Raw genomic sequence first — 54562 nt, 5'->3', positions numbered from 1 at the left:
CTACGCGACGCTCGGGCTCCTGCTCCTCGCCAGTCTGCTCTTCTTCGTGACGGCCTTCTCGGCCAACCGGGTGTTGCGCCCCGCCCGCCCTGCCGAGCCACCTGGCAAGCGCGCTGCCTACGAGTGCGGGCTGGACCCGGTCGGCGGTGACTGGGCCCAGGCCCAGATCCGTTACTACGTGTACGCCTACCTGTATGTGCTGTTCGCGGTCGAGGCGGTGTTCCTCTTCCCCTGGGCTGTGATCTTCAACCGGCGTGGCTACGGGCTGGTCACCGTCGTGGAGATGGCGATCTTCGTGGCGGTGCTGGCGCTGGGCATCCTCTACGCGTGGCGGAAGAACATCCTGCGCTGGACCTGACCGTCCGGCGACGCCAAGTCGGGGCCCACGGTGAGCGTTACGCCAGGCCGCGCCGGGTGGACGCGGGCGGGCGGTCGCCGCGGATGGTGGCCACCATGTCCAGGACCCGGCGGGTCGCCTGGACCTGGTGCGCCCGGAACACCCGGGCGCCCAGCCAGGCGGAGATCGCGGTGGCGGCGAGGGTGCCTTCCAACCGTTCGACGGCTGGCAGGTCCAGGGTCTCGCCGATGAAGTCCTTGTTCGACAGGGCGACCAGCAGCGGCCAGCCGGTCCCGGCGAGTTCGTCGAGGCGGCGGGTGAGCTCCAGGGAGTGGTGGGTGTTCTTACCGAAGTCGTGGGCCGGGTCGATCAGAATGCCGTCGGGCCGTACCCCCAGCGACACCGCCCGCTCGGCGAGGCCGGTCACGGTCGCCACCACGTCCGCCAGCACGTCGTCGTAGCCGACCCGGTGCGGCCGGGTACGCGGGGTCAGCCCGCCCGCGTGCGAGCAGACCAGCCCGGCGCCGGTCTCCGCCGCGACCCGAGCCAGCGCTGGATCGGTGCCGGACCACGTGTCGTTCAGTAGGTCCGCACCGGCGGCCACCGCCGCCACGGCCACCTCGGCCCGCCAGGTGTCGATCGAGATGACCACGTCGGGGAAGGCGGCGCGGACCGCGGCGATGGTGGCCACGGTCCGGCGGATCTCCTCGGCCACATCGACCTCGGCGCCGGGGCCGGCCTTGACCCCGCCGATGTCGATGATGTCGGCGCCCTCGGCGACCGCGCGTTCCACCGCGCGCAGCGCGCTCTCCTGCCCGAAGGTCGCGCCCCGGTCGAAGAACGAGTCCGGGGTGCGGTTGACGATCGCCATGACTCCGAGCTCACCTGGGCCGAAGGTACGTCGGCCGAGCCGCAGCGCGTTCGCCATCCCGCCTCCTGAGGGTGTCGCCGGACCTCCCGGCCGTCCCGACGCTAGTCGGTGCCCACCGAGTCGGCCGGACCGGTGGTCGATTCGCCTGCTCACCGGGGATCCGGGGTGGTGGGGTCGCCCCCGCCCGGTTGACATGCCACGATCTGGTGCATGGGTCAGGTTCTGCTCCTGTTGGTCGCGGCGCTCACCGTCGCGGCGGTGGTCTTCGGCGTGGCGGTGCTGGTCACCGACCGGGATTCGGGTCTTGCGCCAGTCGAGCCGGACGGGGCAGCGGTGCCCCTGCCCAGCACTCGCCCGCTGTGCGAGTCCGATATTGGCCAGGTGCGGTTCGACACCGCGTTGCGCGGGTACCGCATGGCTCAGGTCGACCAGGCGTTGCGCCGGGCGGCGTACGACATTGGCTACAAGACGGAGCTGATCGGGGTGCTGGAGGCAGAGGTCACCGCGTTGCGTGAGGGGCGCAACGCCGATGCGGAGACGCTGCTGCGCGCCCGCAGGCAGGCCGCCGGAGCGCACTCCGGGGCCACCGCTGACCCGCCCGATGGCGTGGCGCAGCGGTCCCGACCACCGGCTGCCGAGACCGCTGACGAGTCGGCGGACGAGGCCCGCCTCGGTGGCGAGGTCGGGCGACGTTCCGAAGCGCAAACCGTTGACGAGACCCAGTCCGGTCCCGAGGCTCGGTCCGGCGGCGAGAGCACGGCTGGCTCGGCGGACCGGACCGGGCCGGGCGCGGCGGACTCGGCAGCCCGCTCGGAGTCGGTGTGACGGTGGGGGACGGCGCCGAGGAGCGGGCCACCCCGGACCGCGCTGACCTGCGCGAGGTGGCGCGGCCGGGAGCCGGCGAGGTTACCGCCGCGGTGATCGTCAACGCTTCGGCCGAGCGGGTCTTCGCGGCGCTCGTCTCCTGGGAACGACAGAGCGAGTGGATCCCCTTCACCCAGGTCCGGGTGGTCGAGGGGGACGGTGGCGAGGGCAGCCTGGTCGAGGCGGTCACCGCGGTCGGGCCGGCCACCCTCCGCGACGAGATGCGGGTGGTCCGGGTAGACGCACCGTACGAGGTGCGCGTGGTTCACTGCGGGAAGCTACTGCGCGGCCCCGGCGTGCTGCGGTGCACCCCGTTGGCCGGAGAGCGGACCCAGGTCGTCTGGCACGAGTGGTTCCAACTGCCGGGCGGGGCGGCCGGACGGGTGGTGTGGCCCTTCCTGTGGCCGGGATCGAAGGTCGGCCTGACGCGGGCCCTCCGGCGATTCGGGCGGCGGGTGGAACAGGGCCGTCTTCCCTGATCTGCCCCGGCCGGGCGTGTCGGTGCGTCGGTGGGGTGCCGTAGCGTTGACGCGTGACTGACCTCGTGATCGGCGCTGACGGTTCGCCTCGCTGTGCCTGGGGGGCGGGCACGCCCGACTACGCCGTCTACCACGACACCGAGTGGGGCCGCCCGCTGCATGGCGACGACGCCCTCTACGAGCGGGTGACGCTGGAGGCGTTCCAGTCCGGGCTGTCGTGGCTGACCATCCTGCGGAAGCGGGCCGCGTTTCGGGAGGCGTTCGACGGGTTTCGGATCGAGTCGGTAGCCGCGTTCTCCGCGGCGGACGTCGCCCGGCTGCTCGGTGACACCGGCATCGTCCGCAACCGGGCCAAGATCGAGGCGGCGATCTCCAACGCGCGGGTCGCGCTGGAACTTCCGGCCGGTCTCTCCGCCCTGCTCTGGTCGTACGCGCCGCCACCGCGGCGCTCCCGACCGGCCTCGTTCGCGCAGGTGCCGGCGCTGACCGTGGAGTCCACCACGATGGCGAAGGCGTTGAAGAAGCGGGGCTTCCGGTTCGTTGGCCCGACCACCGCGTACGCACTGATGCAGGCCACCGGCATGGTCGACGACCATCTCGTTGGTTGCCACGTGCCAGCTGGCGGTGGCGACGTGATGGGATGGAGTGCATGACGACGGACACCGCGGACCGGACCGACCGGACACCCCGTACCGACGGCGCGGACACCTGGGCGGTGCTGCTGCCACCGGGGCGGTACGAGGCCGAGCGGCTCGTGCACCATGACACGTTCGAGCTAGTCGGTGCCGAGGGAACCCGGCCGCGCCTCGGCGACCAGGTCGCGGTGCTCGCCGATGCGCCGTCGAGGCTGGTCGCGCTGGGTCGGGTCACCGACATCGGCGACCTGCGCCCGGAGGGCCCGCGCACGGATCAGGTCGAGCCGCGGCTGGTGATCACCTACACCCGACGGTCTTTCGACACGCCGGTGTCGGCCGAATCCCTGATGGTCGATGGGCCGGTCACCCCGCTGGACCCGATGGCCTTCCAGGCGCTGGCCGACCAACTCGGCCCGCCCCCGCCGCGGCAGTCCTGGATGGTCAGTCTCAACCTGCCGATCGAGGCCGTGTCGCCGGCGGAGGCGGTTCGGGAGTTCTGGGCCTACGTGCAGGAACTGGGCCCCGGCGAGCTACCCGCATTCGTCTGGCCGTCCGGTGACGAGCTGGCCATGCAGGCGTTCGTCCTCGGTGCGGAGGCCAACCAGGACCCGGAGGAGGACGACTGACCGGGGGCGGAGCCCGGCACTGTCAGCGGCCCTCGAAGACCGGCTTCTGCTTGGCGACGAAGGCCATGGTGGCAGACCGGTGGTCGGCGGTGGCGCCGCAGATCGACTGAGCCTGCGCCTCGGCGGCCAGGGCGTCGGCGAGAGTGCCCGCGTCCGCGATGGAGAGCTGTCGTTTGATTGCCCCGTACGCGACGGTCGGGCCAGCCGCCAGTCGGGCGGCCAACTCCTGTGCCGCCGGGAGTACCTCCTCGTCGGTCGCGACCAGCCGGTTGAGTAGGCCGAGCTGGTGAGCCTCCGCCGCCCGTACCGGCTCGGCGAGCATCAGCAGCTCGACAGCCTTGGCGTGGCCGACGAGCCGGGGCAGTGTCCACGAGGCGCCGGTGTCGGCGGCGAGCCCAACCTTCGCGAACGCCATGAGGAAGCTGGTGGAGGGTCCACCGACGCGGATGTCGGCGAGGAAGGCTAGCGAGGCACCCGCCCCGGCGGCCATGCCGCCGACGGCGGCGACGACGGGTTTGGCCAGTCCCGCCAGCCGGGCGACGATCGGGTTGTAGTGCGTTCCCACGGTGTCGAGCGGGTTGCCCTCGCCGGACTCCAGCGTCCGCACGTGCTCGCGCAGGTCCTGACCAGCACTGAACGAACCGCCCGCCCCGGCCAGCACCACCGCTCGGCAGCTCCGGTCGTTCTCCAGCTCGGCCAGGGTGTCCCGGAGCGCCTCCTTCAGCGCCGTGTCGAACGCGTTCATGGCTTTGGGGCGGTTCAGGGTGAGGGTTACGACGGCGTCGGTACGGTCGATGAGGAGTGGCTCGGTCATGGTGTCAAATGACCCTTCTGTCCAGTGATGCGGTTACCGGCGTCGAGACAGGCCTCGACGTAGCGGTCGGCGGCCGGCCGAAGCCGGGCCGCGTGGCGGTCGAAGAAGCTGCCGGCGGCGGTGCCCGGCCAGCGCTCGGGAAGCAGCGCCAGCGGCAGCTGTGGGTCCCGGAACAGGAACGTGCGCCAGGCGTGCACGAGTCGGAACCGGGCGGCGTACGCCTCCTCGTCGGGACTGCGTACGGTGACTCCGGCGAGCAGCGCCCGTTGTTCGGTGACGAACTGCTCGTATGCCCGGCCGATCTCGGCCAGGTCCCAGGCGCGGCGGACGATGCCCATCGCCCCCGGGGTGCCGGCGGCGTGCGCGGCGGTGAACCGCTCGTAGCGCACACCTGCCTCGTCAAGGAGCAGGTCCACGCCCTCGCCCGGTCGGGTGGCCACCCAGGTGCACTCGTCAAGCGTGCCGTAGCCGAGGAAGCTCAGGTTCGCGGCGAGGCGCTGCCGTTCCCGGCGGGCGGTCGGTGGCGCCAGGACGAGCAGGTCGAAGCGCCCGTCCCAGCCAGTTTTGCCGGTGCGGTAGATCCGCGTGGCCGCCTCGTCCAACCGGCGTGCGGCTTTCGGCGTGATCGCGTAGCCCGGCCCGGTGACCATTCGGAGGGGTTCGAGCCAGCCCTGGCGCACCATCCGGGAGACCGCCGTCCGTACTGCTGGCGGTGCGATGCCCAGGGGTGCCAGCAGCTTGACCAGGGCAGCGACCTGTGCGCGGCCACCACGGGGCCGGAGGTGGTCACCGTACAGGTCGAAGAGTGCTGACCGTGCCTGCATGACCGCACATTGTGACAGGCCTTCTCGGGATAAGCTAGGTTCTGTTACATCAATACTGCCTCGGTTTGGGTCCGGCGGTGTTCATCAGGGAAAATCGTTGGTCGACACCCCGGTGAAGGTGCGGGTGGTCGTGGCGAAGTGGCTGTGGGGCAACCCACCGACCCTGGTTCAGGTCTGAGGGGAGACAACATGGCGGCGATGAAGCCGCGGACGGGCGACGGTCCGCTGGAAGTCACCAAGGAGGGCCGGGGCATCGTCATGCGAGTCCCGCTGGAGGGCGGTGGCCGGCTCGTCGTCGAGATGACTCCGGACGAGGCCAACGCGCTCGGTGATGCGCTGAGGGCGGCTGCCGGCTGAGTACGGACCGTCCGCGCCTCGCGTGGACGGTCCGTCCGCCTCCTGATCCACCGGTGTTCGCTCGCCGGTGGTCGTAGGCATGCTGAAAACGGGACGGCGAGTCGGTGGCCACCCGGGACTCCGGGCGGCCACCGCTGGTCGTCAGGTGACCCACCGACCCGGCAGCCGCCTGCGGAATTTTTCCTGTCCTGCGGACGTCGCTCCGCAGGCTTCTCCTGGAAGGTACGGCGTCGCGTGCTCGCCATCCGTCTCATCGCTGAGCCCGAGCGGCTCGATGTCCTGGCCCTGCCCGTCCGACCCGCTGGCGAGGCGGAACCGTCAGCTCAGCCGGTGCCCGTCGCGGCGGCCCTGCCGGACGGGGTCGCCGACGAACTCGCCGCGCTGCTGCCGGTCGCGCGACTGCGCGGCGATGCCGGTCAGACCTGGACCCAGCTTCGACCCGAACGGGTGCCGGCCCGCCTGCTCCCGTTCGGGATCGGGGCCGGGGACGAGGCGGCCTGGCGGACGGCCGGGGCCACCCTCGCCCGAGCGGCGGCCGGCGGGGAGCACGTCACGCTCCCGCTACCTACGGCTACCAACCCAGCAGCCGTACGGGGGCTGGTGGAGGGGCTGCTGCTGGCGTCGTACCGGTTCCGACTCGGCGCCGACGAGGCCGCGCCCGCCCTGGCCGCGGTTGACCTGGTGGTGCCGGATCCAGCGGAGTACGCCGACGTGGTCGCGGGCGCCCGCACCACCGCGGAGATGACCCGACTCGCCCGCGACCTGGTGAACATGCCCTCGTCGGTGAAGAACCCGGGCTGGTTCGCCGGGCAGGTGGCCGACGCCGCGGCCGACCTCCCCGACCTGCACCTGCGGGTCCGGGAACCGGATGAGCTGGCCGCCGAGGGCTTCGGTGGGATCGTCGCGGTGGGCAGCGGCTCCGCCAACGGTCCCCGGCTGGTCGAGCTGGACTGGCGGCCGGCCGGGGCGCGGATGCACGTCGTGCTGGTCGGCAAGGGGATCACCTTCGACACCGGGGGGATCTCGATCAAATCCCGGGACGGCATGAAGCTCATGCGCAAGGACATGGCCGGCGCGGCGGCGGTGGTGGCGGCCACGCTGGGGGCGGCCATGCGGCGGCTGCCGGTCCGGGTCACCACCCTCGCCCCGCTCGCCGAGAACATGGTCAGCGGCGCCGCGTTCCGACCCGGCGACATCATCCGTCACTACGGCGGCGTTACCAGCGAGACCACCAACTCCGACGCCGAGGGCCGGCTGGTCCTCGCCGATGCGCTCGCCTACGCCGTACGGGAACACCAGCCCGACCTGGTTGTCGATCTGGCCACGCTGACCGGTGCGAACGCGGTGGCGCTGGGCAAGCGCACCGGCGCCCTGTACAGCGAGAACGACCGTCTCGCCGGGGACCTGTTGGCGGCGGTCAACGCCGCCGGTGAAGCGGCGTGGCGGATGCCGTTGCCGACCGACTATGTCGACTACCTCAGCAGCGATCTCGCCGATCTCTACAGCGCGCCGGCCCAGGGAGCTGGGTCGGTGGTGGCGGCGCTCTACCTGCGCGAGTTCCTCGGCGAGCTGCGGGACAGGTGGGTGCACGTCGACATGTCGGCGCCGTCCTGGTCGGAAGGGGCGGACGCGGAGTTGACCCCGGGCGCCACGGGCTGGGGTGTCCGTTCGCTCCTGCGCTGGCTGGACACGCTCGGCTGACGTGGGTCGATGGCGATCCGGGCGTCCGGATGCCTAGCTGCGCACCGCGGTGAGTAGCCCGTGGCCGACCGGGAGCAGGGCGGGAATCCAGTACTCGGACTCCCGGATCGCCTTGATCGTCTCCCGGGTGGTCACCGTCTCCACATCCCGGGCGGCGGGGTCGGCGATCCGGCCGTCGGCCAGGGCGCCGTTGAGGGCGAGTACTCCACCCGGTCGGAGTAGCCGGTGGGCGGCCTCCACGCAGGTGGCGAAGCCAGTCGCCTCGGTGTCAACGAACACCAGGTCGTACGCGCCGTCGGCGAGGCGTGGCAGCACGTCCAGCGCCCGGCCGGTGATGATCCGGCTCCGCCCGGCGGGGAAACCGGCCTCGGTGAAGATCCGGCGGGCGATGCGCTGATGCTCGATCTCACCGTCGATCGTGGTCAGTACCCCGTCGGGGCGCATTCCGCGCAGCAGCCAGACACCGCTGACGCCGGTGCCGGTGCCGATCTCCACCACCGCGCGGGCGTTGCCCGCGGCGGCCAGCAGCCGCAGGGCGGCACCCGCACCGGGGGTCACCGCCTCCAGGCCGATCTCGTGGGCGAGGGCGCGGGCGGTGCGCAGTACGAGATCCTCGGTCACGTATGACTCGGCGAGTTGCAGAGCCTGGGCCGAAGAGCCGGAATTGGCGACCGTGGCGATGGGACACCTCCGGACGGCGTTCGGGTCAGAGCGGGCTCCGGGTGCTGCGGCAGCATGACCGGAACGCGCCCCGCAGGGGTGAGTGGGGCACTGTGAGCCTAGAGGCGATGTGCACGGGGCGCAGCCGCGCGTCCCACACATCGACGATCACGGTGGGTAGCCATGACTCCACCCGTGGCTTCCGTGCAATCCTGGAGGCGGTGTCCGAACGAGTGCGACCGGTCGAGCGTGGCTGGCACGGATGGGCCCGGGACGAGTGGGAGGCAGCGACGTGACCGATGGCTGGGACCGGCGCCAGCCCGGGACGGGTGCCACAGCGGCGGGCTCGTCGTCGGCTCCTCCTCCGCCGGGCGGCCCGGGTTCGCCCTGGTGGTCTGACGCGTTGGCCGACCCGTGGCGGGATCCGATGGCACCGGCGGCGGTGGTCGTGCCCGCCGCGCCGGTTCCCGGCGCCGAGCCGGAGCCGGTCACCGACCCGGATTCGGCCCGTCCCAGACTGCGGCACCTGCTGATCATTCCGTTGGTGACGGCCCTGCTCGCCGGTGCGCTGGGGGGTGCGCTCGGTTACGCGTTCGCGATCCGCGGTGGCACCGCCCCGGTCCTCGGTGGTGCCCCGATCCAGCCGCCGGAGCTGGCCCAGCGCCGGCCGGAGTCGCTCGCCGGGGTGGCCGAGCGGGTGCTGCCGAGCGTGGTCACGGTTCGGGTGGCGGTGCCCGACGGGACGAGCGAGGGTTCCGGCTTCATCGCCACCACCGACGGCTACGTGATCACCAACGACCATGTGGTGGCGGGCGCGACCGGGCCGGCCACGGTGGTCTTCAACGATGGCAGCTCCGCCTCGGCCACCCTCGTCGGTCAGGATCCGGAGTCCGATATCGCGGTCATCAAGGTCGCGAAGGAAGGGCTCCGTCCGGTGGCGTTCGGTGACTCGGAAGCGCTCGCGGTCGGTGATCCGGTGTTGGCCATCGGGTCGCCGCTCTCCCTGGCCAACACGGTCACCGCCGGCATCATCAGCGCCCTCGACCGGACGATGCAGGCGGGCGAACCGGGCGGCCCCACCCGCTACTACGCGGCGATCCAGACCGACGCGGCGGTCAACCACGGCAACTCCGGCGGCCCCCTCGTGGACGGTGCCGGCCGGGTGGTCGGGGTCAACTCCACGATCAAGTCGCTGGTCGCCGAGGGGCAGGAGGCCGGCAACATCGGGCTCGCCTTCGCGATTCCGATCAACCAGGCCAAGCGGATCACCCAGGACATCATCGGCACCGGCAAGGCCCGTCGTACGGTGATCGGCGCCCAGGTGGGCGGCGGGGGTGTGGGTGCCGGGGTGGGGGTGCGGTTGGTCTCGGTGGAGCCCTCCGGTCCGGCGGCCAGCGCCGGGCTGCGGGCGAATGACGTGATCGTCACGCTCAACGGGCGGCCGACGAACGGGCCGACGGACCTGATCGCCCTGGTCCGCAAGTTCGCACCCGGTTCCGTGGTGGTGGTGGAGTACCGGCGTGGCACGTCGCGGCGGAACGCCTCGGTGACCCTGGTCGCGGATGCGAAGTGAGCCGCTCGGCCCCCTGCCGAGCTAGCCTGTGACGTGCGTAGGCTTGCGCTGAGGCCGAAGGGAGGGTCGTGCGGTGTTCGACAACCTGAACTGGTGGGAGATCGGTGCGCTGTTGCTCCTGGCGCTGTTGATCTTCGGTGACCGGCTGCCCTCGGTCATCAGTGACGGTCTGCGGATGGTGCGTAACCTGCGCCGGATGGCGACCAACGCCACCACTGACCTGAGTCGGGAACTGGGCACCGACATCCAGCTCCAGGACCTGCATCCGAAGGCGTTCGTTCGTAAGCACCTGCTCAGCGAGGAGGATGAGGCGGCGATTCGGAAGCCGCTGCAGGGGGTCTACGACAACCTGCGGGCCGATGTCACCAGCGTGCGCGAGGAGTTGAAGGACGTCGCCACCGCCGTTGACCCGACAAGCCGTCCAGCCAGCCCCCCGGCCCGGACGACCGGCGGTACCCTGCCCGCGCCCACTCCTCGGGTCAGCTACGACGACGCGACCTGACCCGACGACGCGACCAGTAGCGGCGGCGCGACCGGCAACTGACGGCGCGACCTGACGGACGCCTCGCCGGGGTTTGGTGGTGGGGTCGAGCTATGGTGCCGTGGCATGACTAGCATCGACTGTGGATCGACGCCGCTCGTCCGTGCCGACGGCGATGACCCGACGGCGGCGCGGGGCAGGGAGCTCTTCTGGGACGGTTGTCTCAACGCTCGGGAATTGGGCGGGCTCGGGCGGGTACGGCCGGGCGCGGTGGTCCGGATGGCGGAGCCGAACCACCTGAGCGCGGCGGGGTGGGCGGCCGCCTGGGCGTACGGGGTTCGCACGGTCGTCGATTTGCGAAACGCCGACGAGTACGGGCCGGACAGCGCGCCCAGACCAGCGGGGATCACGACGGTGCGGGTGCCGCTCGAACCGGTCGGCACACCCTTCTACGCGCACTGGGAGAAGATCGATAACCTGGCGTCACCGTTGTACTACCCGGCGATGCTGACCGAGCAGTCGGAGCGGGTGACAGCCGCCGTCCGGGCGATCAGCACCGCCGCACCGGGCTGCGTGCTGTTTCACTGCTCCGGCGGCAAGGACCGGACCGGGCTGCTCGCGCTGGTGCTGCTGACCTTGGCGGAGGCGACGCCGGAGGAGATCGTCGCCGACTACCTGCTCTCCTACGAGCGGATGCGGCAGCGCTACGCCGAGCTTGGTCACCCAGACCAACTCGTCGCGGTGACGGAGTTCCTGGCGACTCGGAACACCACCATCGAGGCATCGCTGAGCTCGACGGTCGCCGCCCTGACGATGCCCGACTACCTCCTCAAGAACGGCCTGACCGCAGCCGAGGTCGGCGACCTACGGGCTCGCCTGATCACCTGACCGGCGGGCCCAGCCACCCGCCTGACCGACTGACCGGCGGGCCGCCCGGCAAGAGGCCCGCCGGGTGTTGCCGAGCGGCCCGACCAGGTCGAGCTAGCTGCCAGCCGGCTTGAGGCCCAGCGGTTTGCCGAGCAGTGACTCGCGTCGTACCGCGAGCCGGTCGGCGACCTGGCCCAGCGCCGCAGCGGCGGGGGCGGTCGGCTCGGCGAGTACGACCGGGTTGCCCTCGTCGCCGGCCTCGCGGACCCGGGTGTCGAGCGGGACCTGACCGAGTAGCGGCACCTGCGCACCAACGGCCTTCGTCAACGAATCGGCGACCGCCTGGCCGCCGCCGGCCCCGAAAACCTCCATTCGGGTGCCGTCCGGCAGCTCCAGCCACGACATGTTCTCGATGACGCCGACCACCCGCTGGTGGGTCTGCAACGCGATCGCGCCGGCCCGCTCCGCCACCTCGGCGGCGGCGGTCTGCGGCGTGGTGACCACCAGGATCTCGGCGTTGGGCAGCAGCTGGGCCAGCGAGATCGCCACGTCTCCGGTGCCCGGGGGCAGGTCGAGCAGGAGCACGTCCAGGTCGCCCCAGTACACGTCGGCGAGGAACTGCTGTAGGGCCCGGTGCAGCATCGGGCCCCGCCACACCACTGCGGCGTTGCCGGGGGTGAACATCCCGATCGAGATGACCTTCACCCCGTGCGACTCGGGCGGCATGATCATGTCCTCGACGCGGGTGGGTCGCCCCTCGGCCCCGAGCATCCGCGGCACCGAGTGGCCGTAGATGTCCGCGTCAACCACCCCGACGGAGAGCCCCCGGGCGGCCAGCGCCGCCGCCAGGTTGACCGTCACGCTGGACTTGCCGACGCCGCCCTTACCGCTGGCCACCGCGTAAACCCGGGTACGGGAGCCGGGCTGGGCGAACGGGATCACCGGCTCCTGGTCGGTGCCGCCGCCGCGTAGCCTGGTCTGGAGTTCCTTGCGTTGCTCGGGGCTCATCACGCCGAACTCGATCTCCACCCCCGTCACCCCCGGCACCGTGCCCACGGCGGCCGTGATGTCCGAGCGCAGCTTCTCCTTCAGCGGGCAGCCGGCGACGGTGAGCAGCAGCTCAACCTGAACCACGCCGTCGTCGCCGATCGCCGCGGAGCGGACCATCCCCAACTCCGTGATGGGACGGCGGATCTCCGGGTCGTTGACAGTGGCCAGGGCGGCCTGAATCGCGTCGGAGACGGTATTGGCTGGTGCAGACATGACGGCAATGCTACGTCGGCGACGATGCGGCGCCGCCCTGGGTGGCAGCGACGACGGTCACCCGTTCCCGGCACCGGTGCGGCCGTCGCCGGCCGGATCGGTCTCCACCTCATCCCGGGGTTCGTCGAGCCCGTCCCCGTCAACCGGCTGCCCCGGGGCCCGGTGTTGCCGGCGCAACCGGCGTTGGGCGGCGTCGTCCAGCTCCTCGGCGAGCCGGGCCAGCTCGGAGCGGAGGAAGTCGCGGGTGGCGACCTCACCCATCGCGTTCCGGAGCGCGGCGATCTCCCGGGCCAGGTACTCGGTGTCGGCCTTCTGGGCGGTAGCCCGACGCCGGTCCTCCTCCAGCGCCAGCCGGTCCCGGTCCGCCTGGCGGTTCTGCGCGAGCAGGATCAACGGAGCCGCGTAGCTCGCCTGCAACGACAACATCAGGGTCAGGAACGTGAAGGTGTACGGGTCGAACCGAAGATGCGTGGGGGCGAGCGTGTTCCAGCTGAACCAGGCGGCGATCACCACCGTCATGTAGACGATGAAGTGGGCGGTGCCCATCCCCCGGGCGATCGCCTCCGACCATCGGCCGAAAGCCTCCGGGTCGAACCGGGGCAGCTGGACGCGCCGGACCTCGCGTGGCTGATCCAACCGCTCCGGCCGCCGCCGCTCAACCATCCGTACCGTCCGACGACTCGCCGGTGCCGACCGGGGTGGACGGCCGCGCGTCCCGGTCCCGCCAGTCCCGAGGCAGCAGATGGTCCAGCACGTCGTCCACGGTGACCGCGCCCACCAACCGGCTGCTGCGGTCGATTACCGGCATGGCGACCAGGTCGTAGGTGGCCATCCGGCGGGTGATCTCAGGTAGCGGGGTGACCGGCCGCAGCGGGTCGATGTCGTTGACCACCACTCCGCCCAACAAGTCAGCCGGCGGCTCCCGCAGCAGCCGTTGGAAGTGCACGATTCCGAGGTAGCGGCCGGTCGGTGTGGTCAGCGGCGCCCGGGTGACGAAGACCTGGGCGGCTACCGCGGGGGAGAGCTGGGGCTCGCGGATCCGGGCCAGCGCCTCGGCCACCGTGGCGTCCGGGGGCAGAATCACCGGTTCGGAGGTCATCACCGACCCGGCCGTGCCCGGCGTGTACTTGAGGAGCTGGCGTACGGGATCGGCCTCGTCCGGCTCCATCAGGTCGAGCAGGACATCCTGCTCCGGTGGCGGTAACGCGCCGAGCAGGTCGGCGGCGTCGTCCGGGTCCATCTGCTCCAGTACGTCCGCGGCCCGCTCTCGGTCCAGTGCGGCCAGGACCTCCACCTGGTCGTGCTCCGGCAACTCGCTGAGCACGTTGGCCAGCCGTTCGTCGTCGAAGGCGGCAGCGATCTCGTTGCGCCGTTCGTCGGGCAGGTCCTGCAGGGCGTTCGCCAGGTCCGCGGGGCGCATCTCCTCCAGGACCGCCAGCAGGTTGGCGGTGCCCCGGTTGTCGGCGATCCCGCTCAACCCGCGAACCCGGTCCCACTCGAGCTGGCGCAGGTTGCCGCGGCGGGTGAGCCGGCCGGTGTGCTCGCGGATCGCGACTCGCGTCAACGTCCACTCGTCGCGGGTCGCCTCCATGGCGACATCCACCACGACCCCGGCCACCCCGTCCGGGTGGATCTGCACCCGGCGGTCGAGCAGTTCCTGGAGAACGAGCAGCTCGTTCGGGCGCTTCTCGAACCGGCGTAGGTTGAGGGTGCCGGTGCCGAGAACCACGGCGTCCGGATCGATCGAGGTGATCCGGTTGATCGAGAGGAAGATCCGCCGCCGCATCGGCATCTCAGCGACTAGGCCGACCACCTCCGGCGGGTGCTTCGTGGCCCGTAGCCGAGCTACCGCGTCGCGGACCCGGCCCACCTGGTCGCCGTTGGGGTCGTAGACGGCGACTCCGGCGAGCCGGGCGATGTAGACCCGGGTCGGCGTACTCACGCAGACCAGCCTAGGTGCCTATTGTCTATCAGCATGTCGACCCTGGATTACGAGATCGTGGACGTCTTCACCGATCGCCCCTTCGCCGGTAACCCACTGGCGGTGGTGTTTGGCGCCCAGGGGTTGGCCACGGAGCAGATGCAGGCACTCGCACTGGAGTTCAACCTCTCCGAGACGGTGTTCGTGCTCCCACCAACCCGGGCAGACGCCACCTATCGGGCGCGGATCTTCACCCCGGCTGCCGAGTTGCCGTTCGCCGGTCATCCAAGTGTTGGCGCGGCGGTCACCGCCAGCCGGCGTGGTCTCTTCGCCACCGGCTCGGTCCGGCAGGAGTGCGGCGCCGGTGTGCTGCCGATCGAGGTGGATGCGACCGGCGCGACGCTGACCGGAGGCACGCCGACGCTCGGCCCCGAGCTGGATCCGGGACCGCTGCTGGAACTGGTTGGCCTCACCGCGGTTAACCAGGCCGGGCCGGCGCCCCGGGTGGCCGGCTGCGGTCTGGAGTTTCCGTTCCTTCCGGTGCGTCGGGACGCGGTGCCCCGCGCCCAGCTGAATTCGGGGGCCGCACAGCGGTACGGCGTGGAGCACGTCGCGGTCTTCTCCTGGGATGCCGAGTCGCGGACCGCGCACACCCGGGTCTTCGTCCCCGGGCTGGGGGGGCCGGAGGATCCAGCGACCGGGTCGGCCGCCCTGGGACTGGGGGTGTGGCTGGTGGCCAGTGGGCTGCTACCCGGTACTGGCCGGACCGGTTACGCCGTCCGCCAGGGCAGCGAGATCAACCGACCATCCGCGCTGACCTGCACGGTTACCGCGACGGATGGGGCCGCCCTCGGTGCCACCGTCAGCGGCCGGGTGGTACCGGTGGCCCGGGGTGAGATTGTGATCCCGCCGTTCGTCGGCTGAGCGGCGCGGGCGGCGCGGTCGCTGCGGGCGGTGCGGTCGCTGCCGCGACGGCGAACCGGGGCTGCGTCAACCCCCGACCACGGGTGCGGACCAGCGGTCGGTGCGGGAGGATGCGGGGGTGAGTGACGCGGTACGACGCAGCAACCTGCTGGTTGACGAGGCGCTGAAGAAGGCGGGCATCGCCTGGGTCGGCGTCGCCGACGCCCCGGCATCCGCGCTCTGGTGTGTGCCCCTGGCGGGCGCGCTCCTCGTGGTCAGCGGGCCGGGGGAGCAGTCCGCTCCCGGGCTCGCCGACGCGCGGCGGGCGGAGGTCACGCTGCGGGGCGATCACGGCGGCCGGATCGTCACCTGGCCGGCGGAGGTGACCCGGTTGCTGCCCGGTACCGAAGACTGGGAGACCAGCGCGCCGCTGGTTGCGGCGAAGCGGTTGAACGCACCAGGTTCGGCTGCCGACCTCGTGGCCCGCTGGGCGGCGGTCGGTTGCGCGCTCAACCGCCTCGTTCCCGCTGGCGATCCGCTGGCCGGCCCGGCACTCCCCACCGATTCACTGGCCCAGCCACCCCGCCCGGCAGCGGTGGTGCGGGCCACCCGCAAGCCGTTCCGGCTGCACCGCGTCCGCCGACGCTGACCTCCGCCGGCTGGTGCTGCCCAGCGGGGGCCGACCACGCCGGGCAGCGTGCCAAACAAGAGCACCGCCCGGAACCTGGGCATGGGGCCCTCGGCGCTGAAGGTCGGCGGTGCGTCGCGGACGATCGTGATCGAAGGCTGATCGAATCGGCTTCGGATACGTGGGACTATTACTCTTTGTGCCCGCCCTGCCGTACCGGCTGCCGTCGGAGCCGTTGACCGGCGGCGCGCTCGTCCTCGCCGTGCTCGCCGTGTCGTCCTCCGCGCCGCTGGTCGCCTTCGCCGCCGCACCGGCCCTGGCGGTCGCCTTCTGGCGCAACCTGCTCTCGACCGCCGTGCTCGGTCCGGCCACTCTGCTCCTGCGGCGGGCCGAGCTGCGGGCGTTGGCCGCTCCGGCCGGACGACGCGCCGGTCGATACTGCGTCTTCTCCGGGTTAGCGCTCGCCGCGCACTTCGCCACCTGGATGCCGAGCGTCAAACTCACCACGGTGGCGGCGGCCACCGCACTGGTCGCCACCCAACCCGTCTGGCAGGGGCTGATCGCGCAGGCCCAGGGGCGGCGACTGCCGAGGGCGGTGTGGGTCGGCGTCGGCGTGGCGGTCGCCGGCGCGGCACTGGCCACCGGAGCCGACTTCGCGCTCTCCGGGCCGGCCTTCCTCGGTGATCTGCTCGCGATCCTCGGCGGAATGTTCGCCGCGGTCTACACCGCCCTGGGGGAGCAGGTCCGTCGAACGGTCAGTACCACCACGTACACCACCGTCTGCTATGGCGTCTGCGCTCTGGTCCTACTCGTGGTCTGTTGGATCGGTGGGGTGCGGCTGTCCGGCTTCGACACCCGTACCTGGCTCGCGGTGCTGGCCCTGGTGGTCGGTGCCCAACTGCTTGGTCATTCGATGTTCACCTACGCGCTGCGCCGGGTCTCGGCCACCACGGTCAGTCTGCTGATTCTGTTGGAGGCTCCGGGTGCGGCGCTGCTCGGCTGGGTCTGGCTGGGCCAGCTGCCACCGCCGCTGGCGTTGCCGGGCCTGGCGTTGCTGCTGGTGGGCGTCGCGGTGGTGATCCACAGCAGCGCGCGGGGTCAGCGCGCCTGACCCTCCCCGGACCCCTGGCTCCCGTCGATGCCGACCGCCTTCGCGCTGGTTTCCCAGAGCTGGGCGGCCGATTCCGGATCAGTTGCCTTCTGGGCTGGTTGGCGGAGCCGTAGATCCTGGTAGTACCCGCCGCTGTGGAGCCGTTCCGGAGCCTGGTTGGCGAGCCAGACCAGGGTCTCGGCCCCCTTCTCCGCCCGGCGGGCCGGCATCAGGCGCATGGCGAAGGTGATCAACCGGCTGTCACCGCCGAACCGGGTCCGCACCACGCCTGGGTGGAAGCAGTACGTCGGCAGGTCCGGCCAGCGTCGGGCTGCCTCCGTGGTGAACAGGATATTCGCCTGTTTACTGGTGCCGTAGGCGCTCATCGCGCGGTACCGGCGCAGCGGCTGGTTGAGATCGTTCGGGTTGAGCGAACCGCTGCGGTGGGCGCCGGAGGCGGTCACCACGACCCGGCCGAGTCGATCCCGCAGGAGATTGGTCAACAGGAACGGTGCGAGATGGTTGGTCTGCATCGACAGCTCGTAGCCATCAACGGTGGTGGTCGGCGCGAGCACGATCCCCCCAGCGTTGTTGGCCAGCACGTCGATCCGGTCGTACGCGGCGCGCAGCTGCTCTGCCAGGGCACGGACGTTGTCGAGGACGGCGAAGTCCGCGCGGAACACCGCCGGCAGTTCGCCAGCCGCCTCCCGGACCTGCTCGGCGGCGGCGTGGAGGCGGGCCGAGTCGCGTCCGACGAGTACCACCCGGTCGCCGCGGCAGGCCAGGTCAACGGCGGCGGCGAGGCCGATGCCGGAGCTGGCTCCGGTCACCACCACCAGTCGACGCCCAGTGAGATCTTCCACAGGTTCGTTCACCCCAGTCACGGCACGAGGTTACCGTGACCTCCCCATTACTTTGGCTTCGTCAAGCCGCCTGTTTGGGTCGCCAAGTCCATATACGTCTGCATGGTTGAGGTGGCGCCGGCCTGTCGCCGGACGCTGGAAGGAGCGCTTTATGACCGCAGTCGGTCGCCCCCGTCGGTCCTGCCTCGCGGTACCGGGTTCCAGCCTCAAGATGTTGGGGAAGGCGCAGGGCCTCCCCGCCGACCAGGTCTTCCTTGATCTGGAGGACGCGGTCGCCCCGCTCGCGAAGCCGGACGCGCGGAAGAACATCGTCGCCGCCCTCAACGAGGGCGACTGGACCGGCAAGACCCGGGTGGTCCGGGTGAACGACCTGACCACCCCATGGACCTACCGGGACGTCATCGATGTGGTCGAGGGCGCCGGCGCCAACCTGGACTGCATCATGCTCCCGAAGGTGCAGGACGCCGGCCAGGTGCGGTGGCTGGACCTCACCCTCACCCAGGTGGAGAAGACCCTCGGCCTCCAGGTCGGGCGGATCGGGATCGAGACGCAGATCGAGAACGCGGCTGGCCTGGTGAACGTCGATGCGATCGCCGCGGCGTCGCCCCGGGTGGAGGCCATCATCTTCGGCCCTGCTGACTTCATGGCGTCGATCAATATGAAGTCGTTGGCGGTCGGGGCGCTGATTCCGGACTACCCGGGCGATCCCTACCACTACATTCTGATGCGCATCCTGATGGCTGCCCGGATGCATGACAAGCAGGCGATCGACGGCCCGTTCCTGCAGATCCGGGACGTTGATGGGTTCCGCGACGTGGCCAAGCGGTCGGCCGCGCTCGGCTTCGATGGGAAGTGGGTGCTGCACCCGGGCCAGTTGGAGGCCGCAAACGAGGTCTACTCCCCAGCCCAGGACGACTACGACCACGCCGAGCTGATCCTCGACGCCTACCAGCACTACACCTCCGAGGCTGGCGGCAAGCTCGGTGCGGTGATGCTCGGCGACGAGATGATTGACGAGGCGTCGCGCAAGATGGCGTTGGTAATCGCGGCGAAGGGCCGAGCGGCCGGGATGGTTCGTACCTCTTCCTTCACCCCGCCCGCGCAGTAGCCGGCCGGCGGTCGGGGCGGTCAGCCGATTCCGGCCCGCCGGGCCTGGCCCCGGTTTCCCGGGGCGGCCCGCTGCGGCCGGTTGGCTCAGACGGTGCTCGCGGATTCGGTGGCGATAATGACGAACGCCACCACGTAGAAGACGATCAGGAGCGCTACCAGGCCGGTCAGGATCCAGCCGACGATGATCGCGGCCTTCGCCATACCCTCGCCGCGCTCGCCGGTTTCCCGGATCTGCTTCTGCGCGATGTGGCCGAGGACTGCCCCGACCGGCGCGGTGATGCAGGACATCAGCCCGAACAGCGACAACACCAGGGCGACGATGGCCATACTGTTCGTCTGCGGCTGGGGGTAGCCGTAGCCCGGGTACGCGCCCGTCGGGTACGCCCCCGGTGGGTTGGCGCCCGGCGGGTACGCGCCCGCCGGGTACGTGCCCGGTGGGTTGGCGCCCGGCGGGTACGCCCCCGGTGGGTACGTGCCCGGTGGGTTGGCGCCCGCCGGGTAGCCGCCCGGGTACGGGTCGGTCGGGGGGTAGGGAACGCCCCCGGCTGGCTGCCCGAGCCCGGGTTGGTCGCCTACCGGGGCGGAAGGAGCGGACTGCTGCCCGGGCTGCTGACTGTCGTCCGGCAACCCGCCAAGTGGTCTGGTGGGGTCCTGCCAGTCGCCGGAGGAGGGGGGGTAGGTCATGGTCTGGTTCTGCTCTCCGTTTGGGTAATGGTGAGCCGCCAGCGTAGTCAGCCGAATGAAATTCGGGGCACTGCCACCGCGCCGCGTTGCTCGGGCCGGGGCAAACAGGCAGGATTCTGGCATGGCGATTGACGCGAGTGCCGGGAGCCGACCGAAACGAGACGCGAGTCGGCGCGGTGTGGCCCGCCGCAGCCGGGCGACGGGCGGCAGTCTGGCCGGGCCCGGCGGGCAGGACGAGCAGGTACCCCTGCCGGAGCTGGTCACCATGCGGCTAGACGGGCGGGTGGCGTTGGTGACCGGAGCCGGCAGCCCGGACGGTATCGGGTACGCGACCGCGCGTCGCCTCGCCGACCTGGGCGCGCGGGTCGCCATCGTCTCCACCACTCGCCGCATCCACGAGCGGGCCGGCGAACTGGGGGTCACCGGGTTCGTGGCTGACCTCACCGACGAGTCGGAGGTCGGTGCGTTGGCAGATGCGGTCACCGAGCAGCTCGGTGAGGTGGAGGTGTTGGTCAACAACGCCGGCTTGGCGAGTCGGGCGAGCCCGGAGGTGCTGCGGCCGGTCGCCCAGCTCAGCTACGAGGAGTGGCGCGGTGAGATCGATCGCAACCTGACCACGGCCTTCCTGTGCAGCCGGGCGTTCATCGGCGGGATGGCCGAGCGGGGTTGGGGCCGGATCGTGAGCCTGGCGGCGACCGCCGGCCCGGTCAATGCCTTGCCAACGGAGGCCGCCTACGCGGCGGCCAAGGCCGGAGTCGTCGGGCTGACCCGGGCGTTGGCGATGGAGATGATTGCGGACGGGGTGACCGTCAACGCGGTGGCCCCGGGGACCATCCACACCGCCGCATCAACGGTGGCCGAGCTCAAACAAGGTCTGGGGACGCCGGTGGGCCGGCCGGGCACGCCGGATGAGGTGGCGGCGTCCATCGCGTTTCTCTGCTCGCCGGCCGCCTCCTACATCACCGGTCAGATGCTGGTCGTGGACGGCGGCAACAGCGTGCGCGAGGCGCAGTTTCGCTGACCCGACGGCGCTCAACACCCGGTCACCACGCCACGGGCCAGGGCGCTTCGATTCAGTACGTGCCGCTGTCGTTGCCGCCGACGGCGGCCAGGACCGCCCAACCGCAGCAGGCCAACAGGCCGAGCGCGGTGAAGATGTAGCTGAGGATCAGGCCCGCGGTGGCGAGTTGGCCACCGGACTCGCCGCTGGTGCGCAGCTGTCGGCGGGCCAGGTGGCCGAGGACGATGCCAGCGGGTGCGAAGACGAAGGCGAAGACTAGGCAGAGCACGGCCAGGACGTTCGTCGCCGAGCTTCTGGGCGAATCATAGAGCTGGTGCTGCTGCCCCCACTGTGGCTGTTGCGCCCACGGTTGTTGCTGCTGTTCCCATTGTTGCTGTTGTTCCCACTGCTGCTGCCCCCACTGGGGCTGGCCGCCCTGCGCCGCACCGTGCTCCGGCGGCTGGTTCGGGTCTGTTCGGTGTGAAGGGGGCGGCTCCGGGCCGGCGGCGGGCTGTTCCCAGGGGGACGCGGGCCGGTCGGGATCCGGTGGATCGGGCGACGGTGGCTGGCTCACGGTTTTCTCCTCCTGCCGAGGTCCCTATGGCCGGACGCTACCCCGGCTGGTGAAACTTTTCACAGCGGTTGGGGGGACCGGTCACCTTGGCGGCACCGCCCGCGCCGCCGATACTGGCCGGGCATCTGGTTACCCCCGAGTAGCACAACGACCCGGAGGCGGATATGGCTCGNCNCGCCCAGACACCCGGCCTGACCGACGTGCAACAGTCGATTCTGGAAACCGTCCGGGAGTTCGCGAACAAGGAGATCATCCCGCACGCGCAGCGGTTGGAGCACGCCGACGAGTACCCGGCCGACATCCTGGACGGGATGCGTGAGATGGGGCTGTTCGGCCTGACCATCGGCGAGGAGTACGGCGGTCTGGGCGAGTCGCTGCTGACCTACGCGTTGGTGGTGGAGGAGCTGTCCCGGGGCTGGATGTCGATCTCTGGCATCGTTAACACCCACTTCATCGTGGCGTACCTGATCTCTCAGCACGGCTCGGTCGACCAGCGGGCTCGGTTGCTGCCGAAGATGGCCACCGGCGAGGTACGTGGGGCCTTCTCGATGTCCGAGCCGGAGTGCGGCTCCGATGTCTCGGCGATCACCTCGCGGGCGGTCCGGGACGGCGCGGACTACGTCCTCAACGGCCAGAAGATGTGGCTGACCAACGGGGCGTATGCGTCGGTGGTCGCCACCCTGGTCAAGACCGACACCGGCGCCGATTCGGTGTACGGGAACATGAGCACCTTCCTGCTGGAGAAGGAGCCGGGCTTTGGGGAGACCGCTCCGGGCCTCACCATCCCCGGCAAGATCGACAAGATGGGCTACAAGGGGGTCGAGACCACCGAGATGGTTCTCGACGGCGTGACTGTCCCCGAGTCCGCGGTGCTCGGCGGAGTGGAACAGGTCGGTCGCGGTTTCTACCAGATGATGGACGGGATCGAGGTGGGCCGGGTGAACGTGGCGGCCCGGGCCTGCGGCATCTCGATCCGCGCCTTCGAGCTGGCCGCCGCGTACGCGCAGCAGCGTCGCACCTTCGGCCAGCCGCTCGCCAAACACCAGGCCATCGCGTTCAAGCTGGCCGAGATGGGGACGAAGATCGAGGCCGCGCACGCGTTGATGGTCAACGCCGCCCGGCTCAAGGACGCCGGTCAGCGCAACGATGTCGAGGCCGGCATGGCCAAGCTACTCGCCTCCGAGTACTGCGCGGAGGTGGTCCAGGAGGCGTTCCGGATCCACGGTGGCTACGGCTACTCCAAGGAGTACGAGATCGAGCGTCTGATGCGGGAGGCCCCGTTCCTGCTCATCGGGGAGGGCACCTCGGAGATCCAGAAGACCATCATCTCTCGTGGTCTGCTCCGGGAGTACCGGCTCTGACGCGTCCGGTCAGCCCCGGCGGCTCAGGCCGGCGGCGGCGCGTTCGACGCCGAGGCAACGGTCCTCGACGTAGTCGATGCCAGCGTCGGCGGCGATCCGTCGGGCCGCTGGGGAGACGATGCCGAGTTGCAGCCAGACCGCCGGTGCGCCGATTGCGACGGCCGAGCGGACGACCTCCACCGCGTCGTCGGCCGGCCGGAATACGTTCACCAGGTCGACCGGGTGCGGGATGTCGGCGAGGGACGGGTGGGCGCGCTCGCCGAACAACTCGTCCACGGCCGGGTTGACCGGGATGATCCGCCAGCCGTGTTGTTGCAGCTGTAGCGGCACGGTGTGCGCGAATTTTCGCGGATCCCGGGACGCGCCGACAACAGCGATCACGGTGGCGTCGGCGAGGATCTGCTGGGGTCCGCGCATCCATCGACTCTAACGTCCCCGTCGGGATCTGGTGGGGCGGAGAGTCGGGGGATCCGGTGGGGGCGGCTAGAGCAGGCTGAGCTGCTCGGCGTGCGGCCGGTCGGGGGGCCGCGGGGCGTCCCGGGGAGCGCCGGGATGTAGGCCGTGCCGGCGGGCCGCGATCCGGACCCGGGCGGTCAGCTCCCGCTGGTACGACTGCGGGGAGTACGCGCCGGCCCCGTACAGCTCACGGTAGCGGGGGACCAGGTGCGGAAAGGCGCGACCGAGCCAGCGGGCATACCAGTCCCGGGCGCCGGCGCGCAGGTGTAGCGCGATCGGGGTCACGCCGGTGGCCCCGGCATCGACGATCGCCGCCACGGTCGCTTCGATGGACTCGTCGTCGTCACTGAGGCCGGGCAGGATCGGTGCCATCAGCACCTCGACGGCGAAGCCGGCTTCGGTGAGTTGGCGGACCACGTGTAGCCGGCGACCCGGGCTCGGCGTGCCCGGCTCGACCGCCCGCCAGAGCCGTTCGTCCACGAAGCCCAGCGAGCAGGCCAGGTTGACCCGGGTCACCTGGGCGGCCTGGCGGAGCAGGGGAAGGTCACGCAGGATGAGGGTGCCTTTGGTGAGGATCGAGAAGGGGTTGGCGAAATCCCGTAGCGCGCTGATGATCCCCGGTAGGAGTTGGTAGCGCCCCTCTGCTCGCTGGTAGCAGTCCACGTTGGTGCCCATCGCGATCTGCCCGCCCCGCCAGCTGGGTGCTGCCAGTTCTCGGCGGAGCAACTCGCCGGCATTGGTTTTGACGATCACTCTGCGGTCGAAGTCGGCACCGGCGTCGAGGCCGAGGTAGGTGTGCGTGTTGCGGGCGAAGCAGTACACGCACGCGTGGCTGCAACCCCGATACGGGTTGATGGTCCACTCGAAGGGGACCCGGGAGGTGCTGGGGACTCGGTTGATGATCGACTTTGCCTGGATTTCATAGAAGGTCATGCCGGCGAAGTCGGGCGTGGGAAAGCTGCGGACGGTGGCGCCGGTGAGCGCCAGCGGCAGGGGTGGCGCCGCTGGCGCTGACCCGTCGAGGCCGATCGTGCTCGGATCGGCGGCGAGGTTGTCCCAGCGCATGACTGGTATTCGAACACAGGTACGAACAGGTGGGCAAGCGTTGTGGGGTGTGCCGGCCCGGCCCGGGGTGGGTCAGTGGGGGTGCTCGGCGAGCTTCTTGCGGACGTCGTCCATGTCCAGCGCCTCGACCTGCTCGATCAGGTTCTCGAGGGCCGACTCGGGCAGCGCGCCGGGCTGGGCGAAGACGATGACCCCGTCGCGGATCGCCATGATCGTCGGGATGGAGCGGATGTCGAACTTTGCACCCAGCTCCTGCTGTGCCTCGGTGTCGACCTTGCCGAAGACGATGTCTGGGTGCTTCTCCGAGGAGCGCTCGTACACCGGGGCGAACCGCTTGCAGGGGCCACACCAGTCGGCCCAGAAGTCGACCAGCACGATTCCGTCGCCACCGGTCAACTCGTCGAAGTTCGCCGTGGTCAGCTCAACGGTTGCCATCTCAATCTCTCCGATCACGTGGAACAGCTACCTCTGGTCGAACCAGAGCACGCCGCGGGGAATTCCCGGGGCCCTGATGGCCGAAACGCCGCCGCCGTGGGTTGGTTACGGCGAGGGGTCACGCATCATCGATGTCTATCGGTGTCGAGTGGGTGCTGCAATACGCAAGTGCATGTCGCATTTGCGTTACCATCGGTAGTGGGAGCGCTCTCAGGGTGGGTGGGCGGCACTGTGGGTACGTGTCGGTAACTTTAGTCATGACAAGGGGCTATCGGATTCACCGTGATCACTTGCAGCAGGGCTGTGGATTACGCTGAGTGATGTAACAAAAAGGAAACTGTGATCCCCGTCTCTGTTGGAAAGTGGTTGCCGTGCGGCAGAATCTGTCGCATCAGAGCGTGGGCGGCGGGTGCCGGGGAGGGCCCCGCCGCTCATTGCGTCCGGCCTCGGTTGGCACTGGTGTGACTTTTCCCGGCCACCGTCGTCCCCTGGCCCACCTTTACGATCGGTAAGGCATGCTGTGCCGAACTCATCACCGCCCGTCGAAGGGGGACCAGGATGCAGTTCGGCCGCTACTACGAGGATTTCGAGGTTGACGCGGTCTACCGGCACTGGCCGGGCAAGACGGTCACCGAGTACGACGACCATCTCTTCTGCCTGCTCACGATGAACCACCACCCGCTCCATCTGGACGCGCACTACGCCGAGACCGCGAGCCAGTTCAAGCGCAACGTCGTGGTCGGCAACTACGTCTACTCCCTGCTGCTCGGCATGTCGGTGCCCGATGTCAGCGGCAAGGCGATCGCGAACCTGGAGATCGAATCCCTGCGCCATGTCGCCCCGACGTTCCACGGCGACACGATCTACGGCGAGACCACTGTCCTGGACAAGCGGGAGTCCTCCTCGAAGCCGGACCGCGGCGTGGTCGCCGTCGAGACCCGTGGCTACAACCAGGACGGCACGCTGGTGTGTGTGTTCCGGCGCAAGGTCATGGTGCCGAAGAGGGCGTACGCCGAGGCCGCGGCCGCCGACGGGGTGGATCTGGAGCGGCCGAGTTTCCCCACGCCGCGCTGACGGCGTTGCCGCGCCGGAGGCTCCGGAAGGCTTCCGGCGTGGTCCATCCTTCGCGCTATTACAGATTTATCCGGTACTCCTCGTTTTGTTGGTCTTTTATCGGTAATCGGGGCTTATGCTGGCGCCGGAGGTTCCGATGAGCCACTCCGTCGCCGGCGAGCCGCCCGTCACTGGCCGCCACGCCGTACCGCTGACCGCTGCTGCCTACTCCGCCGCGGAGTGGGACCTGCTCTCCAGCCTGCCCAGCTGGACCGTCGTCGTTACCGCCACCCAGGTACCCGTGCGGGGGGTCGCCGCTGGGCTGGCCGGCCTCGACGCCGTTGCCGCCGGTCGGTCCTTCGACAGCGATTTGGTCCGCGCGGTGGTGGCCACGATCTACGCCCGGCACGACGGTTCGGCGAGCGCGCCGAGGGGGCGGCTCGCCGACGACGCCGAACTGCTCGCGGTCGCCCGTGCGGTGGCCCGACTGCTCGAGCGGCGGGCCGATCCAGCGGACTCGGCCGCCTACCGGCAGTGGGTGCAGTCGGTCGCCGCCCGGGTCTGCCGGGCCGAGCCGAGCCGGGGCGGGCCGGTTGCCCGCAGCGACCGCCGGTTCCTCGATCGGCTCGGGAATGCCCTGGGGCTGGGCTGAGTGGCGCGTCCGACTGGCCGTACCCTCTAGGACCCGTGACCGGTGAGCAGTTTGAGGTCGGGGTGGGTCCGTGGCAGGGCACCCCGCCCGACGACCCGCACTATGACCCAGACCTGCTGGCGCACGGTGACCGACGCAATGTCGTTGACCGGTACCGCTACTGGCGACAGGAGGCGGTCGTCGCGGACCTGGACCAGCGGCGGCACGACTTCCACGTGGCGATCGAGAACTGGCAGCACGATCTGAACATCGGCACCGTGGTCCGCAACGCCAACGCGTTCCTCGCCGCCGAGGTCCATATTGTTGGCCGCCGCCGGTGGAATCGACGCGGCGCGATGGTGACCGACCGCTACCAACATGTGCGGCACCACGAGACGATCGAGGGCTTCGTCGGCTGGGCGGCGGGTGCCGGGCTTTCGGTGGTTGGCATCGACAACCTGCCGGGTTGTCAACCGCTGGAGACGGCCACGCTGCCCCGGCGATGCGTACTGCTCTTTGGTCAGGAGGGCCCGGGTCTGTCCGAACCTGCTCGGGCCGCCTGCGACCAGCTCTTCTCGATTGCCCAGTACGGCTCGACCCGTTCGATCAACGCCGGCGTGGCCAGTGGCATCGCGATGCACGCCTGGATCCGGTCCTACGGCGGGCCAGCTCCGGCCTGAGGCGGTGCCGCCCCTCCACTGTGTCGTGTGAGATCACCGACGGATCGAAGCGCGTCGGCCGGTGAGGCTCGGGGATTGTGGCTGCATGCGATAGCCTGGCCGGCGAGTGCGGGGCGTTGCTCGTGGGTCGTCAAGCGCGACCTCTCGAGGTTGACGCGCCTTGGGCTCAGGCACGGTGCACCCCCTCCGGATCTTGCGATGGGCTTGACAAGTCCCTCGGAATGTCGGAGAACGGACACAGTCAAATAACTGTACGGCATCACGCTGATACTCTGAGTGTCGCTGCGGTAATCGGACCCGGCGCCCGCGCGAGAGGATGGCCCGTCATGGTCAAGAAGGTCCTCACCTGGGCCGGTATCGCATTTTTGATCTTTTTCGTGGCCTACCGGCCGAACTCCGCGGCGGACGTCTTCAAGTCGCTTGGCGGCGGTCTCGTGGACATCGCCCAGGGGTTTGGCGAGTTCGTCACCAACATCGTCGCCTAGTCGACGATGGGTAGCCCCTCCGATCCCCCCTTCGACCCCGACGACCCCGACCGGGAGCGCCGGGAGCGCGACACGGAATCGATTCCCCGGATCGAACCAGAGGACGGATCCGGCTATGGATCCGGTCCACCCCCGTTCCAGGGCCCCGGGCCGTTCGACGAGGCGAGGTTGGGCGAGGGGCCCGGGTTCGCCGACGACAGCAGGTCGGGGCGGAGCTGGATTTCCGACCCCGAGGGCGACTACCAGCCGCCGCAGATCTCCGAGGACGAGATCGCCGGCCTGCGGGCGGACGCGGCCGGCATGGCGCCGCGCCGGGTCCTGCCGTTGGAGGATGAGCCCAGTTCCCTCGTCGCCCGTTACCTCTTCCCCACCGAGCGGTACCGGGGTGAGTGGAAGCGGCACTGGGTTCACCTCGTCACCCCGCTGCTCATCGGCGTGGTGGCCACCTTCGTGCTGGGGTACCTCTCCGGCTTCCTCGCCGGCCGAGATGTCGGTGGGCTGACCACCGTCGCCGTGCTGGCCTGGTTTGCCGTGATGGGTTGGGTGGCGTGGCGGGTCGCTGACTGGTGGTACGACCGGTTCATCCTGACCAACAAGCGGGTGATGGTGGTCAACGGCATCATTACCCGCCAGGTGGCGATGATGCCGTTGGTTCGGGTAACCGACATGAAATACGAGCAGACTCCAGCCGGGCGAGCGCTCAACTACGGCACGTTCGTCCTCGAGTCCGCCGGTCAGGAACAGGCGCTGCGCGAGATCAAGAATCTGCCCAACCCGAACGAGCTTTACCTGCGTGTCGTCGAGGAGATGTACGAGCCGCAGGCGGTCGAGGCGCGGCTGGGCAAGGAAGCCGACGAGGCAAAGGCCGACGACGGCGCCTGAGACAACGCCGGAGCCGGCGTGACCAGCGTCCCTTCTGGGGGAGGCGACGTGACGTCCGCGCCGGCGCCGCTAGGTTGATCCGGTGGATATCAAGCTCTTCGGCGAGGTCTTCGTAACCCTGCTCGTGATCGTCGACCCGCCGGGCATGATGCCCATCTTTCTGGCGCTGACCGGACCGCTGTCCGCCCGGGACCGGCATCGGGCGGCCTGGCAGGCGGTGGCGCTGGCGCTCGGGGTGATCGCGATCTTCGCGGTGGCGGGCTCGACCCTGCTCGACTACCTGCACGTGGACCTGCCCGCACTGCAGGCCGCCGGTGGCCTGCTGCTCGTACTGGTCGCCCTGGAACTGCTGACCGGTAAAGCGGACGACCCCAGCCAGCAGGTCACCTCGAACATCGCGCTGGTGCCGCTGGGCACCCCGCTGCTCGCCGGTCCCGGTGCGATCGTGGCCACGATGCTCTTCATGCAGCAGGCCGATGGCGCGAAGGACATCACCGCGNTCGCCGGCGCGATCGTCGCCGTGTTGCTCGCCGTCTGGGTGGTCCTTCGCTTCTCCGGCGGAATCGTCAAGATCCTGCGTCCGGGTGGAATCGAGGTGCTGACCCGGATCGCCGGACTGCTACTGGCGGCGATCGCGGTGCAGTTGATCGCCGACGCGGTGGCCGCCTTCGTCACCCAGTACACGACCGCGGGCTGACTTCTGTCGGGGGCGGATGGCAGGATCGCGGTGTGCGACGAGCTGGCCGACCTTCCACCACCCCGCCGCGACCCCGCGCCGCCGAGCCCGAACAGCTCGGCTTCGAGGGCATGCCGGAGCGGCTCTTCGTCTGCACCCCCAGCAAACTCGGCGCCTACGCGGACTGCCCACGGCGCTACCGCTACACCTACTTGGACCGTCCCGCCCCGCAGAAGGGGCCGCCCTGGGCACACAACTCACTCGGGGCCAGCCTGCACACCGCGTTGAAGAACTGGTATGCGCTCCCCGTTGACCGGCGACGGTCGGCGGCGCTGGCGACGCTGCTCAAGGGCACCTGGGTGCGCGACGGCTACCGGGATCACGAGCAGGAGCGAGCCGCGTTCCGAAAGGCGCTGGGCTGGCTTGAGGCATACGTGGCGACGCTTGACCCGGAGACCGAACCGCTGGGGGTGGAGCGGGTGGTCGCGGTGAAAACCGGGGTACTGGCGTTCAACGGCCGCGCCGACCGGATCGACTCCCGGGTCGGGCCGGCGGGGGCGGAGCTCGCCATCGTGGACTACAAGACCGGCCGAGCTGGGCTGGACACCGACGATGCCCGCGGCTCGCAGGCGCTGGCGCTCTACGCGTACGCCGCGGAGCGGGTCTTCCGCAAACCGTGTCGCCGGGTGGAGCTACACCACCTGCCGACCGGGACCATCGCCGCGCACGAGCACAGCCCGGAGTCACTCGCGCGGCAGGTGTCCCGGGCTGAGGAGACCGCCCGGGACATCATTGCGGGTGAGCGCTCGGTCGCCGCTGGCGGTGACCCGGAGCAAGCCTTCCCCACCGCTCCGGGGCCGCGCTGCGGCTGGTGTGACTTCCGGCGGCACTGTCCGGCCGGTGCGCAGACGCCGGGGAAGGATCCGTGGGCCGCCGTGGAGCGGGTGACCGACAACGGGTGACGGTCGACGCCCCAACCGCCCACGGGAGGGCGGCGCGTTGTCGTCCCCGGCGCAACGGCGGAGCCGGGTCGGTGGTCAATCGTCGGCGCGGCGGCGGGCCTGGCAGCGGGGGCAGAGACCCCAGAAGGTCACGTCGGCCTCGTCCACCTCGAAACCGTGGGCGATGTTCGGGTCGAGGCAGGGAGCGTCGCCGACGGCGCAGTCCACGTCGGCGATGTCGCCGCAGCCCCGACAGACAACGTGGTGGTGATTGTCGCCAACGCGGGCCTCGTAGCGGGCGGGGCTGCCGGCCGGCTCGATCCGGCGGGACAGCCCGGCCCGGGACAGTGCGCCGAGCACGTCGTAGACCGCCTGGGTGGAGACCGAGTTGAGGCGCTCTCGGACCCGCCGGGCGATCTCGTCCACCTCCAGGTGGCCCCCGGCGGCGAGCACGTCGAGGACAGCGAGGCGGGGACGGGTTACCCGCAGACCCTTCGACCGGAGTAGCTCCTCACTACTGGACATGCGCCAATGACAGCACGCGACGACCGAGAGCGACAACCGAGCGGCGAACCGAACGGATCACGACTGCGTGTAACTCGGGCGCGGGTCGTAGGTGGGTGGGTCAGGTGACCGTAGGCTGGCCGTCCCGTGCCGGCACTCACCCGGAGGTGTCCATGTTCAAGGAGTTCATGGGGCTGCCCGCCCACGTGCTTGTGGTGCACGCTGTGGTCGTCTTCGTGCCACTGCTCGCGCTGGTGGCGATCGCCTATGTCGCGTTGCCGCGCTTCCGGCCCCGGATCGACTGGGCACTCGTCCTGCTGGCGGTGACGGCGCCGGCCACCGCCTGGGTCGCGGTGCAGTCCGGCGAGGAGCTGAACGACCTCTTCACCGCCCGCGGGATACAGGGGCCGATCGTCGACCAGATCGCTGAGCACTCTCGGTACGGCGCCCTGACTTTCCGATATGTACTGGCGTTGGCTGTCGCCGTGATCGTGCTGCTCGTGGTGACCAGCGGTCACCCCCGTGCGCCGAAAACGCCGCCCTGGGTGATTCGCGTGCTGTCAGTGGTGGTGGTCGCGCTCGCCGTGGTCAGTCTCATCTACGTCTCGCTCACCGGACATACCGGCGCCGAGGCGGTCTGGGGGAACACCCTCTGACCCTCAGCGCACCAGCCGGACGCAGAACGCACAGCTGAGCGCCAACAGGATCACGACGACGACCGCGCCGACGGTCCAGGTCAGGTGCTGCGCTCGCTGCTCGGCCCGGTCCAGCGCCGTCAGGTCCTGTCCGGGGAGCTGTCGTGGTGGTGGCGGCTGGACGTGGAGCGGCGGATGCCAGTCGGCCGGCGGCGGGATGGTCGGCGGCGGGCCGGTGTATCCGCCGGGCGGAGCCGTCGGCGGCGGGTCGGGCTCGCCGGACGGAGCACCGGCCGGGTCGGGCTCGCCGGGCGGAGCACCGGCTGGGTCAGGCTCCGCACGCGGAGCACCGACGCCGGGGGATCGCCAGTAGTCGTCCGCGGAGCTGCCGGGAGTCGTCACGTCCGCTGACGCTACCAACGGCCGCTCCGCGCCACCGTCCGGTCGTCGACGCGCATCGTGACCTCGTTCTCCCCTCGGCCGGCTGGGCTAGGGTTGGTGCTCGTGAACCACCAGGAGCCGGGGAGATCCGGGGTGCGTGCCGAGGACCGGCCGAGCGAGCGGCGCGATGACGGCTACTCGATGCTGCCGGAGCGGGCCGGTGACGACACCGACCAGGGGTGGGGGGAAGCCACCGGCGGTAACGACGCCTGGCTGCTCGAGCAACGCCCGCCGCACTGGGACTGAGTACGCGGGCCTGGCCGGCTCTGTCGTCGCCGCACCCTGCCCAAACCGTCGCGTGGCGAAGCCGGGGTTGATCGCTACCCCGGCTTGTTGGCGCATGCGAATGTTTTCCCACTGTCGGTTCTGGCGGGAGAACGGGTTGCTCGTCAGGAGACTGATCTCCGCCATCTTGGTCCCACTTGCGCTGATACTCGGTTCGGGTACGCGCTTGGGGTGACCGTCATTCTCGCTGGCGATCTCAACAATCAGCCCGACTACGCGCGGTTGGACAAGTGGTACTCGTCCAGTCTGAACACTCCGTACAACTCCGCGAACTATGGCAGTTATCGGGAGCTGGACGACACGGATACCCGTTGTGCCGGGTACGGCGAGGTCACCGTCGACAACGGTGGCCCGTGTGGGCTGGGTCGCAAAATTGACCTCATCTTCGTACGAGAGAATCGCCTTGCCGGGTCGTACCCCGGTGACTCGCTCTCCATCTCCACCGTGTGTGACGGCTACTGTTCCGACCATCGGATCGTGATCGGCGCCGCCACGGTCGACGTGAACCTCTGACCCGGTCGGTCCGCTTCCTGCCATCGGGCTGAACCCCGAGCGACTACGGACGACCCCGGCGTGTTGACGGTTCCGCTGAAGGACCGTTTCCCGACCGGGTGCTGCCCGTGATCGACGTGCCGGAAGCCGCGGGGTGGGGCGGGGCCACCCCGCCCCACGCTCAGCTGGTGCCGCTGGCGGCGGGGGTCTTCTTGCCGCCGGAGTTGGCAGCGGTGCCCGTGCTCTTCGAGGAGGTTGCGCCGCCCGCCGCGGAGCCGTTCGAGGCCGATCCGCTCGAGGCCGAGTCCTTCGAGGTCGAGTCGCTCGACGAGCCGGACTCGTTGCTCGCGGCGGCGGGCTTGCTGGCCGCGCCACCCGAGCCCGAGCCGGAGTCGGTGCGGGAGTCGGTGCGGTAGAAGCCCGACCCCTTGAACACGATGCCGACCGAGTTGAACAGTTTCCGCAACCGCCCCGCACAGGTCGGGCACTCGGTCAGCGGCTCGTCGGTGAAGGACTGCACCGCCTCGAGCTGGTGGCCGCACGCGGTGCAGGCGTACTGGTACGTGGGCACGTTCTCCTCCGGAACTGGCACTGTCGGTTGGCACTCAAGATATTCGAGTGCCAATGGTGCGTCATCGCCCCGGATTCGTCCAGCGGACGTGTGGGGCGCGACACCACCGCGGGTTCAGCGCGGTAGGGCATCGTCCAGCGTACGCAGGCCGTCAGCCGGGGTGACCACAGCGTGGACCGGACGGTCATGCGGCTCCACCGGTAGCGTGTGCACCAGCTCACCATCGTGCAGCGGCACCACGGTCAGGATGGTCGTCGGGACCCGGGCGAGCGCCCGGTCGTACGAGCCGCCACCCCGCCCCAGGCGCACCCCCCGCCGGTCCACCGCCAGCGCCGGCAGCACCACCAGGTCGGCCGTCGTGACCGCGGCCCGCCCCAGTGAGGGCGCGGTCGGCTCCCGCATCCCCCGCCCGGCGGCTGCCAGGTCGTCGGGTCCGGTCCATGGCGCCCAGTCCAGGTCGAGGTCGGCCCGGAGCACCGGCAGCAGCAGTTCGGCTCCCTCCGGCAGCGCGGCGTGCAGCACCGCCGGTAGATCCGGGCCTCCGGGTTCGGTGGCGACCGGCACGTACGCGGTCACCCGGCGCGGGCGCAGTCGGCGCACCAGGGCGACCAGGCCGGCCTGGACCTGCCGGGCGGCGGCGGCGCGCTCGGCGTCGCCGAGCCGCCGACGGTGGGCGAGCAGTCTGGTTCGCGCCGCAAACTTCGCATCGCGGGTCAGTTCCGCCCGATCAGAAAAATCTGGCACGCAACACTCCTGACGCAGGGCTCACCCGGGAGTGACTCTGTGTCAGCATCGCAGGCATCGGCCGGCGAAGTCCCGGGGGGACCGAGTGACACTACGGGCACGCTTAACCGCAGTCCTCCTCACGGTGGTGCTCGGCCCGGTGCTGGTCGGGGCGTACTTCGTGGGGTCGGCGGTGAACAGCATCGATCGAAGTCGGTCCGCCGACCGGCTCGCGGTTGCCACGACCGCCGTCCGAACCGCGGTCAACGTGCTCTGCCAGCAGCTGCGGGCCGCCGCGGAGGTGGTGGCCCTCGCCGCCGACCGGGCGGTCGCCGTGGGGCAGGTGGTCGATCGGGGTCTCGCCGCCGCCGTGCGGGTCACCGATGGTGAGGGGCAGGTGCTCCATGCCACCGCGCCGCTGCCCGCCGCGCCCTGGTGGGACTGCGCGGCTCGTACCCCGGCCGACGCTCCGCCCGGTGCCCTGGCCGTTCGGGTGGAACTACGGGGCGCCACCGGGGTCGCGCAGGGCGCGGTCACCGCGGTGCAGCCGGTCAACCCTGCATTCGTGGCGCGGCTGGCGGTGCTCACCGGGGCAGCGGTCACCCTGCTCGACGGCGCGGACCACCCGGCCGGCCGGTTCCAGCGCACCACCGAGTCGGCGGGAGTGCGCGAGGCGGTGCTCGGGGCTACCGGTGAATTGGACGGGGAGCAGGTGGTGGGCACCAACGACGGTCGGTACATGCGGCGGGTCGGTCCGTCCGACGGGCAGCCACTGTCGTTGGTGCTCTCCGTTCCGAGCGACCAGCCCTCCAGTCTGTACGTCGCTCTGGCCGCCGCCGTGCTGTTGACCGTGCTGTTGGTGGTCGTTGTCGCCGGGCGGCTGGCCCGGGCCGCCAGCCGACCCCTGGTCGAACTGGCGGGGGCGGTGGACCGGGTGGCCCGGGGTGATCTGACCGCGCGGGTGCCGGTGCGCGGTCGGGACGAGATCGGGCGGCTGGCCGCGGCGTTCAACCGGATGACCCGGGAGACCGGCACCTACGTCGCCGCGCTGACCAGCAGCCGGGACCAGCTGCGGGGACACCTGGAGGTACTGGGGGACACCCTGGCCAGTACCCATGATCTGCAGCGGATCCTGCGGGTCATTCTGCACAGCGCGATCGCGGCGACCGGCGCCCGAGCGGGGGCGGTACTCCTCGTCGATTCGGCGGGGCTGCTGGTCGCGCAGGCGACCGAAGGGCTCGAGGCGCCGGCCGGTGGGCCGGGGCCGATCCGGGTGCCGCTGGGCGACCTGGTGGGCGCGGTTACGGTCAGCGGAGAGGCACGCCGCGGCCGGGTGGAGCCATCCGTGGCGCCGCCGGGGGAGCCCCCTTGTCGGACGTACATCGCGGTGCCCTTCGCGGCTCCGCGGGCTGATGGTGCTCCGCGGGATGGCGGCCCATCCCCCCGCGCGGGTGGCCCGCCGGACGGTGCGGCGCCGGCGACGTTCGGCGTGCTCGCCCTCTACGACCGGCTCGGCGGGGAGGAGTTCGACGACGACGACCTGGTCACGCTGCGCACCTTCGCCGGGCACGCCGCGGTGGCGGTGGACAACGTCCGGGTGCACGAGGAGACCCGGCGGCTGTCGCTGACCGATCCGCTCACCGGTCTCTGGAACTACCGCTACCTGCGCCAGTCGCTTCGCCGTGAGGTGGAACGGGCCACCCGGTTCGGCCGAATGCTCAGCGTCCTCGCCCTCGATCTGGACCGCTTCAAACACGTCAACGACACCCACGGACACGCCGCCGGGGACCGGGTGCTGGTTGAGTTCGCCCGGCGGATCCGCGGCGAGATCCGCGAGGTCGACCTTGCCTTCCGACTGGGAGGAGAGGAGTTCGTGGTGCTGCTACCGGAGACCGACGTCACGGGTGCGACCATCGTCGCGGAACGGCTCGGTGCGGCGGTACGGGACACCCCGATCACCGTCGACGGGTTGGCTGCCCCGACCCTGGTGCCGGTGACCGTCTCTATTGGTGTCGCTGTCCACCCCCACCACGGCGGCACCGGCCAGGAGGTGCTCAATGCCGCTGATGAAGCCCTGTACGTGGCGAAAGCCAGCGGTCGCGACACCTGCCGGGTCGCCGGGGCGGCGAAGGCGCCCGCGCCCGGGCTACCGGCGCCGGCCGGCACGGCCGAGGGGACGCCCCGAGCCGGGACGCGGCGCGAGCCGCCGGCGCAGCCCCGTGTCGGTGGGAACGGGTCGGAGACCGAGGCAGCGCCGGGGTCGGGGACGGTTCCGCCCCGTGGCGCGACTTCCGGTCCTCACCCGCCACGGCAGAGCCGCGGCCGATAGTCTCGCGGCATGTCGGAGCACGCAGCGAAACCTCCATCGACGGCCACCGGGACCGGCGGTCCCCGCGCGGTCAAGGCGGTCATTCCGGCCGCCGGGCTCGCCACCCGCTTCCTGCCCGCCACCAAAGCGGTGCCCAAGGAGTTGCTCCCCGTGGTTGACCGGCCGGTGTTGCAGTACATCGTCGAGGAGGCCACCCAGGCCGGGATCACCGACGTCCTGCTGATCACCGGGCGAGGCAAGACCTCCATGGTCGATCACTTCGACCGCCGCCCCGACCTGGAAGAGCGGCTCGCGAAGAAGCCCGAGTTGCTGGCCGCGGTCAAACGGACCGAGGACCTGGCCGCCATCTACACCTGCCGGCAGCCGGATCAGCTCGGGCTCGGCCACGCCGTCGGCTACGCCGAGTCCCACATCGGGGACCAGCCCTTCGCGGTGCTGCTCGGGGACGAGTTCGTGAAGCCGACCGAGCCGCTGCTGCCGGCCATGTTGGAGCTGCAGGCCCGGACGGGCGGGGTCGTGCTGGCCTTCTTCGAGGTCGACCCCGACCAGACCACCCGTTACGGCATCGCCTCGGTGGCTCCAGCCGAGGCGGAGTTCGCCGACATCGGCGACGTGGTTCGGGTGACCGGCATGGTGGAGAAGCCGGAGCCGGAGGAAGCCCCCAGCAATCTCGCCGTGTTGGGCCGCTACGTTCTTCCTGGCCGAATCTTCGACGCGATCCGCCGTACCGATCCGGGTAGCGGTGGCGAGATCCAACTGACCGATGCGATGGAACGCCTGCGCACCGAGGGGGTGCCGGTGCACGCCATCGTCTACCGGGGCACCCGGTACGACACGGGCATGCCGTTGGGCTATCTCCAGACCGTCGTGCAGATCGCCGCGGAACGCGACGACCTTGGCGCAGAGTTCCGTAAGTGGCTCGCCGACTTCGTCAACGCGGGCTCCTCGGGTGGTCCGCGTACATGACGGGGACGGCCGACGCCGAGGCGGCCGTGAACGAGTTGACGCCGCTCGCCGACTACCTGGGCAGTGTGCTGCGCAGGTTACGCGCACTGCCGCCACTCGACCTCGACCTCACCCAGGCGTACGGAAACGTCCTCGCTGAGGATGTCGTCGCGACACACTCCGTCCCCGCCTTCGACCAGGCGGCCGTGGACGGGTACGCGGCGTGCTGGGAGGACATCGTCGCCGGTGGCCGGGGCATCGTGTCCCTACCGGCCCAGGCCGGCTCGCCCGGCGGGCGGGTCGTGCAGCTCAACGTCGTCGGTGACCTGGGTGCCGCTAGTTGGCGTCCGGTCCGGCTCACCCCGGGGACCTGCTTCTCGGTGGCCGCCGGGGCGCCGCTGCCGATCGGTGCGGACGTGGTGGTTCCGGTCGAGTGGACCGACCAGGGAATGGCATCGGTGGAGATCTACCGGGTGCCGAAGCGGGGGTACAGCGTCCGCAAGGCCGGCGAGGAACTCCCGGCCGGCACGTTGCTCGCCCGGGTCGGTACCTATGTCTCGCCGGCGCTGGTCGCGGTGCTCGCCGCTACCGGAATCGGCCATGTGGTGGTCCGGCCCAGCCCGCGCGTGGTGGTCGTGGCCACCGGTGACGAACTCGTCGAGGTGGGGCGGGGCAGCCAACCCGGCCAGGTGGTGGATGTGAACTCGCACGCGTTGACCGCGGCGGCGGCTGAGGCCGGCGCTCTCGCGTACCGGGTGGGCATCTGCGACGACGACCCGGAGGGGCTACGTGGCTTGCTGGAGGACCAGACCCTGCGCGCCGACCTGATCATCACCACCGGTGGTACCGGCACCGGGCCGGGCGACATGGTCCGGCGGATTCTCTCCCGTCGGGAGGGGAGCCGGACCGGATCGGTGGCCTTCACCGAGGTGGCGCTCTACCCCGGCACCGCCCTCGGGTTCGGTACGGTCGGCCCCGAGGAGGTACCGGTGGTCTGCCTGCCAGGTGACCCGGGGGCGGCGCTGATCGGTTTCGAGGTGCTGGCCCGACCGGTGATCAATATGTTGGCCGGGGCGGAGCCGGTTTTTCGCCCCGGTGTTCGGGGACATCTACTGGAGACGATATCGTCGCCAGCGGGGTTGCGTGAGTTTCGACCGGCGCAGGTCGCGGAACGGCGTGGCGGCGGCTACACCGTCCAGCCGTTGCGGGGCGGCCCACTGGCCCTTTCCGGGCTGGCCGAGGCGAACGGGTTGCTGGTGCTCGGTGAGCGGGTGACCACCGCCGCGGCGGGTTCCACCGTGGACGTGTTGCTGCTGGACCGACGTCGGTGAGGGTGCTTGCCCCGGCCGGCGCCGAGGGCGGAGGATCGGCCGGTGAGCCTTCTGGGACGACGTCCGCCGGGCTGGCCCGCCGTGTTGGTGGATGGTCCGGTGTTGGTGCGGCCCTACCGGCGTTCCGACGCCGTGGCCTGGTCTGAGGTGCGCCGCGCCAACGAGGCGTGGCTTGCTCCCTGGGAGGCGTCGCTCCCAGGTGCCTGGGCGGACCTGAACTCACCCGACGCCTTTCGCTGGGTGTATCGGGAGCAGCGCCGCTCGGCCCGGATCGGCGAGAGCATGCCGTTTGTGGTCTGTCTCCGCGAGGGAGGACGGGAACGCCTGGTCGGGCATCTGAATGTCGGCAGCATCGTGCGCCAGGCGTTCTGCTCGGGCTCTGTCGGCTACTGGGTGGATTCCCGGGTGGCCGGGCGAGGCATCATCCCTACCGCGCTTGCCCTGGCGGTGGACCACGCCTTCGGGCCGGGCGGGCTGCACCGGGTCGAGATCAGCATCCGCCCGGAGAATCAGCCGTCGCGTCGGGTGATGGAGAAGCTGGGCTTTCGCGAGGAGGCGTACCACGTGCGCTACATGCACATCGACGGCGCCTGGCGTGACCACATCGGGTATGCCCTGACCAGCGAGGACGTGGCGGCCGAGGGGGGCCTGCTGGCCCGTTGGTACCGGCTACGGGCAACGACCGGCTGAACGGGTCCCGGCCGAGACGATCGGCGCGGCGTGCCGGCATCCGGTGCCTCCGCCCGTAACCTCAGGTAACTGCAAGCTACGGCATTTGCAGCCGCCCGTAGGATCTTCGGCTTCAGGCCGAAACGTGAAAGATCGTCCGGTGTTGGCCTGTGCTTGCCCGAAATTCGGTGAACGGGAGGGGTGCGGGTGCCGACCTCGGTGCTCCTCGCCGTCCTCGCCGCCGCCGGCCTGCTCGCCCTGGCGCCGGCCCTGGTCCGCCGGTACGACGCGACCGAGCGGCTGGTGGCGGAGCGGGCGAAGTCGACGGCGCGGGTGCTCCAGCGCCGTCGACGACGCCGCACTGTCCCAGGTCGCCGACCGATAAATCCGCCACGTTCCCTTTCGGTTACGTTAAGCGAAAATGGGGGCTCCGCTACCGGCGGTGCCGAATCGGCACCAGAGTCCCGTCGGTCGGACCAGCTGCGCGCGGTCCCGGCCAACCCCAAACGGCAGCGCCGGCTCGGCGGGCGCCCGGGCGCCCACCCACGCCGACCCCAGCCGCGCCGCCGCCCGGGCCCCCCAGCCATCTACCGCCGGCGGCGAGTGCTTGCCGCGCTGTTCTTGCTCAACGCCGTCGAACTGGTCGGGGTGCTGTTCGTCGGCCCCGGATTCTGGATCAGCTTCGCGGTCACCGCCGCCCTGCTCCTGGCCTACGTCGCCCACCTGCGCTCCCGTGCCCTCGCGGACCAGCGCCGCCGACGGGCCCAGGCCCGCGAGGCAGCCTGGCTGGCCGCCCGTCAAGCCGAGGTGCGGCGCGAGCAGGCACGCCGGGCCGCGGCCCGGCGTGAGGCACAGCGCCGCCTGGCGGCCCAACGGGAGTCGGTACGCCGTACCGCGATGGGTCTGGACCGGCCGGCGGACCTGCCGGCGGCGGCGAACGGCGGGACCGTCTCCTACCGGCGGGCCGGCGGCCTACGCGGGCGCCCGTACCAGTCCGGCCGCGGTGCCCACCCGGCTTGACCTCGGAGCGCACACCCGGCCGGAACCGGGCGTTCCACCCGCTTGGTTCGCGGCGCACCCCTTCGCCGCGTCGGGGGCAATTCGCCGGGCGGCCAGCGACCTGTTAGCCTTAGCGCCGGCCCGCTCGGTGAACGCCGAGTGGGACCTACGCCGGTACACCGGCGGAGGGGCTGTGGCGCAGACCGGTAGCGCACCTCGTTCGCATCGAGGGGGTCAGGGGTTCAAATCCCCTCAGCTCCACATCAATAAGGCCCTGACCAGCAATTCCGGTCGGGGCCTTAACGTTTGGCTGTGCGAGTGTGATCACCCCGGGACGCCACCGGGATAGGTCGTTGTCTTCGACGCGCCTCGTCGTGGGGTTGACCATGGCCAGGAAGTTGCGGATGTCTTTCTGGTGCCTGGGAGATCAGCGTCCCCCGCAGAATGGCCGACGCCATGCCGGACCGGGAGCCGCTCGACCAGTTCGATGGCACAGCGTGGATCATCAACCTGTTTGTGCTTTTCGATTCGAGACCGCCCATGCCGCCGACGGAATCCGCGAGGACTGGCCGAAACGACGGGGGGCTATCCGACGAAAGTCGGATAGCCCCCCGGGCGTCACAGGCTAGCGGGTGGTGTCGGCGCCTTGCCGCGCGCCGCTCAGGGCGACCTCCTCGGCTTCCAGCACTGCCGTCGCCGGCTCGTCGTGTCCTTCCCCGATTCCGGCGGCCTCGGCCTCGGCGGCGAGGGAGCTGTCGTAGTGCGCGTACGACCTGGTCGACAGCCAGAGCTTGAAGATGAGCGCGAACTCGAACACCAGCAGCAGCGCCCCGGCCCCGATGGACACGGCGAGCACCGCCCCGGTGAGTGGGCCGATGATGAAGACCGCCATGTGGAACTCGATGCCGCTGAATACGTGCGCCCGTACTCGGGAGCGGATGAGTAGGTCGCGGAGGCGGGTGAAACCGGTGAAGCGCGAACGGAATTCTCGCTCCATCACCAGCTCAGGGCGTTGCATGACAGCGGCCACGCTGGGCTCGACGCCTTCCAGGTCGGCCTCTTCGTAATCCGGCGTGGTCACGCTCGTCTGGTCCGGCGAGGCCTTGATCCGCTTGCGCAGGGTCCGGCGCATCTTGCGCTTGACCTTCGACAACTGGAGGGCGTTGAGGTAGCGGAACATGTCCAGGAAGACGATCGCGCCACCGACGACCAGGAAGGTCACGTCGTCGGTTCGCGCGTACTGCCCGCCCATCAGCGCGATGGTGCAGATCAGAACGCGGACGCGGTCAAGGATGTAGTCCAGCCAGGCCCCGAACAGGCTGCCGGTGCCGTTGAGGCGGGCTACCTTGCCGTCCATGCAGTCGATGACGAAGCTCAGGTGGAAGAGCACCGCGCCCAGGATCAGCCACCCCGGTGTCGCTGCGGCGAAGGCCGCTGCGGAGCCGAACCCGAGTATGAGTGCGGCGATGGAGAGCCGGTTGGGGGTCACCCAGGGATAGCGGGCGACGAGCCAGACCAGCCGTGACGCGAGCGGATCGACAAGGAAGACGGTCCACCAAGAATCGCGTTCCTTGTATGTCCTTGCCTGCACGTCCGCAACAGTCATGCCGCTAGTCATCGTCCCGCCTCCGTACCGAGCTCAAATCCGGCAAGAGGCTACCCCAAGTTCGCCTCGCAGTTGAAACTACGTCAACTACCGGTGGTGCCCGCGTATCCTAGTAGACGTCTGGGTTTATTGCAATCTTTCACTCTTGGAATCTGTCGAGATGAAGGCAGTTGGGCGGCCGGTGGCGCGCGGTGTCGCGGTGCCGCGGTGCCGCGGTTGAAGGCCATCCCTGTTTCGGGCAGTTTTCCCCTCGATCGGAGACTTCGGAATCCTCGGGAGAAGGGAAGAGAGTGCCGGTTCTCCGGACGCTGGCGACGGGGGTGAAACCGGCCTCTTGCCCGGTCAAACGATCAGGCGGGTGAGGTCCGGTCGGGGAAGGTGCTGGCGTTTCAGGCATCGGGACCACGCACCGCCGCCACGGCCGGGTCCGACAGTGCCGCCTCGCGCCCCACGGTCCCTGCGGAGCGCTGCTCGGCAGTGGGACGACGGGAGCGCGACCTGGTAAGACGGAGAGCAATGGTGTGACTACCCTTGCGGTCGCGGGGTGGGTTCTTTACCCATGGTTCTGGAGATCAACAAGGGTATCTCGTTCACCTCGACCGGGAAGATCAACGTTTCGAGCCCGGTGGGGGCGCGAAGGATGACTGCGGCATAACGAGCTCTATTCAAGGGAAGGCGATCATGACTGCCAGGCAACGTCACTGTCAAAACTGATCTTGTCCGGTGCGTCCTCGCGCCCGACATATGGTTGCAGCGTGTGCCCGGTCTTTGACGCGCTACGGATTGCTACTGCCTGATTCCTGGCAGTCCGGCTGGACGGCCATCAGTGTGTCAGCCTCCGGCAACTGGTGTGCAGTCCCAGAAGTTGAGCAGCGGTTCGTCGACGGTGGCCGGTCTCCAGTAGTTGATTTGACAGTGTTCGTGTCGGTTGAGGGCGCTTAGGTCGACCTTTGCGAGCTGGGTTTGTAGTTGCTCGGCGGTGAGGGCTTGGGCGTCGGTGAGATTGTGCGGCGGCCGCGAGGTCGGGGTGGTCTGTGAACGTCACCCTGGCGTCGCCGTTGGCGTGAGAGCGGGCGAAGGCGATGAACGGCAGGGCGGTGTGTAGCGGCGCCGAGATGTGGTACCGGGCATGGGCGATGTCGACGGTGTGGAAGCTGGGTGTGACGCCGGCGGCAGTGACGCGGGTGACGGTGGGCGGCTTGTGGTGACGCTGGACGTGCTGTCGGTCCTGGATGCGGCGTCAGTCTTGACGCGGGTAGAGCGTCGCGGCTTGCTTGCCGGCGTGGATGGTATCGACGGTCAGCAGATCGGCTGCCGCCTCGACGGCGGCCACGAATTTCGAGACCGGCGTACGCGCTGATGTTGTCGACGGTCTCGCCCACCCGCATGAACCAGAATTGCTCCCGGAGTACCACCTCGTCTGCGTGGCGCAGCCGGAAGATCTCCTCCGGTGCACGGCCCGAGAAGGAACCGGGCTTGACGTCGCGTCGGCGCACCCGCGCGCTCGACCGCACCGCGCGCTGGGCGTCATCAGTACCATGTGGAGGTGGACCTGGCTGGCGCGCTCGGATGTCTGATCGGGGCCGTTTTTCTGGCGGCCGTGTTACTTGCGGGGAGGTGGAGGGGTAAGCGGATTCGGGCGATGGTCGAGAATTCTCCCCAGATTCCTCCTCGTCGGCTACACGCCCTGAGTTTTTCGGTATTGCTCAAGCTTGTCGAGGGTGATTCAGGCAAGGATGGCTGTGTCTCAGTGGTGCCCGCGCTCAAGTCCTTGGGGATTCGTCCCATGTCTCGGGTACACATTGATATCACCACGTACCTGGTTGGGCGGGGGTTCGTTGTAGAGAAGTCGGGAGCGAAGATCTTGTTAAATGTGATGGTCACCGATGCCGGCCGCACTGCTCTTGACTCCGAGTTTCCTCCGACGACTGAATGAGACTGATTTGGTCACCCCCTTTTCGGAGTGGAAGTAGTGCCCATTGAACTGTGCTGCCCGCCGGTCCTGCCAATTAGGATCTGACGCCCTGTCATTCGGTGGACTATTAATCACTCCTGCCTGAGCTGAAGTGTCGTTACCAGCGGATGTGGCGGGTGCTGGGCACGGAGTGCGCGGACGCTCCGGTGTCGCGGGCGCGCTGACCAACAGCCGTAGAGACGGTCAGGCATGGTTGGTGCGGTCATCCCGGACCGGCTTCGCGGAATCATGACGCGTCCGTTGTCGGGGTACGGACCTCGTCCCCGACCGAACAACTCGCCCACCTGCTCGGTCACCGGAGAGACCGGCGATGAGGCGTACGGCGGCCGGGCCTCGTCAGATGTCCGCGGCGGTGCTGCTTCGGCGCAGCAGGGCGAGTAGCTCGTTGCCATCCTCGACCCGAGCGTCCGGCCGTATGTCGGGATGTGGGGGTTCTCGGTCGGTGCGGGGCGAGCGCATCAGGATGGCCGCGCCGGTACCGGCACGGCGGGCGCACACGATGTCCCGGTGCACGCTGTCGCCGATGAACCAGCAGCCCCGGATCGGTACGCCTAGGGCGTCGGCGGCGAGGTGGGCGAGGCGGGGGTTGGGCTTGCGGGGCCCGGCTTCGTCGCTGTAGAACTCGGCGGTGAAGCGCTCGGACAGGCCAGCGGTGGCGAGGAAGTCCCGGTGTGCGGCGCCGCAGAGGGCGTTGCTGACCACGGCCATCGGTAGGCCCGCCTCGGCAGCGGCCTGTAGTGCTTCGGGGATGCCGGGGCGGACCTGCCACTCGGCCCGCCAGGTCCAGGCGTACGCCAGCGATGTGGCCTCCCGTTCGACGGCCTCGCGGGCGGGCTGCGGCCAGGTGTGGGTGACGAAGTCCGCCCAGACCCGGGTGTGTGGTAGCTCCGTCGGCTCGCCACCCCGGCCGACCTCGTCGCGCCAGGCGGCGTAGGAGCGGGTGCCTCTGGCCAGGTCGTTGGCGATCCGCTCGGTGGAGACTGCGCCGTTCACCAGGGTGAACAGTCGGCGGACCACTGCTGCCGGTGCCGGTGACTGTCGCGGAGCGTCCGCGAGGACACCACCGAAGTCCCACAACAGGGCGTACGGCATCCGCAGCATGCCGTCCATGATGCGACACGGCACTGTCGATGGCTAACCCCTGCTACCGCGTCGACCGGGCGGCGAACCGTTTGGCGGCGGATCGGGCGCGGACAACGGCGCAGCCGAGCCCGGCAGCCGGGCTGCGGTCAGAAAGCGCCGGTTGACCCGTCGGTCAGCTCGCGAAGGATGTCCGCGTGGCCGGCGTGCCGGGCTGTCTCCTGGATCATGTGCACCAGGATCCAGCGGAGTGAGACCTCGCCGAGCTGCGGCTGCGGCTGCGGCACCACATGATCGAGGTCGAACCGGGCGGCAACCGTTCGGGACCGGACGCACTCTGCCTCGTAGGCCGTCGCAAGCCGCTCGACGGTGTCCTCGTCGGTCAGGGTGAAGCTGGCCAGCGCGCTCTCCGCGGTGGCCAGCACGACCTCCCCGGCACGGGGGTCGAGTAGCGCGGAGAACCAGTTTCGCTCGACGAGCGTGAGGTGTTTAACCAGGCCGGCGACCGTGGTGGTGGACGGCACCAGGCGGCGGGCGGCATCGGTTTCGGAGAGTCCACGCAGCTTGCGCAGCGCCACGCCGCGGTGGAAGTCGAGGAAGGATTCGAGCACCGCGCGTTCACTGTCCGTGCGTACCTGCACCAGACCTACCGTGGGATCAACGTTCCTCGTAAGCATGCCGGGACCCTAACCGACTGCTGGTGCCGGCACTGCCCCGAGCACCGCGGGTCCCTTCGGCCGGGGGCGGAAAGCGGTCAGGAGCGGGTCTCGGTGGCCTGAGTACCCGCCCCTGATCGGTTGCGGAGCGCGATAGCCGGGGAAGTTTCGGCGTCGGGCTGCCGTGTGACGGCTTTCGGACGTACGAACTGGACGGTGGTGCCGTGCCGGTCAGGCGATGAAGTCTCGGACCTTGGTGTAGTTACTGGAGTCGTCATTCATGTCGGTGTGCCCCTTGCAGCCCACGGAGGTGTTCACCGCACCGTCGAGCTTCGCCGAACTGTCGGGGTTGATCAGTGCGTCACACGTCGACCACAGGGTGGCGTAGTTTACGTTTCCGGGGGTTTCGTCACCGGAGTTCAGGGAGTCGAGGAAGCTACTGCCTCGAATCATCTCCCGGCACGAGATGTAGAAGAAGCAGAACAAGGAGACGTCGGTGCCGTGGTTTACCCCGGCCACGGAGACGAAGTCGTCCACGGTGGCGGTCCCGCCGCCGTTCTTGAGGTACCAGCGGGAGCTCAGTGCTCCCATCGAGTGGGCGACGATATCAACCTTCGTGGCGCCGCTCGCGTCGAGCACCTCCTGCACCTTGGTGATGAGCTTCGAGCCGGTGGTCGCGTTGGACTGTTTCCAGTCGTAGGACCAGGTGTACAGCTCGGAGGCCTGGTAGCCGTCCGCCTTGAACTTGTTGATCCAGGCGTTCCAGGTGCTGGCGGAACTGCTCAGACCATGGACGAAGAGGACGGGATTGCGGTCTGCGGCCTGCGCGGCCGACGGGGCGACCAGTGCCACCGTCGCCACCAGGGCGGCGACGATGGCGGTGCGGACGAAGCGTCTCATGGGGGTCTCTTTCGATCCAGGCGGCCCAGAGTTCGGACCTGACGGTGGTGGGTGGGAGACAATCCAGTGACGAACGTCAATGTGACATGAAGGTGTTGGAGGGTGCTAGTGGCGTTATGTTTCGATCAGGTAACACCGTTCGGTGCCTGGTGGGATTGCGGGTCAGGTTAAGGGTGAATGCTCCTCGCGTAGCTTCGCCGACCCGGCGCCGACCGACCAGCCGGCGACCCACTGGCTGGATGTGGTCGGCTTGGTCCGGTCCGCCAGGTGGTACCAGTCCATTCGGCACGAGGCCCGCGTCACCTCCAACACGCCGTAGCCGTGTCCGTCCAGTTCGGTCCAGCGCACGTGTGGATTCGTCGCGCGGATCAGGCTCGCGCCGAGCTTGCTGATGGCGTTGTTGGGCCGTAGTCGCAGGAAGTCGTCCACGTTGTCGGTGGTCACCGATGGCACCACGAATTCGGCGGCGGCCGGCGACCAGGGGCCGGTGGCCTTCGTCGTCAGTTCGTTGGCCCACGAGGTGTGGATATCCCCGGTGAGGAAGACGACGTCGCGGGTACCGGTGGCGCGGAGGTGGTCGACCAGTTCGTTGCGGTCGGCGTTGTAGCCGTCCCACTGGTCGGCGTTCAGCACCAAGCCGTTCTGTGGCACGCCCAGCAGTTCGCCCAGCGGGCCGAGGAGCCAGGCGGGCAGCGTGCCGACATCGAGGCGAGAGATCATCACCGAGCTACCGACCAGCTTCCATCGCGCGTCGGAGGCGGCCAGACCGCTCTTCAGCCAGGTCATCTGGTCTTCGCCGGTGATTGTCCGGTCGGCGTCGTCGACCTCGCCCCAGTCCTGCTCTGACCGGTACGTCCGCAGGTCCAGCATGGAGAGATCAGCCAGGCGCCCGAAGCGGAGTCGGCGGTAGATGGCGCCGTCCACTCCCGCGCGTACGGGCATCCATTCCAGGTATGCCTGCCGCGCCGCGGCCAACCGGGCCGCGTAGTCACCCTCATCGCCCGGGGTGTGGTTCTCCGCGCCGCCGGACCACGAGTTGTTGGCGACCTCGTGGTCGTCCCAGGTGATCGCCCACGGCAGCGCGGCGTGCAGGGACTGCAGGTCTGGGTCGGTCTTGTAGGTGGCGTGCCGGATGCGGTAGTCGGTCAGGGTGAGTGTCTCGTGCGGTGGGCTGACCGGACGGATGACCTCGCCCCCGGTGCCGAGCTCTCCGGTGCCGTACTCGTAGAGGTAGTCGCCGAGGTGCACGATGAGGTTCAGGTCGCCCCGCTCGGCCAGGTACCGGTAGGCCGCGAAATAGCCGCCCTCCCAGTTCGAGCAGGAGACTACTCCCAGTCGCAGGCGATCGATCTCGGCGTCCAGGTCCGGTGCCGTCATCGTTCGCCCGGTCGGAGACCAGCCGCCGTCGTAGCCGAAGCGGTACCAGTACGTGGTGGCTGGCTCGAGCCCGGTTGCCTCGACGCGAACGGTGTGGTCCCGCGCGGGCCCGGTGGGGATCGTCCCCTGTGCCAGCAGCGTGGTGAAGTCTGGGTCGGCGGAGATCTGCCAGGACACCTGCGCCTCGGGGCCGAGCCCGGAGCCGGGCTGGGCCTCCTCGGTCGGGGTCAGGCGGGTCCAGAGTAGGACTCCGTTGGGGAGGGGGTCACCGGAGGCGACGCCGTGCCGGAAGGCGCCGCCGGCGGCCTGCGCGGGATTGCCGCTGGCGACGGTGGCACTGGCGAGGGCGGCGGTGCCAGCGGATGCACCGGCCACCCGGAGTAAGGTCCGGCGATCAATTCCATTCATCATGGACTATGTCTACCGGATCCGGTGTCGGGTTCGCTACCGCTGGCTGTGGCGGCGGCGGTGCCCCGTCCGGGCGTCGAGAGATTGCGGGGGCGGCGCCGGGGATGAACCTCAAACGGGTGAGGAGGCCCGCCATCCGGGTGGAAAGTCCCGTTCGGTTCCTAATGTGATAGCGCGCCCTCGCGGGTGGGGCAGGGCGGGGTGAGGCGTGATGTACGCAGGGGCGGCGGGTATGGCGCTGGTCGCCGTAGTGGTCGTGGCGGGCTGCTACCTGGCGCATCGTGCGCTGGCGATCGCTCGTCGGCCGCTGCTGGTCTCGCCCTTCCAGTCCGGCTGGCCCCCAACGGAGCACGCCCTGTCTCGGTACCACGTCCGTTGGTACCTGGTGACGGTGTTGTTCCTGGCGTTCGACGTGGAGATGCTCTTCATGTACCCGTGGGCGGTCGTCGTCGCCGACCTGGGTGTCACCGCCGTGGTGGAGATGTTCGTCTTCCTGGCGGGTGTGCTCGTCGCGGTGGTGTGGGCCTGGCGGGAAGGCGCGCTGCGATGGGTGTGAGCAGTGCGCTGGCGGGGCTCGCCCTCCGGCACGCCCACCTGCTGCTCATCGAGGTGCCCGGGTACTGGCTGACCCGGGTCGCCGTTGAGCGGCTCGCGGGCGTCCGGGGGTGGCGGCTGGCGGTGTCACCGGCGGACGCCGACATTCTGGCGGTGTGTGGGGCGCCCGGACCGGAGCTGGCGCTGGTGGTGGCGCGCCTGTGGGAGCAACTGCCCGGGCCGCGAGCCCGGATCGACGTCACTGGGCCGGAGCTGGTGGCCGCCGCCCTGGACCAGGCGGAGGCAACCCTGCGGGACACGCCCCGCCAGCGGAGGGACAGCACCGCCCGCGACGGGCGTGGGCCCGACGACGCCCCGGACGGCGACATCGCCCTGGCACACGGCAGCGAGGATCGCGACGGGCTGGAGATGGACGTGTTGCACGTGCGACTCGGCCCGGTGCTGCCGGACTGGCCAGCCGGCCTGGTCCTCCACGCCCATCTGCACGGCGACCTCATCGCCGAGGCGCAGGCGGGTGTCGTTGACGCTGGGCACGGGCCTGCCGGCGGTGCGCAGGTGGTCGGTGGTGATTCATCCGGCGAGGTCAGGCCGGCAGACGCCGCAGAGCTCGCTGCCCAACGCTGCGACAACGCGGCTCGGCTGCTGGCCCTGGCGGGCTGGCAGGACGCGGCCCAGCGGGCCCGCGTTGTCCGCGATCGGCTCCTGGTCGGTGAACGGCCGGCGGCGACCACGGAGTTGGCGCGGCTACGGCGCCGGGTGCGCCGCTCACGGCTGCTGCACTGGTCGCTGCGGCGGGTGGGGCCACTGCCGCCCGACGAACTGGCCCGCTTGGGGCTCGCCCCGGATCTCACCGGCGATGTGTGGGATCGACTCAACGGCATGCTCGACCGGGCTGCCCTCGCGGCCGGTGGTCCCGTCGGCGTCGCGGTCGGTGGTCCCGTCGGCGTTGCGGTCGGCGTGCCGGTCACCCCGCCCGCGGCGGTCGCCCGCGTGGTGTCCGGGTGGGACCTGGCCACCGCCCGGCTCATCGTGGCCAGCCTCGACATTGCTGCGCTGGGTGTGGTTACCGATGGCTGAAACACCGGTAGCCGTCTCCGGTGGCTGGGCGCCGGTCGCGGCGGGGCTGCTGGGGACGCTCGTGGTCGCCGCGGCGCTCCTCGACGGCGCCCTGGCCGGCCGGGCCGCCGGTGCCCGGTCCAGGATGGGGCGGCCGGTGGGTGAGGTGGCGCGGTTGCTGCGGCAGCGCCGGCGAACCACCGTCGCCGCGGACCGCCTGCTGTGGCGGGTCGGCGGGGCCGGGTTGCTCGGGATGGCGCTGATGATCGTCACAGTGGTGCCGCTCGGGCGGTGGACCCTGTTCGACCTGGCTGTCGGGGTGGTGTGGGTAAACGCACTCGATGTCCTGGCCTGGGCGTTCGTCTGGCTGACCGGGTGGGGCGCCAACTCCGCGTACGCGATGATCGGCGGGTACCGGTTCCTCGCGCACGGGCTGGCGTACGAGTTGCCGTTGATGTTCGCGTTGGTGGCGCCGGCGGTTGCGGCGTCCAGTCTGCGGGTCGGGGAGGTCGCCGCCGCGCAGCAGGGGTTGTGGTTTGTGGTGTGGATGCCGGTGGCCTTTGTCGTCTACTGCCTCGGCGTGGTGGCGATCGCGGTGTGGGGGCCCTTCTCGCCGGCGCTCGGTCGCGACGTGGCGGGTGGGGTGACGGCGGAGCTCTCCGGTGTGGATCGGCTGTTGTTTCTGGCCGGGCGGTACGCGCTGCTGGCGGCAGGTGCCGCCTTCGCCGTACCGATGTTCCTCGGTGGTGGGGGCGGGCCGCTGCTGCCCGCCTGGGCCTGGGTGCTGGTGAAGGCCACGGTGCTACTGGCGGGGTTGGTGTGGCTGCGCCGGCGAGTGCCCGCGCTGCGTCCGGACATGTTCATGGAGGTGGGCTGGCTGGTGCTGCTGCCGGCGGTGCTGCTGCAGGACCTCCTCGTCGCCGTCATCGTGATCGGGGGCTGAGGCATGCTCGCCCACCTCGTCTTCTGGGGCCTCGCGGTCGTCGCGGTGCTCGCCGGGGTCGCCGTCTTCGTCGTCAACTCGATGGCCCGGGCCAGCTACTCCCTGGCGCTGTCCTTCATCGCGGTCGGTCTTCAGGTGCTCCTGCTGCAGCAGCTCTACGTCGGCGTGTTGGTCATTCTGATGATGGTGATGGAGATGGCGATCATGGCCGTCTACATGAACATGTTCATGGGAATGAATCCGGCGATGATGTCGATGAACATGGTCCACGGTGCTCGTCATGCCCTGCCGGTGTCGGTCGGGGTGTTTCTGCTCCTGGCCGCCGGGGCGCTGTTCGCGCCGTGGCCGAGCCGTCGCGGCAGCCCACCGGCGGATGTCACCGCCGCCCTCGGCACGGAGCTGATGGGTCCGAAGATGTTGACCATGGCGACGGTGGGCGTGGTCATGGCGGCCACCATCGTCAGTGGGGTCGTTCTGGCCGCGCACCGCACCCGCTACGACCGGCTCGGGGACGACCTTCGTCGGCCTCGGGCGGCCGATCCGCAGCCGGGGGGAGTCAGCCGGTGACAGTACGGACTGTGCTGCTGGTGGCCGCGGCCCTGATCTCCGTCGGTTTGTACGGCGCCCTGTCCCAACAGGTCGTGGTGATGGTGATGATGGGCCTGGAGTTGATGCTCAACGGCCTGATCCTGGCCGTGGCCGGGCTGTGGTGGTTCTGCGCCCCCGACCCGTCCGGGCAGGTGCTGCTTCTGGTCATCCTCGCGGCGATGACGGTGGAGATGGCGATGGGCTTCGCCGTCGCCACGTCACTGCACCGGATCCGGCGGTCGGACCTGACCGACACGGCCGCGGACCTGTCCGGATGACCGCGCTCGGGATGGCAGCGTTGTGGGCGGTGGTCGGCCTGCCCGCCACCGCCGGTGCCGTGCTGGTCGTCGCCCGGCCCAGGGATCGGGTCGCGGTGCGGGTCGCGTTGGCGGTCGCTGCCACGGCCGTGCTGCTGTCAGCACTGGTCGCCGTCGCCCGGCCGACGGTGGCGGTGCCGTTCCTGGCCGGCGCGGATCTCGTCCTGACGGTGGATGGGCTGGCCGCGCTGGTCCTGCCGACGGTGCTGGCGGTGACGCTGCTGGTGCTGGTGGCCGCCGCCGGCGAGGCGCTCACCCCGGCGGCGCGGTTCCACGGCCTGATGCTGTTGTTCGCTGCCGCTGCCGTGCTCACCGTCACGGCGGGCACCCTGCCGACGTTGCTCTTCGCCTGGGAGCTGATGGGCGCCGCATCGTACGCCTTGATCGGGTTCTGGTGGTGGGACGAGGCCCGAGTCGCCGCCGGCCGCACAGCATTCGTCACCACCCGTACTGCGGATCTTGGCCTCTACCTGGCGGCCGGGGCGGCGCTGGCCGGTGGTGCGGGCCTGGCCCTGGCCGACCTCGCCGCCAGCAGCCCGGGGTGGCGGCACGTGTTGGCGGCGGGTGTCCTGGTCGCGGCGCTCGGCAAGGCCGCGCAGCTACCGTTCTCCTTCTGGCTGTCCCGGGCGATGGCCGGGCCGAGCCCGGTCAGCGCGCTGCTGCACTCCGCGGCGATGGTGGCGTTGGGCGGCTACCTGCTCCTGCGGACGCAGCCGCTGCTGGCCGCCACCGGCTGGGCCCCGTGGGTGGCCATGTGGGTGGGTGCGGGGACCGCGCTGCTGCTCGGCGCGGTCGCGCTCACCCAGCCCGACCTCAAGCAACTCCTCGCCGCTTCCACCTGTGCTCAACTCGGTTTCGTGGTGTTGGCCGCCGGGGCCGGCGCGGTAGCGGGTGGGACCGCGCATCTGGTGGCGCACGCCGCGGTCAAGGCGCTGTTGTTCCTCGCCGCCGGGGCGTGGCTTGCCGCGCTGGGCACCAAACAGCTCGCCGGTCTGGCCGGGGTAGCCCGGCGGTGGTCGCTGGTCGGTTGGTCGGCCACGGTCGCGCTGTTGGCGTTGGCCGGGATCCCGCCGCTGTCGCTCTGGGCGACCAAGGACGCCATCCTCGTTGCCGTCCGCGCGGAGTCACCGGCGCTGTACGCGGTGGGCCTCGCGGCCGCAGCGCTCTCCGCCGCCTACGCGGGGAAGGTTCTCGTCGTGCTCTGGCGGCGGGTCCCCGCCGAGCAGCAGGGCGCGGTGGACGCGTACCGGAACCAGGAGGGGACCGGCACCGGGCGGATTCCCCGGGCCGGGTGGTTGCCGCTGCTGGTGCTGGCGGTCGCCGCCGCGGGCGCCGGGCTGCTGGCGCTGCCCCCGACCGGTGCCGTGGTCGCGCACGCCGTCGGTCAACCCGGCGGCTACCACCCGGTTCCGGTACCGGAACTGGCCGCGTCGGCGTTGATCGCCCTGGCGGCCCTCGTCGTCGTGGCGCGGTGGCGGGCGCCGGCACCACGCTGGGCGCGGCGGTGGCTGGGCCTCCGACAGGTGGCTTCGGTGCTGGTGACGCGTCCGACCCTGGCGCTCGGTGCGGCGGCGGCTCGGTTCGACGACCGGGTGCTGGACCGGGGCGTCGCGCAGGCGGCGCGGGCCACGGTCGTCCTCGCCCGGCGGGCCGCTCGGGTCGACGAGCGCCGAGTCGACCGGACGGTGGAGGTTGTCGCGGCCGGGCTGCGGCGGCTGGGGCACCTCGCGCGCCGGCCGCAGACCGGGCAACTGCACCAGTACTACCTCCAGGCTGTGGTGGTGCTCGTCGTCGGTGCCGTCGTTCTCGTGGTGCTGGGGTAGCCGGATGCTGACCGCGATCGTCTTCCTGCCCCTGCTCGTCGCGGTGCTGCTGGCCGCCGTCCCCCGGTGTGGCGACGCCACCGCACGCTGGGTCTGGGTGGGTGCGGCGACGATCGAGCTGGCGCTGGTCGGTGTCGTCTGGGCGGGGTACGAGACGCCGCCGCCGGGAGAGTTGGCCTTCGCCGAACGGGCGGCCTGGATCCCGGGGGTGGGCAGTAGCTACCACCTCGGCGTGGACGGGCTCTCCCTGCCCCTGATGGCGATGACCGCGGTGGTCTTCCTCGCCTGCGCGGTGTACGCGCTGCGGGAGCGGCACCGCCCCCGCGTACAGGCGTCGCTCTTCCTGTTCTTACAGAGCGTGTGCCTCGGGGTCTTCGCCGCGGCCGACCTGATCCTCTTCTTCGTCTTCTTCGACCTGTCCATCGTCGGGATGTACGTGGTGATCGCCGGCTGGGGGCACGGCGACCGGGCCCGGTCGGCGCTGAAGTTCTTCCTCTACACGTTCCTCGGCTCGCTGGCACTGCTCACCGGGTTCATCGGCCTGTACGCGGCCGCCGACCCGCACACCTTCGACATGCCGACCCTCACCGCGGAGAACCCGCTCGCGGGGCGCCCCCTGGCCGGCGGCGTGGTGCTCGCCGCGATCCTGATCGGCCTGGCGGTGAAGACCCCCACCGTGCCGTTTCACACCTGGTTGCCGCCGGCGCACACCGACGCTCCCGCGGTCGGCTCCGCTGTTCTGGCCGGGGTGCTGTTGAAGCTGGGTACCTACGGCTTCGTGCGGATCGCCGCGCCGATGCTGCCCCAGGCGTGGCGGGGCTGGGCGTGGGTGATCGTCGCCGTCGGGGTGGTGTCGGTCCTCTACGGCGCGCTGGTCGCCCTGGCCCAGACCAACCTCAAGCGGATGATCGCCTACACCTCGATCAATCACATGGGTTACGTCGTGCTCGCCGTTGGCGTCGCCGGTCTGGTCAGCGTGGACACCGTCGAACCGCGGGTGGTGGCGGTGACCGGTGCGGTCACCCAGATGGTCAGCCACGGTCTGATCACCGCTGCCCTGTTCCTGCTCGCCGGCGTCCTGTACGAGCGGGCCGGCAGTTATGACCTGCACGCGTACGGCGGTCTCGCCGCCCCGGCGCCGGCGTTCGCCGCGTTCTTCGCCGTCGGCGCCTTCGCCTCCCTCGGCCTGCCGGCCTTCTCCGGCTTCATCGCTGAGTTCCAGGTCTTCGCCGGCAGCATCGCCACCGCCCCCGTGACGGCGGTGGCGCTGCTCGGCATCCTCGTCACGGCCGCGTTGTTCCTCCGCGCCGGGCAGACGTTGCTGACCGGCCCCACCGCCGGCTGTGCGAAGGGCTTCGGTGACCTGCGCGCTACCGAGCTGTGGTCGGTGGGGCCACTTCTGGCACTGTCCCTGCTCATTGGGGTGCTGCCGCGCCCGCTGCTCGATCTCGTCGAGCCCGCTGCCCGTACCGTCGTTGACCTGCTTGGCCGGTGACCGGGTGGCGTCGGAGATGATGCGCGCCGAGCTGCTGTTGCCGGAGATGCTCCTCGCCGGCGGTGCCCT

Annotated in this window: 63 protein-coding genes, 1 tRNA gene and 2 pseudogenes (2 of these 66 only partly in view); 44 read left to right on the top strand and 22 right to left on the bottom strand. The window is 70.3% G+C overall.

All coding sequences use genetic code 11. From position 1 onward, the window contains the following. On the top strand, positions 1–358 hold the 3' portion of the coding sequence (gene ndhC, locus B118_RS0109395; protein ID WP_018221289.1) for an NADH-quinone oxidoreductase subunit A. It extends 20 nt beyond the left edge of the window; 358 of the gene's 378 nt are visible here — the last part of the coding sequence; the start codon falls outside the window, past its left edge; the stop codon is at positions 356–358. Positions 359–395: 37 nt separating this feature from the next. On the opposite strand, the gene folP is transcribed toward ndhC, so the two are convergent. Then, positions 396–1265, bottom strand: a complete 870-nt coding sequence (gene folP / locus B118_RS0109390) for a dihydropteroate synthase (RefSeq protein WP_018221288.1) — start codon at positions 1263–1265, stop codon at positions 396–398. 153 nt (positions 1266–1418) lie between these two features. On the opposite strand from folP, the gene B118_RS0109385 reads away from it, so the two are divergent. The 4 genes from B118_RS0109385 to B118_RS0109370 are packed head-to-tail and all read left to right on the top strand — an operon-like array spanning position 1419 to position 3812. Next, positions 1419–2033, top strand: a complete 615-nt coding sequence (locus B118_RS0109385; RefSeq protein ID WP_028192684.1) for a DivIVA domain-containing protein — start codon at positions 1419–1421, stop codon at positions 2031–2033. Next, positions 2030–2551, top strand: coding sequence for an SRPBCC family protein (locus tag B118_RS0109380; RefSeq protein WP_018221286.1), 522 nt, complete (start codon positions 2030–2032; stop codon positions 2549–2551). The genes B118_RS0109385 and B118_RS0109380 overlap by 4 nt, the downstream gene beginning before the upstream one ends. Before the next feature lie 53 nt (positions 2552–2604). Further along, positions 2605–3204: a DNA-3-methyladenine glycosylase I gene (locus B118_RS0109375; RefSeq protein ID WP_018811467.1), complete on the top strand. Its 600-nt coding sequence runs from the start codon at positions 2605–2607 to the stop codon at positions 3202–3204. Next, positions 3201–3812: a hypothetical protein gene (locus B118_RS0109370; protein ID WP_018221284.1), complete on the top strand. Its 612-nt coding sequence runs from the start codon at positions 3201–3203 to the stop codon at positions 3810–3812. Before B118_RS0109375 ends, B118_RS0109370 begins: the two co-directional genes overlap by 4 nt. Before the next feature lie 22 nt (positions 3813–3834). On the opposite strand, the gene B118_RS0109365 is transcribed toward B118_RS0109370, so the two are convergent. Together B118_RS0109365 and B118_RS0109360 are read right to left on the bottom strand one after the other, a co-directional pair. Continuing rightward, entirely contained in the window at positions 3835–4626 is a 792-nt protein-coding gene (locus tag B118_RS0109365; protein ID WP_018221283.1) for an enoyl-CoA hydratase-related protein, read from the bottom strand. Beyond that, complete coding sequence (locus B118_RS0109360) at positions 4623–5450, bottom strand: PaaX family transcriptional regulator (RefSeq protein WP_028192683.1); 828 nt, start codon at positions 5448–5450, stop codon at positions 4623–4625. Before B118_RS0109360 ends, B118_RS0109365 begins: the two co-directional genes overlap by 4 nt. A 189-nt stretch (positions 5451–5639) precedes the next feature. On the opposite strand from B118_RS0109360, the gene B118_RS30095 reads away from it, so the two are divergent. Together B118_RS30095 and B118_RS0109345 are read left to right on the top strand one after the other, a co-directional pair. Next, entirely contained in the window at positions 5640–5807 is a 168-nt protein-coding gene (locus B118_RS30095) for a DUF3117 domain-containing protein (protein ID WP_011904620.1), read from the top strand. Positions 5808–6041: 234 nt separating this feature from the next. Continuing rightward, the gene (locus tag B118_RS0109345) at positions 6042–7508 is read left to right on the top strand and encodes a leucyl aminopeptidase family protein (protein ID WP_018221281.1); all 1467 of its coding nucleotides are present in this window, start codon (positions 6042–6044) and stop codon (positions 7506–7508) included. Positions 7509–7541: 33 nt separating this feature from the next. Here B118_RS0109345 and B118_RS0109340 read toward each other — a convergent pair whose 3' ends face one another. Next, a complete protein-coding gene (locus tag B118_RS0109340) occupies positions 7542–8129 on the bottom strand; it encodes an O-methyltransferase (protein ID WP_018221280.1) in 588 nt (195 codons plus the stop codon). A gap of 331 nt (positions 8130–8460) precedes the next feature. Here B118_RS0109340 and B118_RS0109330 point away from each other — a divergent pair, with 331 nt between their 5' ends. From B118_RS0109330 to B118_RS0109320, 3 genes are all read left to right on the top strand, one after another. After that, positions 8461–9741, top strand: a complete 1281-nt coding sequence (locus B118_RS0109330; protein WP_080660309.1) for a S1C family serine protease — start codon at positions 8461–8463, stop codon at positions 9739–9741. A 73-nt stretch (positions 9742–9814) separates the two neighbouring features. Beyond that, complete coding sequence (locus B118_RS0109325) at positions 9815–10243, top strand: twin-arginine translocase TatA/TatE family subunit (protein ID WP_027647892.1); 429 nt, start codon at positions 9815–9817, stop codon at positions 10241–10243. Positions 10244–10348: 105 nt separating this feature from the next. Then, complete coding sequence (locus B118_RS0109320) at positions 10349–11110, top strand: tyrosine-protein phosphatase (RefSeq protein WP_027647891.1); 762 nt, start codon at positions 10349–10351, stop codon at positions 11108–11110. A gap of 93 nt (positions 11111–11203) precedes the next feature. Here B118_RS0109320 and B118_RS0109315 read toward each other — a convergent pair whose 3' ends face one another. From B118_RS0109315 to B118_RS0109305, 3 genes are read right to left on the bottom strand one after another with little or no spacing between them, the layout of a single operon-like run. Next, positions 11204–12352: an Mrp/NBP35 family ATP-binding protein gene (locus B118_RS0109315; RefSeq protein ID WP_018811464.1), complete on the bottom strand. Its 1149-nt coding sequence runs from the start codon at positions 12350–12352 to the stop codon at positions 11204–11206. Positions 12353–12409: 57 nt separating this feature from the next. Next, the gene (locus B118_RS0109310; RefSeq protein ID WP_018827228.1) at positions 12410–13015 is read right to left on the bottom strand and encodes a DUF1003 domain-containing protein; all 606 of its coding nucleotides are present in this window, start codon (positions 13013–13015) and stop codon (positions 12410–12412) included. Continuing rightward, positions 13008–14294 (bottom strand): magnesium transporter MgtE N-terminal domain-containing protein, encoded by a 1287-nt coding sequence (locus B118_RS0109305; protein WP_018221274.1) that lies wholly within the window; start codon positions 14292–14294, stop codon positions 13008–13010. The genes B118_RS0109310 and B118_RS0109305 overlap by 8 nt, the downstream gene beginning before the upstream one ends. A gap of 33 nt (positions 14295–14327) precedes the next feature. Between B118_RS0109305 and B118_RS0109300 the strand changes: the two genes are divergently transcribed. From B118_RS0109300 to B118_RS0109285, 3 genes are all read left to right on the top strand, one after another. After that, positions 14328–15197 (top strand): PhzF family phenazine biosynthesis protein, encoded by an 870-nt coding sequence (locus tag B118_RS0109300; RefSeq protein ID WP_028192682.1) that lies wholly within the window; start codon positions 14328–14330, stop codon positions 15195–15197. Positions 15198–15315: 118 nt separating this feature from the next. Further along, entirely contained in the window at positions 15316–15825 is a 510-nt protein-coding gene (locus B118_RS0109295; RefSeq protein ID WP_028192681.1) for a hypothetical protein, read from the top strand. Between the two features lie 178 nt (positions 15826–16003). Then, positions 16004–16915: a DMT family transporter gene (locus B118_RS0109285; RefSeq protein WP_028192680.1), complete on the top strand. Its 912-nt coding sequence runs from the start codon at positions 16004–16006 to the stop codon at positions 16913–16915. On the opposite strand, the gene B118_RS0109280 is transcribed toward B118_RS0109285, so the two are convergent. Beyond that, the gene (locus tag B118_RS0109280; RefSeq protein ID WP_026185447.1) at positions 16903–17757 is read right to left on the bottom strand and encodes an SDR family NAD(P)-dependent oxidoreductase; all 855 of its coding nucleotides are present in this window, start codon (positions 17755–17757) and stop codon (positions 16903–16905) included. The two genes, B118_RS0109285 and B118_RS0109280, sit on opposite strands and share 13 nt — an antisense overlap. A gap of 151 nt (positions 17758–17908) precedes the next feature. On the opposite strand from B118_RS0109280, the gene B118_RS0109275 reads away from it, so the two are divergent. Continuing rightward, complete coding sequence (locus tag B118_RS0109275) at positions 17909–18865, top strand: HpcH/HpaI aldolase/citrate lyase family protein (protein WP_018221269.1); 957 nt, start codon at positions 17909–17911, stop codon at positions 18863–18865. An 86-nt stretch (positions 18866–18951) separates the two neighbouring features. Here B118_RS0109275 and B118_RS0109270 read toward each other — a convergent pair whose 3' ends face one another. Then, on the bottom strand, positions 18952–19551 hold the full coding sequence (locus tag B118_RS0109270) for a DUF4190 domain-containing protein (RefSeq protein WP_018811458.1): 600 nt from the start codon (positions 19549–19551) through the stop codon (positions 18952–18954). 121 nt (positions 19552–19672) lie between these two features. On the opposite strand from B118_RS0109270, the gene B118_RS0109265 reads away from it, so the two are divergent. After that, positions 19673–20572, top strand: coding sequence for an SDR family NAD(P)-dependent oxidoreductase (locus B118_RS0109265; protein WP_018221267.1), 900 nt, complete (start codon positions 19673–19675; stop codon positions 20570–20572). 52 nt (positions 20573–20624) lie between these two features. Here the strand turns inward: B118_RS0109265 and B118_RS30085 are convergent, their stop codons facing one another. Further along, complete coding sequence (locus B118_RS30085) at positions 20625–21125, bottom strand: DUF4190 domain-containing protein (RefSeq protein WP_026185446.1); 501 nt, start codon at positions 21123–21125, stop codon at positions 20625–20627. 164 nt (positions 21126–21289) lie between these two features. Here B118_RS30085 and B118_RS0109255 point away from each other — a divergent pair, with 164 nt between their 5' ends. Then, on the top strand, positions 21290–22486 hold the full coding sequence (locus tag B118_RS0109255; protein WP_028184834.1) for an acyl-CoA dehydrogenase family protein: 1197 nt from the start codon (positions 21290–21292) through the stop codon (positions 22484–22486). Positions 22487–22495: 9 nt separating this feature from the next. Here the strand turns inward: B118_RS0109255 and B118_RS0109250 are convergent, their stop codons facing one another. The 3 genes from B118_RS0109250 to trxA all read right to left on the bottom strand — a co-directional run bounded on the left by B118_RS0109250 (position 22496) and on the right by trxA (position 24442). Then, positions 22496–22903: a CoA-binding protein gene (locus B118_RS0109250; protein ID WP_018827237.1), complete on the bottom strand. Its 408-nt coding sequence runs from the start codon at positions 22901–22903 to the stop codon at positions 22496–22498. A gap of 66 nt (positions 22904–22969) precedes the next feature. Then, positions 22970–24007 (bottom strand): Rv2578c family radical SAM protein, encoded by a 1038-nt coding sequence (locus B118_RS0109245; protein WP_018221262.1) that lies wholly within the window; start codon positions 24005–24007, stop codon positions 22970–22972. A 72-nt stretch (positions 24008–24079) separates the two neighbouring features. After that, complete coding sequence (gene trxA / locus B118_RS0109240) at positions 24080–24442, bottom strand: thioredoxin (RefSeq protein WP_018721305.1); 363 nt, start codon at positions 24440–24442, stop codon at positions 24080–24082. Between the two features lie 558 nt (positions 24443–25000). Here trxA and B118_RS0109235 point away from each other — a divergent pair. From B118_RS0109235 to B118_RS0109205, 8 genes are all read left to right on the top strand, one after another. Beyond that, positions 25001–25516 (top strand): MaoC family dehydratase, encoded by a 516-nt coding sequence (locus B118_RS0109235; RefSeq protein ID WP_018221260.1) that lies wholly within the window; start codon positions 25001–25003, stop codon positions 25514–25516. A 115-nt stretch (positions 25517–25631) separates the two neighbouring features. Further along, a complete protein-coding gene (locus B118_RS0109230; protein WP_043541129.1) occupies positions 25632–26147 on the top strand; it encodes a hypothetical protein in 516 nt (171 codons plus the stop codon). Positions 26148–26182: 35 nt separating this feature from the next. Further along, entirely contained in the window at positions 26183–26806 is a 624-nt protein-coding gene (locus B118_RS0109225; protein WP_018221258.1) for a TrmH family RNA methyltransferase, read from the top strand. Between the two features lie 18 nt (positions 26807–26824). After that, on the top strand, positions 26825–27055 hold the full coding sequence (locus B118_RS33615; RefSeq protein ID WP_332308191.1) for a hypothetical protein: 231 nt from the start codon (positions 26825–26827) through the stop codon (positions 27053–27055). A gap of 77 nt (positions 27056–27132) precedes the next feature. Further along, positions 27133–27291, top strand: coding sequence for a hypothetical protein (locus B118_RS32350; protein WP_018218449.1), 159 nt, complete (start codon positions 27133–27135; stop codon positions 27289–27291). Positions 27292–27297: 6 nt separating this feature from the next. Further along, entirely contained in the window at positions 27298–28173 is an 876-nt protein-coding gene (locus tag B118_RS0109215) for a PH domain-containing protein (RefSeq protein ID WP_028192678.1), read from the top strand. 82 nt (positions 28174–28255) lie between these two features. After that, the gene (locus B118_RS0109210) at positions 28256–28870 is read left to right on the top strand and encodes a MarC family protein (protein ID WP_028192677.1); all 615 of its coding nucleotides are present in this window, start codon (positions 28256–28258) and stop codon (positions 28868–28870) included. Between the two features lie 32 nt (positions 28871–28902). Continuing rightward, positions 28903–29811 (top strand): RecB family exonuclease, encoded by a 909-nt coding sequence (locus tag B118_RS0109205; protein ID WP_018221255.1) that lies wholly within the window; start codon positions 28903–28905, stop codon positions 29809–29811. 75 nt (positions 29812–29886) lie between these two features. On the opposite strand, the gene B118_RS0109200 is transcribed toward B118_RS0109205, so the two are convergent. Beyond that, positions 29887–30315 carry a Fur family transcriptional regulator gene (locus B118_RS0109200; protein WP_018221254.1) on the bottom strand — a complete coding sequence of 143 codons (429 nt, stop codon included), beginning with the start codon at positions 30313–30315 and terminating at the stop codon, positions 29887–29889. Positions 30316–30467: 152 nt separating this feature from the next. On the opposite strand from B118_RS0109200, the gene B118_RS0109195 reads away from it, so the two are divergent. Beyond that, positions 30468–30950, top strand: a complete 483-nt coding sequence (locus tag B118_RS0109195) for a DUF2231 domain-containing protein (protein WP_018811450.1) — start codon at positions 30468–30470, stop codon at positions 30948–30950. Positions 30951–30953: 3 nt separating this feature from the next. Here the strand turns inward: B118_RS0109195 and B118_RS0109190 are convergent, their stop codons facing one another. After that, positions 30954–31331, bottom strand: a complete 378-nt coding sequence (locus B118_RS0109190; protein ID WP_018811449.1) for a hypothetical protein — start codon at positions 31329–31331, stop codon at positions 30954–30956. 102 nt (positions 31332–31433) lie between these two features. On the opposite strand from B118_RS0109190, the gene B118_RS0109185 reads away from it, so the two are divergent. From B118_RS0109185 to B118_RS32745, 3 genes and pseudogenes are all read left to right on the top strand, one after another. Continuing rightward, entirely contained in the window at positions 31434–31616 is a 183-nt protein-coding gene (locus B118_RS0109185) for a hypothetical protein (RefSeq protein ID WP_026270712.1), read from the top strand. A gap of 201 nt (positions 31617–31817) precedes the next feature. Then, a pseudogene (locus tag B118_RS28120) lies at positions 31818–32168 on the top strand (endonuclease/exonuclease/phosphatase family protein); the annotation flags it as partial. Between the two features lie 98 nt (positions 32169–32266). Beyond that, on the top strand, positions 32267–32563 hold the full coding sequence (locus tag B118_RS32745; protein ID WP_043541128.1) for a hypothetical protein: 297 nt from the start codon (positions 32267–32269) through the stop codon (positions 32561–32563). Positions 32564–32577: 14 nt separating this feature from the next. Here the strand turns inward: B118_RS32745 and B118_RS33435 are convergent. Both B118_RS33435 and B118_RS0109170 read right to left on the bottom strand, forming a co-directional pair. Continuing rightward, positions 32578–32718 (bottom strand): annotated as a pseudogene (locus B118_RS33435) (FmdB family zinc ribbon protein); the annotation flags it as partial. A 114-nt stretch (positions 32719–32832) separates the two neighbouring features. Then, entirely contained in the window at positions 32833–33462 is a 630-nt protein-coding gene (locus B118_RS0109170; protein WP_018811445.1) for a 5-formyltetrahydrofolate cyclo-ligase, read from the bottom strand. Between the two features lie 124 nt (positions 33463–33586). Here B118_RS0109170 and B118_RS0109165 point away from each other — a divergent pair, with 124 nt between their 5' ends. From B118_RS0109165 to B118_RS0109140, 6 genes are all read left to right on the top strand, one after another. After that, the gene (locus B118_RS0109165; RefSeq protein WP_043541127.1) at positions 33587–35770 is read left to right on the top strand and encodes a GGDEF domain-containing protein; all 2184 of its coding nucleotides are present in this window, start codon (positions 33587–33589) and stop codon (positions 35768–35770) included. 9 nt (positions 35771–35779) lie between these two features. After that, positions 35780–36736 carry a UTP--glucose-1-phosphate uridylyltransferase gene (locus B118_RS0109160; RefSeq protein WP_018818157.1) on the top strand — a complete coding sequence of 319 codons (957 nt, stop codon included), beginning with the start codon at positions 35780–35782 and terminating at the stop codon, positions 36734–36736. Then, positions 36733–38046, top strand: a complete 1314-nt coding sequence (locus tag B118_RS0109155; protein ID WP_018811443.1) for a molybdopterin molybdotransferase MoeA — start codon at positions 36733–36735, stop codon at positions 38044–38046. The genes B118_RS0109160 and B118_RS0109155 overlap by 4 nt, the downstream gene beginning before the upstream one ends. A gap of 42 nt (positions 38047–38088) precedes the next feature. Continuing rightward, the gene (locus B118_RS0109150; protein WP_026185439.1) at positions 38089–38736 is read left to right on the top strand and encodes a GNAT family N-acetyltransferase; all 648 of its coding nucleotides are present in this window, start codon (positions 38089–38091) and stop codon (positions 38734–38736) included. Between the two features lie 180 nt (positions 38737–38916). After that, positions 38917–39735: a divisome protein SepX/GlpR gene (gene sepX, locus B118_RS0109145; protein ID WP_028192674.1), complete on the top strand. Its 819-nt coding sequence runs from the start codon at positions 38917–38919 to the stop codon at positions 39733–39735. A gap of 166 nt (positions 39736–39901) precedes the next feature. After that, positions 39902–39975: transfer RNA gene (locus tag B118_RS0109140), tRNA-Ala, on the top strand. A 364-nt stretch (positions 39976–40339) separates the two neighbouring features. Here the strand turns inward: B118_RS0109140 and B118_RS0109135 are convergent. Continuing rightward, positions 40340–41320: a CDP-alcohol phosphatidyltransferase family protein gene (locus B118_RS0109135; protein WP_018811441.1), complete on the bottom strand. Its 981-nt coding sequence runs from the start codon at positions 41318–41320 to the stop codon at positions 40340–40342. A 1129-nt stretch (positions 41321–42449) separates the two neighbouring features. Between B118_RS0109135 and B118_RS31635 the strand changes: the two genes are divergently transcribed. Both B118_RS31635 and B118_RS31630 read left to right on the top strand, forming a co-directional pair. After that, the gene (locus tag B118_RS31635) at positions 42450–42680 is read left to right on the top strand and encodes a hypothetical protein (protein ID WP_155256543.1); all 231 of its coding nucleotides are present in this window, start codon (positions 42450–42452) and stop codon (positions 42678–42680) included. 186 nt (positions 42681–42866) lie between these two features. After that, positions 42867–43256 (top strand): hypothetical protein, encoded by a 390-nt coding sequence (locus B118_RS31630; RefSeq protein WP_155256542.1) that lies wholly within the window; start codon positions 42867–42869, stop codon positions 43254–43256. Between the two features lie 375 nt (positions 43257–43631). Here the strand turns inward: B118_RS31630 and B118_RS0109125 are convergent, their stop codons facing one another. The 4 genes from B118_RS0109125 to B118_RS0109110 all read right to left on the bottom strand — a co-directional run bounded on the left by B118_RS0109125 (position 43632) and on the right by B118_RS0109110 (position 47719). Next, entirely contained in the window at positions 43632–44405 is a 774-nt protein-coding gene (locus B118_RS0109125) for an HAD family hydrolase (RefSeq protein ID WP_028192672.1), read from the bottom strand. 119 nt (positions 44406–44524) lie between these two features. Next, entirely contained in the window at positions 44525–45052 is a 528-nt protein-coding gene (locus B118_RS0109120) for a DinB family protein (protein WP_043541126.1), read from the bottom strand. A gap of 210 nt (positions 45053–45262) precedes the next feature. After that, entirely contained in the window at positions 45263–45931 is a 669-nt protein-coding gene (locus tag B118_RS0109115) for an esterase/lipase family protein (protein ID WP_018221240.1), read from the bottom strand. 162 nt (positions 45932–46093) lie between these two features. Further along, complete coding sequence (locus tag B118_RS0109110) at positions 46094–47719, bottom strand: alkaline phosphatase D family protein (protein ID WP_028192670.1); 1626 nt, start codon at positions 47717–47719, stop codon at positions 46094–46096. A 229-nt stretch (positions 47720–47948) separates the two neighbouring features. Here B118_RS0109110 and B118_RS0109105 point away from each other — a divergent pair, with 229 nt between their 5' ends. The 8 genes in view from B118_RS0109105 to B118_RS0109070 are tightly spaced (at most 4 nt apart) and all read left to right on the top strand, a layout consistent with a single transcriptional unit that may run on beyond the window. Continuing rightward, positions 47949–48272, top strand: coding sequence for an NADH-quinone oxidoreductase subunit A (locus tag B118_RS0109105; RefSeq protein WP_018221238.1), 324 nt, complete (start codon positions 47949–47951; stop codon positions 48270–48272). Next, entirely contained in the window at positions 48263–49348 is a 1086-nt protein-coding gene (locus B118_RS0109100; RefSeq protein WP_028192669.1) for a hypothetical protein, read from the top strand. The genes B118_RS0109105 and B118_RS0109100 overlap by 10 nt, the downstream gene beginning before the upstream one ends. Then, complete coding sequence (locus tag B118_RS0109095) at positions 49341–50270, top strand: NADH-quinone oxidoreductase subunit H (protein ID WP_028192668.1); 930 nt, start codon at positions 49341–49343, stop codon at positions 50268–50270. Before B118_RS0109100 ends, B118_RS0109095 begins: the two co-directional genes overlap by 8 nt. A 3-nt stretch (positions 50271–50273) precedes the next feature. Then, entirely contained in the window at positions 50274–50837 is a 564-nt protein-coding gene (locus tag B118_RS0109090) for a hypothetical protein (RefSeq protein ID WP_018221235.1), read from the top strand. Continuing rightward, the gene (locus B118_RS0109085; protein WP_018818170.1) at positions 50834–51136 is read left to right on the top strand and encodes an NADH-quinone oxidoreductase subunit NuoK; all 303 of its coding nucleotides are present in this window, start codon (positions 50834–50836) and stop codon (positions 51134–51136) included. Before B118_RS0109090 ends, B118_RS0109085 begins: the two co-directional genes overlap by 4 nt. After that, positions 51133–52998 carry a proton-conducting transporter transmembrane domain-containing protein gene (locus B118_RS0109080; protein ID WP_028192667.1) on the top strand — a complete coding sequence of 622 codons (1866 nt, stop codon included), beginning with the start codon at positions 51133–51135 and terminating at the stop codon, positions 52996–52998. The genes B118_RS0109085 and B118_RS0109080 overlap by 4 nt, the downstream gene beginning before the upstream one ends. 4 nt (positions 52999–53002) lie before the next feature. Then, positions 53003–54493 (top strand): complex I subunit 4 family protein, encoded by a 1491-nt coding sequence (locus tag B118_RS0109075; protein ID WP_028192666.1) that lies wholly within the window; start codon positions 53003–53005, stop codon positions 54491–54493. Between the two features lie 4 nt (positions 54494–54497). Continuing rightward, positions 54498–54562 carry the start of an NADH-quinone oxidoreductase subunit N gene (locus tag B118_RS0109070; protein WP_028192665.1) on the top strand. Its footprint extends 1336 nt past the window's final position, so 65 of the gene's 1401 nt are visible here — the first part of the coding sequence; the start codon lies at positions 54498–54500; its stop codon lies off the right edge, out of view.

The organism is Salinispora pacifica CNR114, assembly GCF_000514775.1.
Classification (GTDB): domain Bacteria; phylum Actinomycetota; class Actinomycetes; order Mycobacteriales; family Micromonosporaceae; genus Micromonospora; species Micromonospora pacifica.
This window is presented reverse-complemented; position numbering and strand designations above follow the sequence as displayed.

Coding starts and splice junctions, on each gene's coding strand:
- folP (WP_018221288.1), bottom strand. CDS start 1,265: ATGGCGAACGCGCTGCGGCTCGGCCGACGTACCTTCGGCCCAGGTGAG.
- B118_RS0109385 (WP_028192684.1), top strand. CDS start 1,419: ATGGGTCAGGTTCTGCTCCTGTTGGTCGCGGCGCTCACCGTCGCGGCG.
- B118_RS0109370 (WP_018221284.1), top strand. CDS start 3,201: ATGACGACGGACACCGCGGACCGGACCGACCGGACACCCCGTACCGAC.
- B118_RS0109365 (WP_018221283.1), bottom strand. CDS start 4,626: ATGACCGAGCCACTCCTCATCGACCGTACCGACGCCGTCGTAACCCTC.
- B118_RS0109360 (WP_028192683.1), bottom strand. CDS start 5,450: ATGCAGGCACGGTCAGCACTCTTCGACCTGTACGGTGACCACCTCCGG.
- B118_RS30095 (WP_011904620.1), top strand. CDS start 5,640: ATGGCGGCGATGAAGCCGCGGACGGGCGACGGTCCGCTGGAAGTCACC.
- B118_RS0109320 (WP_027647891.1), top strand. CDS start 10,349: ATGACTAGCATCGACTGTGGATCGACGCCGCTCGTCCGTGCCGACGGC.
- B118_RS0109315 (WP_018811464.1), bottom strand. CDS start 12,352: ATGTCTGCACCAGCCAATACCGTCTCCGACGCGATTCAGGCCGCCCTG.
- B118_RS0109310 (WP_018827228.1), bottom strand. CDS start 13,015: ATGGTTGAGCGGCGGCGGCCGGAGCGGTTGGATCAGCCACGCGAGGTC.
- B118_RS0109300 (WP_028192682.1), top strand. CDS start 14,328: ATGTCGACCCTGGATTACGAGATCGTGGACGTCTTCACCGATCGCCCC.
- B118_RS0109275 (WP_018221269.1), top strand. CDS start 17,909: ATGACCGCAGTCGGTCGCCCCCGTCGGTCCTGCCTCGCGGTACCGGGT.
- B118_RS0109270 (WP_018811458.1), bottom strand. CDS start 19,551: ATGACCTACCCCCCCTCCTCCGGCGACTGGCAGGACCCCACCAGACCA.
- B118_RS0109265 (WP_018221267.1), top strand. CDS start 19,673: ATGGCGATTGACGCGAGTGCCGGGAGCCGACCGAAACGAGACGCGAGT.
- B118_RS0109250 (WP_018827237.1), bottom strand. CDS start 22,903: ATGCGCGGACCCCAGCAGATCCTCGCCGACGCCACCGTGATCGCTGTT.
- B118_RS0109245 (WP_018221262.1), bottom strand. CDS start 24,007: ATGCGCTGGGACAACCTCGCCGCCGATCCGAGCACGATCGGCCTCGAC.
- trxA (WP_018721305.1), bottom strand. CDS start 24,442: ATGGCAACCGTTGAGCTGACCACGGCGAACTTCGACGAGTTGACCGGT.
- B118_RS0109235 (WP_018221260.1), top strand. CDS start 25,001: ATGCAGTTCGGCCGCTACTACGAGGATTTCGAGGTTGACGCGGTCTAC.
- B118_RS0109230 (WP_043541129.1), top strand. CDS start 25,632: ATGCTGGCGCCGGAGGTTCCGATGAGCCACTCCGTCGCCGGCGAGCCG.
- B118_RS32350 (WP_018218449.1), top strand. CDS start 27,133: ATGGTCAAGAAGGTCCTCACCTGGGCCGGTATCGCATTTTTGATCTTT.
- B118_RS0109215 (WP_028192678.1), top strand. CDS start 27,298: ATGGGTAGCCCCTCCGATCCCCCCTTCGACCCCGACGACCCCGACCGG.
- B118_RS0109200 (WP_018221254.1), bottom strand. CDS start 30,315: ATGTCCAGTAGTGAGGAGCTACTCCGGTCGAAGGGTCTGCGGGTAACC.
- B118_RS0109195 (WP_018811450.1), top strand. CDS start 30,468: ATGTTCAAGGAGTTCATGGGGCTGCCCGCCCACGTGCTTGTGGTGCAC.
- B118_RS0109160 (WP_018818157.1), top strand. CDS start 35,780: ATGTCGGAGCACGCAGCGAAACCTCCATCGACGGCCACCGGGACCGGC.
- B118_RS0109155 (WP_018811443.1), top strand. CDS start 36,733: ATGACGGGGACGGCCGACGCCGAGGCGGCCGTGAACGAGTTGACGCCG.
- B118_RS0109135 (WP_018811441.1), bottom strand. CDS start 41,320: ATGACTGTTGCGGACGTGCAGGCAAGGACATACAAGGAACGCGATTCT.
- B118_RS31635 (WP_155256543.1), top strand. CDS start 42,450: ATGGGCGATGTCGACGGTGTGGAAGCTGGGTGTGACGCCGGCGGCAGT.
- B118_RS0109125 (WP_028192672.1), bottom strand. CDS start 44,405: ATGGACGGCATGCTGCGGATGCCGTACGCCCTGTTGTGGGACTTCGGT.
- B118_RS0109120 (WP_043541126.1), bottom strand. CDS start 45,052: ATGCTTACGAGGAACGTTGATCCCACGGTAGGTCTGGTGCAGGTACGC.
- B118_RS0109115 (WP_018221240.1), bottom strand. CDS start 45,931: ATGAGACGCTTCGTCCGCACCGCCATCGTCGCCGCCCTGGTGGCGACG.
- B118_RS0109110 (WP_028192670.1), bottom strand. CDS start 47,719: ATGATGAATGGAATTGATCGCCGGACCTTACTCCGGGTGGCCGGTGCA.
- B118_RS0109105 (WP_018221238.1), top strand. CDS start 47,949: ATGGCGCTGGTCGCCGTAGTGGTCGTGGCGGGCTGCTACCTGGCGCAT.
- B118_RS0109100 (WP_028192669.1), top strand. CDS start 48,263: ATGGGTGTGAGCAGTGCGCTGGCGGGGCTCGCCCTCCGGCACGCCCAC.
- B118_RS0109095 (WP_028192668.1), top strand. CDS start 49,341: ATGGCTGAAACACCGGTAGCCGTCTCCGGTGGCTGGGCGCCGGTCGCG.
- B118_RS0109090 (WP_018221235.1), top strand. CDS start 50,274: ATGCTCGCCCACCTCGTCTTCTGGGGCCTCGCGGTCGTCGCGGTGCTC.
- B118_RS0109080 (WP_028192667.1), top strand. CDS start 51,133: ATGACCGCGCTCGGGATGGCAGCGTTGTGGGCGGTGGTCGGCCTGCCC.
- B118_RS0109075 (WP_028192666.1), top strand. CDS start 53,003: ATGCTGACCGCGATCGTCTTCCTGCCCCTGCTCGTCGCGGTGCTGCTG.